The following is a 56,227-nucleotide window of genomic DNA, read 5'->3' as shown; positions in this document are numbered from 1 at the left end:
GGTGAGCACAAGGTACCGCGCCTGGTCCGCGCTGGAGAACACTGGGCCCTGGGCGTGAGCCAGGTCGAAGAAGGAATTCCCTCACCAGGTGAGCCACCCCGGGGACATACCATCGCGGCCGCACCCAGGTTCTGACCTTCAAGAGCAGCCTGTGAAGGACGCCCAGCGACGCAGGAAACCCAGCGACGTACCCCCAGCTGACGATGCCCAGGTACCCGCCTTGAAGTTAAGAGCTCACCCAGTAAAAACTCCCGGGCCCAAGGGAGACGAAAGCGCCGGCAGACGGCCTGCTTGGTGGTACGTCCCCGGACGGCAGCCTCTGGACTGCCGGGATCCTGGCTAGGAAAACCACGGATGCGCTGAAGAACCTATCCTGCAGTTCTGCCTTGGTCAGGGCGTGCAGGATAGGTTCCGGAAAATCTAGCTGAAGCGGATATTGAACCGTTGGGAAACATCCAGCAGATCTGGATCATCTGCAGGTATTTCCAGGCCCTCGCCCGCGAAAACCAGGTCGTTGTCCAGCCCGTCATCGGTGCGTCGCATCCAAAACGCCCAGCAAGTGCCAATGCCGTGTCGGGAAGTGAAGCGGATCCCGTCAGCGAAGCCGCCGTCAGCGAGCCGCAGGTTGCGCAATCTCGTGGAAATCAAGGTGGTCAGTTTGCGATCTGCTCCGAGCAGGTGGGATAGGTCCACGGCTTTCACACCGCAGGTTTTGGCGATTTCGGGGCCAAAGTTCCGATCGATATAGGCCAGCGAATGCGCTGTGCCCAGGTCGAACCAGACAAGGCCTTCCTTGCTGGCCAGTTCGTAGATCCGTCGTCCTTCACGCCAGTTTTTGGGAAACGTTCCAGGTCCTTCGTGCCCGAGCTCTCGCTGTTCCTCGAGATAGAGAGTGTGGGCCTCCTCCCAGGTGATGCCGAACTGCCCAGCCATGAAGTCGATGGCCGTGCGAGCTCCCCTGTCTATTCGGTACCCGTAGAGGCATTCGGTAAATGCGCCGAGGCGCGTGGACGCTGCGTACAACGTCCGCCCAGTGGTGTCATACCTGTTCCACACTCCGACGTCATCGGGGAAGAAGTAGCCCCGTTGCGGGGGATTAAGCGCACCGTAGCTTTCAGCTGCGATGCGAAAGCCAGCCAGTGGTGCTCGCACGATGCTTGGCTGGCCGTCCGCTTCTTCCAATGCGCTGCTCATTATCCGTTGTAACCTCCTGAGGACATGGCTTCGGCTGCGTCGATCACAGCCTTGAACCGATCTTGGTGAATGGCTTCGACGGGTGAAATTTCGTCGAGCCAGGGGTTGGCACCAAGGAACCACTGGCGAGCTACCTGTTCTCCGTCAACGTCGGAGACCATCATCCACGCACGGTGGGCCAGCAGAATGCGAGCCTGGGACGCATCCGAAGGGATCGTTCCATTCTCCTTTTGCCAGCGGTAGCTTGCCTTGGGGTCCTTGGCGCCCGCTAACGCGGAAACCATTGCAGCCCCGAGGGACGCATTCAGCCTCCGCACGATCTCACGGAAGTCCATGCGGGACGTTTCCGCATGAACCGTCCCTATAGTCGGTGTGATTCCCATCTGTAGATCCTTTTCCTTGCACCTCTGTGCTTCTGAACATAGGCCTCTTGCCTTTTTCACCGGCATCTCTCCGGCAACACAACCTTACCACTGATTTACCACCAAAATAAGTGCTGTTATCACACTTTCAAGCTCCTGCCCTGCAACATGATGGCGGGAAACTGGTGCTCGCTCCGTAGCCGCCCCTGGGGACGAACTCGCTCCGGCGAGCGCTGAGGCACAAGGAGCAATGGCTGCAGCAGCGGGACGTACCGCCCTCGGTCCGGGTCCCAGGCTGGAGACGCCTTCCGTGAAGATGAACGCCCAAGGAGGAGTGAAATGACGCCCGGGCGCAGAGGGGCTTGGAGTGGTCGTCGAGGGTTCTGCTGTTGAAAGAGGGCCAAGGACGTACCGCCAGGGGGACCTCACTGATGAGAGGCGCTGGCCGGCCCTCGCTGCCAGAAGGCCGTGTGGCAGTATGTCCCCCACCAGGGTCTTCAAGCTGCGGGTCAGAGCATCATGATGGCCATGCGTAAGGCGGCGTCGCCTGTCTGGGGTACCAGGAGACGGGGACCTAGTGAAGTACCCGGTACACCAGGTGTACTTCGCTTGCGAACGCTGAAGTTTCCGCCCGTTCCAGCTCGATATGTTGCCCTAAACCTTCAAACAGGGAAATGCCGTTGCCAAGCAATACTGGGGCGATATCAAGATGCAGCTCGTCGACCAGTCCCAAAGCTAGACACTGCCGCGATATCTTCCCGCCCAGCAAACTGACAAAGCCGTCTTGTGCATCCCGTTTGGCGGATTCCACGGCCCCAGCAATGTCATCGACCACGAAGGTATAGGTGATGCCGTCTCGTTCCACCGGCTCAGCGGCTGCATGGGTCATCAGATACACCGGAACCTGAAGCATCCCTCCATAAGGGATTTCACCGTCCTGGATCGTCTGCGTTTGATTTGCTCCGCCGACAATAGCTCCGATCTTCCCCATGACCGAGGCAACGACCTCATCATCTTCCGGCGCGGAGGGATGGCCAAACATCCAATCCACTCCGCCATCAGCATCGGCGAGGAATCCATCGAGAGTGATGGTGGCATGGACAATCACGGTGGCCATAACTTCGTTCTCTTTCACCAAGGGGTAAGGCGGACAGCAAAGCACAGTCAAAAGCCAGCGATCCGGACTGCCTTGTTCTCTGCCACCCTAAAACACCCGTCGGCGCACTGGATAGCCTCTCTTTGAACCGAAGTAGCCTGATGCGCCCGGAAGGCGCCGCCACTTGAACTCGGAGTGCAAACGAGTCGGTGCGAGAGGACGGCGAGCGCCGGCTGGGAAGAGCGGGACGTACCGTCGAGTGCCGCAAGCGATCGATGGACGAAGAAGGGCGCCGACTCATCCTCGCTCTGCCAGGCGGCCGCATGATGGTATGTCCCCCACGATGCCTGGCCGCACCGGCTAAGGTACTTTACGCCTAAACAGGATTCTTATCCTGGGGTGCAGTGCTTGCGAATGAGTGCAGCTAAGCGGCGCTTGTCGACTGTGTTGGGAATAGGGAATGGCACGCGTTTCTTAGTGAGAGACTGCGTAAGGGGCTGCAGTATCTGCACTGTATCTTTACGGAAACCAATAACGTTCAGCTCGTTCAGACGCCACGGGGTTTTTGGGTGAGCTTCACGAATCTCAAGTAACGTCTGAAGGTCTGCGAGATCATTTTCTGCGCTTCGCTCATTCCAAGCGAACGCTTTAAGGACCAATGCCTCTTCAAGATTTGGGACCTTAGTCCTATAGGTCAGGATTTCACCATTGCCCAAGTACGTTTCAACATCAATGATGAGCGGTGCGTAGAGGAAAATATAGTTCAGCTCGGTCAGAGTATCAATCTGCCCCACGCCAGGGACGTTGATAGGTCGAATTCCTGGAGTGCTGCCGGTACGGGAAGCTAGCCCGGGTATTTCATGAAGGCGACAGTCATTAACTGACTCAAAAGAAGAAAAGGTGACCTGAACTGGGAAAATAGTGGTGTCTAATCATCATCCACCCCGTTCAAAGGATCACCTTTTCTGTGAACCATTCTACCCACGTTTTCCCTGCCCTACCGACCCAACCCACCGGCCAAGCCCTCGTCTCCCATGCTGGGTTGTCGGTACTCACCAACTTTCTGAACGCCCTGGACTTCCGCCAGCTTTGCGAGGACCGGTTCAGCCAGTTCGTGCCAGCCACCGCGATCCACAGTCCAGGCAAGATCCTTGGCGCGCTGGCCTTGTCCCTGGCCGCTGGCGGGCAGCAAGCCACCGATATTGACCAGCTACGCGCCGCACCAGAGCTCTTCGGACTCGTGGCGTCTGATGCGACGGTCAGCAGATTCATGCGACGGTTCAAGGAACAGCCCGAAGCTTTCGCCCATGGCTTCGCCACCATGACCCGCAGCCTGTGACCCAAAGTTTGGGCGGCAGCCGGACCACGGAACCCCGCCCAGTTGGCTACGCCAGCGAACCCGCTGGTCATCGACATCGACGCCTCCCTGGTGCACGTGCACTCCGACAAAGAGAACAGTGCCGGAACATATAAAGGCGGGTACGGTTTTTCACCGATGATCGCCATGGCTGACTACGGCAAAGCCCACGGCACCGGCGAAGTCCTCGCGGTGCAGTTGCGCCCGGGCAATCGGGGAGCGAACTCCGCCGCCTCGCATATCGAGGTGCTCAACCAAGCATTGGCCCAACTACCTGATGATTTCTACGACGAGCACGGAAACCTGTATGGAGAGAAGATCCTGGTCCGCACCGATAGCGCCGGATCTTCACGTGAGTTCTTGCATCACCTGGATTCGCTGGGGGTCCAATTCTCCACCTCGTACTCGCTGCCGGTGCTCAAAGAGCGGTTCATCCGGTGGATCGATGAGAAGAAGTACTGGGAACCAGCGCTGACCGCTGACGGTGACCAGCGTGATGATGCGCGGGTGATCGACGCGTCCAAGGTGATCGAATTGAAGGACTACCTGCGGGCTGAACCGTTGCATCCCGGAGCGAAAGCGACCTTGTTCGATACCGACGGGAACAGGGTGACTGCGTTCTTGACCAATAGTCCGCGGTGCAACGTGGCGTTCCTCGATGCCCGGCACCGGGCCCGTGGCCGGTGCGAGAACAGGATCAAAACGCTGAAGAGCGCGGGGTTGGGCAAGTTGCCGTATTGGTCTTTTACCGCGAACCAGGCGTGGGCGGACTTGGCGATGTTCGCACTGAATCTGGTGTCGTGGCTGCAGCTGGCGGTGTTGCCTAGTGGCCATGAGGCTTCGGTCTGGGATTTGAAGCGGTGGCGGTACCGGCTGTTTTCGATGGCTGGGAAAGTCGTCTCTGGCGGCCGGCAACGCCGGCTTCTGATCCCTGAGAAGGCGCCTGAAGCGCAGCTGTTATGCCAGCTGCAAGAAGGCATCGGTACGTTGTTCCAGCGATGGCGCCACGGTGAGCTCACGGCCTGAACTGGTGGTTGATCTGTTGCTTCTGAAATTATGAAAGGACTCCGTTTGGTCCGGGTGCGTGGAGCCCGGCACCCAGCGCCGGTGCGTCAAGGCGCTATTTGGTATGGGCAGAGTCAGGAACGGCCGCCGAGAACCCCTTGGTATCGGATTTTGGCGGCCGTCAGATGACTGATGGAAAATCTGGGCTAGTCTGATTTCAAAAACGTCGATTTTGACCGGGCAATCAAGAACGAAACCGATGTAGCCGATGCTCACGCCAGGTCAAAAGACCGATGAACACATCTAACTCCCTGAGTGATGTTCGGTGTGGCGTGTTTCCTTCCGGCCGTGAACCGCCAGGATTCCACACTCAGCCCCTGTTGAAGATGCACTCGGACATGGTCCTTAGATCGATGTGTAAGCCGGCCTCGAACGGAACAACATCTGCTTCATCTCTGGATTTCTGCTGAAGATGGCACGTAAATTTGCCAGCGTGTCCAATGCCATAGTTCTGTCGCCACCCAGTCATGGCCCCGTGACGGGAGTGACCAGCGCGTTCAAGACCAGAAACCAAAGCCCTCCGAATTCAGTGAAGACGAGGGGCCCGTCTTGGAAGGATTTCCCGCCGTTTTCAGGATAAAAAACAAAAGTGAATGCATTTCTCAGAAATGAAACGCCCCGCCGACAAAGGCAGGGCATTTCGCATCAGCGCTCAACTCGACGAGGTCATCAGACCATCGCCATGGCATCAATAACCAGAACCATGAACACCGACACAGAGCAGATTCGCTTTCTGGTGCATCTGTGCGAGATCAATACAGGGGACGGTCTCCGTGCCATTGATAGCGGCGCTGCTTGCCACTTGCCACTTGCCACTTGCCACTTGCCACTGTGAATAGAACCAGAATACGGAAACGCTAACCCCTTAAAAGGGCCGGCTGCTCGGAATTCCGATAATCCCCATTGCTTTTTATGGACCTTGCAACAAGGTGATGACGACGTTCATGATCTGCAGCGACAGCACACCGAACGCGATTGAGATCACCGCCCACAAATACGCCCGCTTCGCCAGTGCGATACCGCTGCCGATGAGGCCGAACAGGATCGGAAGGAAGAACATCCAGAGCGGCTTCGCTTCACCGGAATTCGTCCAGTCGACGAGCGCCAGCATTGAAAGGAGCACGAGCGCTATGCTGATCCAAGTACCTGCAGGGCACTGACGTCGCTTGCTTACTGCCTCGGTCATTGGTGAACCACTTTCTAATCGTCAATTGAGGTCTACTTGAAAGGATTGCAGAACGAATAGGTGAAGTACACGCTGACTGCGCTGGCCATGGCACGTTCCTTGCCGCCCATCTTGTATGCGTTCCTCTTGATGCCTGAGACCAAATTGCGGTCGCACGAGCACGCGAAGTATCCGCGGGAGCCGTAACAACGGTCGTGCGTGCGGCAGAGCGAGTCGAGAGTATCCACCGCGCGTCCGCCGCCGTGGCCAGGGCCGCACCAATTGCCCCAGAGGGGCATGCCGTAGGTCGTCACGCCTCCGGCCGGGGCCGATTGTGCCGCGCTGTATTCGTTTAGCAGCTGCCCGACCTCCAGCGTCTCGGCGTCAGCGCCGGCTGCCTTGGCCTTCGCAATGTCGAAGTAGACCTGGCCGCTGCGCGTGGTCGTGAACTCCATGGTGGAGTCAACGTTTTCGGTGATTTGGCGCTCAGCGGCCTTCTTTTCCGAATTTGACGGTGCCGCGTACGACGGAGCCGCGAACACGCCCAAACTGGAAACCACCAGCGCGAGTGACGTCAGGAGCGTGATTCCTGATTTATAGATTTTTACTTTCATGATGAGATATTCATCATTTCTCGAGGTGAAAGTCAAACTTCAAGTTAGAGGTGACAAGGGAAAAATTCTTTTGCCTGCCATCCATGCGCTGTATTCTTGCAACAATTCGAGGTTTCCCTTCTGTTTTCAACTATGTTGGATAAATTGCATTGGCTGAGAATATTAACTCGGCTTGTCACAATCTGAATTGTGAATCCAGCGATTGAACTACTTCTTGATAGCCGTGCCAGCTCATGTTCGCAGGTCAAGGAAGGGGTTTCACCAGTGCGGGTCGGTGGCCCACTGGCTGCGCTCGTCCAGATGATGCCGTTTCACCGCAGGAAGTCTTGGGTCGGCTTTAAGCTTGATCTCCATCTTAGCCATTAGGTCATCAGCGATCTCCCATGTTTCCAAGGTCGATGGAGGGTTCACGCCCGCCTCTCTGGCGATGACCCGTCGGTATTTATCGGTGAAGCCGAGAACCGTTGCTCCATCGATATCCCGATCCCACAGCCAGCGTGCCAGAAGCTTGGCCTTCGCTCTGCGATTCGAGGTCGCGACCGTCCCCTGGCGGAAAGGGTCAGCAGGGCTGCTGTCAGGCTGGGCTCCGCTGGATGATGGACGGCCATCATGCGCGATTTGCTCTGGGGACGGCTCTTCGCTGCGAGCAGTCAGCCACCTGTCACGGTCGCCCATTTTCCGCCGTTCGAACTTTGGATCATCGGGGTTGGCGAGGGGGCACGTGCCGTCTGTTTTTCCAGGAGCTCGGCGGCCAGAGGCAGGATGGATGCGGAGTCGTCGTGACTCAGCCCCAGCTCCTGGAGCGCATCCTTGACCTTGCCTTCAACCTGCTCCGGGGTCAGGTCGCGGTCCCACAACCAGCGTGCCACGACTTTCGTCTCGGTCCGGTGCCGTCCAGACGGACTGGCTGGTGGTGAAGCAGCTTGAGCCGATTCGACATGCTCGACCTGCGGCCTGCTTGCTGTGTCCATGATGCCCAGCAGCTCCTGGTTGACTTCGCTGGGTTCCCATACATGGTCGTGTATGAGCGTGCGAATGTCAGCCACCATGTTTTCATAGGCAGCAATGCGGTTGCTTTCCCATCCCAGCATTTATTCCTGCTCCGAACGTCGATGATTAGTGAATTCAGTATCCATCTTGCCCATGTGTGCGGAGCGCGGCGAGAACCTCGACTTCAGTCCCGGTAGGTTTTTCCTTCCCGGTAATTCGGTTCCGGCGCGATGCCCTGGGCGAGCAGCCGCTTCTCGATTCGGCGAACCTGGCGGTGCGGCAATGGATCGGACCCGAACATGAACCAGTCCTTCACCGGCCTCCCGTTGAACGTCCGCCTGGTGATGCCTGATGGAGGCATCTGCCGGTGGCGCAGCTTGGCTTTCCCTGATTTTGCCTGCATGGGCCTCATGTGTGCGGAACCCCGTTATCTTGTTGACAGCCCTAAAAGAGGATCATAGGGACTGTCGGCCGACCAATCCCGGCATGGTGTCTTGCCCCTGCTTATCCAATAGTCCGGGGTGTTGCCACGGGGATTGGATGGCAGCAAGGTGATTGCTGATTAGAGGCACGGCGCCAAAAACGGACGCCAGTCGTAACGTGAATGTAAGACTTTGCTACCGACGGTTGGCCGACCTTGAACAATTAATCGGTCCAAAGGAGCACCGGTCATGAAAACCGAAGACATCCAGATCTTCCTCGGCCTCGACGTCGGCAAAACCGACCACTGGGCCTGCGCCGTCATCCAAGACGGCACCAGAATCTGGAACAAAACCCTGCCCAACGACGAAGCCAAACTCACCGCCGCGTATCAAAAGCTTCTAGCTCAAGGACAGGTTCTGGTAGTCGTGGACCAACCCGCCACCATCGGCGCGCTGGCCGTTGTTGTCGCTCAGAACCTCGATATTCCGGTGGCCTATCTGCCCGGGCTCTCGATGCGCCGTATCGCAGACATGTATCCTGGCTCGGCGAAAACCGACGAAAAAGACGCCTTCATCATCGCCGACGCGGCACGCACCATGCCACACACCTTGCGCAGCATCCGAGTCTCCGACGAGGACGAAGCAACCCTGGGCATGCTCACCGGATTCGACCTGGACCTGGCACGGCAGATCACCCAGACCAGCAACCGGATCCGCGGGCTATTCACCCAAATCCACCCGCCACTCGAACGTATCCTCGGCCCGTGGCTGGAACACGACGCCGTCCTTGAAATCCTCGCTATCTGGCCCACTCCAGCACAACTGAAGCATGCCGGCAAAGCGCGGATCGACGCGAAGCTGAAGAAATACGGTGCCCGCCGGCACACTGCCTGGGCCGTAGCCATCATGGACGCGCTCGATGAGCAAACAGTGGTCGTGGTCGGCACCGATGCTGCTGGACTGGTGATCCCTCACCTGGCCCGGCAACTAATCTCGTTGCACGCCCCGCGGGTAGATGTAGCCACGCACTTGGAAACCCTGGTGGAGGCTCACCCTCTTTACTCGGTCCTGACATCCATGCCAGGGGTCGCCGTCAGGACCCCAGCGATCATCATCGCCGAGACCTCCGGCAAGACCTTCACCAGCGCCGCAGCGTTGTCCTCCTACGCCGGTCTGGCACCAACCACGCGTCAATCAGGGACATCGATCAAGTCCGAACGCGTAAGTCATTCAGGCAACAAACGCTTGAAACGAGCCCTCTTCCTCTCAGCGTTTGCGTCCATCCGTTTTGATCCGACCAGTCGGGACTACTATGACCGGAAACGGGCTCAGGGGAAGCGGCATATATGACCGGAAACGGGCTCAGGGGAAGCGGCATAACCAAGCACTCATCGCGTTAGCCCACCGACGACTCACAGTACTATTTGCCATGATCCGAGACGGCTCACTTTATGACATGCCAGAGCTGAAAATAGCTTCACTTTTTACACAGGGGCACCCCCTTTTTTCAACCACGGTCGATTCCGGCGCATAACCAACTAGTATCAGTGGCTCTCCCAGGATCCGCTCCAAGATCAGTTTCCTGAGACCTGGGACCTGGGACGATCGGGTCATCCGTAGAAACATCCCAGGAGGTCACGCCATTCCAGGTGGCGATGGAGCCATTCACGTGCAGGCGCATGCCGGGGTAGTCGGCGCCATAGCGGATCTCATCCAACGTGAGGGTGCCGAGATTTGACACCAAGTAGCTGGAACAAAAGTACCATTTTGAATCGTCCCGGGTTTTATGCCGCTTTCTATTGAGAGAATGGAAAGCATGCCCAAGCAGTACACCCCCCGAAGTCAAAGCCCGCGCAGTGGACTACATCATGGAACGACTTGACCGCTATAAGTCGGTCTACGCAGCCTGCAATGACATGGCTCCAAAGCTGAACGTCGGTAAAGAAACCCTGCGCCGCTGGGTGCTCCAAGCCCAGGTTGATTCCGGTGAACGAACCGGACCGACCAGCGAAGAACTCGCCGAGATCAAAGCGTTGAAAGCCAAGGTCCGGGACCTTGAAGAAGCCAACGACATCTTGAAGGCATCAGCGATTTTCTTCGCGAGGGAGCTGGACCCTCGCCGGCACTAATCACCGAGTTCATCGACCAGCAACGCGAACACGGCTACGCAGTCCAGCAGATCTGTGATGCCCTGAATACTCAGGGCCTGAAGGTTTCTGCCCGCACGTATCGCAGTTGGAAAGCAGCTGAACCAGCACCACGGGTCGTCACGGACGCACTCATTTTGAACGTTCTTCATGACCTGCAGAAACCTGATGAAAAGACGGGGAGACCGAAGCCCGAGGTTCTTTATGGGCGGAGGAAAATGCTGGTCTGGTTGCAGCGCAACGGCTTCCCTGACATCTCAAAACACACCGTGGATCGGCTGATGCGTGTGGCTGGGATGAATGGGCTGGTGCGGGGTCGGAGAACGACTACAACGATCCGCGCTAAAGATAAAATCCGGGCGAAAGATCTATTGAATCGGAACTTCTATACTGATGCACCTAACAAGGTGTGGGTCACTGATTTCACTTATGTTCCGATTCGTGGCGGGTTCGCCTATGTGTCCTTCGTGATCGATTTGTTCTCACGCCGGATCTTGTCCTGGGCTTCGTCGACCTCGCATGACACCGAGTTTGTGGAGGAAGCTCTCCAACTGGCCCTATGGCAACGCCGGATTGAGCAAAAAGCGCATGTGAGATCGGCCTTTGGCACCATCCACCATTCAGATGCGGATAGTGAATATACCTCTCAGAGGTACACGCAGACGCTGGCGATGGAGGGGCTGGTGCCGTCGATCGGAACGATTGGGGACGCATTCGACAACGCGGCCGCCGAAACGGTGATGGGGTTGTTCAAGAACGAGGCGGTTGCTAAGGATTCACCGTTCCGCACTGGAGTCTTGGCTACCAAGGCGGACGTGGATGACGTGGTCGTGGAATGGGTGCACTGGTACAACAACGACCGGTTGCACTCGACCCTCGGATATCGGGCTCCGGTTGAATTTGAAGAACTCTATTATGATGAAATGAGCGGCTCGTTACCCGATGAAGCCGCCAGTAAACTGGCGGCGTAATTTCCGGGACGGTTCACCAGCGGGAAGCCATCACGCGGGGGCGCAATGTAGATCACCGCCAGCTGATATGAGCGCCCCTCATGAGTAATGGTGTGAGCCTGCGAACGGATATCGATATGTCCATCCACGTAACCTGCGACAGCATCTTTCAGGGTTGCTGAATCGAGGCTCTGACCACAGAAATCCGTCCCTTCAGCAGGGCGACCATTATCCTCAGCTCCTATCACGAGGTAACCGCCCTCTGGCTGGTTTCCCATCGCCGCGCAGTCCTTGATGAACTCCAACTTCTTGATCTTGTCGTTCAAATCGATGGTGCGTTTGAAATCAAGCGAAGAAAACTCTGCCTGGGCCCCCAGTAACTCCAGAAGTTTCTCCCGGTCGACCCGCCCATCACAAACAAACGGCTGCGGCGGAACTCCAAGTGGCGACTGCTCCATCTACGAGTCCTTTCAAAAACTGCACCAGTGCTTCGGCGATCTACCGATATATCAATCATGAACCATCACCCCGCCAGTTCAGCCTCACCCAAGATCCGTTCGCTACCAAGCGAGATAGCACGGCGAGCGCAGATGAGACGGGGCAGGTGGGGGACGTACCGCCCACAGGACGGGTTCCAGGAGGAAGAGGCCTTCCGCGACCGTCAGGGTTCTACAGCCGAAGGAAACCAAAGAACGCACCGCCGGGGGCTAGGATCTCACTCATGAGATGCGCCGGCCGGCCCTCGCTGCCGGCAGCCCGCCGAGGGTATGTCCCCAGCCTGCAGCGGGTTAGCTTGCTGAATTCTGGGGTGGATGCCTGAGATCAACGTCTGGGGGCAGCGCCTGGAAAGAGACCTAACATCGACAAGTAGCCGGACCTGGTCGAACGAGGACCTGATTCGTTGATAGCGCCCGAAGCGTAGATCCACTCCCGCAGCGCTACATGACGGTATGTCCCCACCGGTCTGCAGCGCATCAAGGCCTCCGGTACTTCAAGACCGCGGTTGCCCCATCGTCCAGTCCATGGTGAAGCCACCACGGCCTCACTGCGTTAGATCCTGGTAGCGGGTACACGGCGAGCGCAAGGCATGAAGCCAGCGTCCAAGGAGCATGCTCAGAGCTCCGGACCGAGTCCTTGGTCGAGGAAGGCGCCGGCTGGTCCTCGCTGCAGGCGGCTGCGTGATGGTATGTCCCCCAGCGCCGGCTTCGCCTCCCCCAACTGGACGCTGGGCTGAACGGACGGTGATCTTGCTTGGAGCGGTAGACCTCGATCCTTGTTCTTATATTGAGGTTGATGCCACCGAAAGTTCCTGTTGCAGCTGCCAGACCTGGCATCTGCAGAAAGACTCCGATCGGATCTGCCACAGCGCTCGGGCAAGGCGGCATGCACTCGCCAAACGCACCAGGCACAGAAGCTCACTTCGAAGCATCTCTAGGACAAAATGTCAGGGCGCTTCAGTACGATGACCCCAAGGTGCGAAACTCCTGCCAGGTGGTGAATGTCCTGAGGACGAGCCGGCGGGATCTTTCATTAACAAGAAAGGCAAGACCATGGCTCGAAGTGACTCACTCCGTTCGGAGATCGCTCGTTTACAAACGCGTAAAAGTACCTTGTCCTCCGATATTGCGAAGGCTGAAAAAGACGCGGCTACAGCGCGTGAAGCTTCCCGAAGAAAGCGTGACCAGGCAGCACGGTCCAAGAGTCCCTCTACTGCCCGCAGTGCATCGTCCGCAGCGGAACGAGAGGACAAGAAAGTGGCGGCCGCAGAAGCCAAGATTGCGAAAGCTCGAAAAGATGCAGCTGCTGTGGAGAAAACCATAGCAACTAAAAAAGCCTCGCTGCGCTCCGCTGAAACCAGTGAAACCCGCAGTGCCGCTTCCAAGCAAAAGCAGGCCGACGCTCAGCGACGGCGCGAAGAACTGGCGCACGCCCGGGAAGTATCCCGGCTCTCCACTCCGCGTTCGGAAATTCGTTTTGTCCAGGTGCGTCCGCCAGAGCCAGAAAAGCTGCGGGTCCTCTATCTCACCGCGAATCCCGAAGCCACCGAAGAAACTCTTGTTCTGCCGGACGGCACTGAACAACGGTATGGGACATGGCTACGCGTGGATAGAGAAGTTCGCGAAGTTCGCAAAGCTCTGCGTGGCACGAAATACCGCGACCTCGTGGAAGTTGAACACCTACCCGCTGCCACCGCTGGCGACCTGATTGACGGACTCAATGACCACCGGCCACACATCGTCCATTTCTCCGGCCATGCCAACTTTGAAGGCCTCCTCCTAGAGAATGAAACTGGCAGCAATGAGGGCAAAGGAATCACCTTCGAGCTCTTCGCGCAGGTCCTCGGCGACACTGACGATCCGCCGCGGCTCCTTGTCCTCAACGCCTGCGAAAGCCTTGCAGGCGCCGATGAGATCCTCTATACGGTGCCAGCAGTGATCGGGATGTCTGAAAGCATCAACGACAGTTCAGCGATTATTTTCGCTTCAGCGTTCTACTCTGCGATTGCGTCTGCTCAATCGCTGGAAACTTCACTGAACCAGGCGAAAACCCGTATGAAGTTGGCATCGTTGGAAGGCTCCGAGCTTCCAGAGCTCCGCGTCCGTGACGATGTTGTCCCCCGCGATCTGGTACTCGTCACTCCACCTGCAACATAGCACCACGCAAACTTGTCCGAGTGGCACCTGCCACTGAGTGGCTTACCCATACTCAGCAATCTCATTGGCCCGCGCCTTACCGTCTTGCCAGACGTTTGAGCATGATTCGCGGTCTTTGAATCCTCAGCACAGTAACCCGCGTTTTAGAGCGACTGGGAGCTACAGCAAGATGCCACGGCCAGGCAGGTCCCATGATGGCCTCATTCCTGGCCTGGGTCCAAGAAGACCGGGATCACGTTGCTCTAAGCGGATGCAGATTCGGCGGCGATGGCGATCGCAGCCAGGTCTTGCCGCATCGCCCGTTTCGTGACTGCCCTGCCAAGAGGCGCCATAATGGCACCGATCAGGCGCTGTGCGAAGTTTGCCCTCTGTTGCTCTCCACAAAAGCGCATGGTCAGCGAGCATCCCGTTGCCGTCGGCGTGATCTCGAACCCTGTTGTGTAGCGCATCCCGTGCGATTCAGCGGTGAGTTCGGTCGAGCGTTCCGGGTCAACGGCAACCACCTCCATCACTTCGCTCGCTTCGGTGCCGAACATCTTGCGAGTTTCCCGCCAGCGGGTTCCGACACCATAGGCGGGTCCAGCAAGATGCTCGATCCCGGTCACGCCCGGCAGCAAGGCCTTTGCCTCTTCGAGGTTGGTCAGAACGTTCCAGACTGCCGATGGCGTGGCCTTGATCTGCTGCTCGACCACGATCTTATTGGCGCTCATGCCGGCGGCCAGACGCCGATGATGATCGCCATGACAATGATTGTGATCGCCTCGTTGAGCACGGTGAAACCAGTCGCCGCGAACTTGCGCGGATCGAATGCGTCATGCACGACGATGCGGGTAGCCGTGAATCCTACGAACAGTATGATCGAGCCGATCAGGGCGTTGGCGAAGAACGATCTGCCGTAGAACGAGAACGACAGCCATGCCGCGCCAGCGAGCACCCAGGCGGTCAGGAAGCTGCCGATGGCGGGGACCGCATAGAGCAGCGGCGATCCGCCGTTGAGAGAGGATTCATCGTGTCCGACTGCGCGCATCCATGCAGTGCCCAGCACCTTCGGATGATAGAAGACGAAGCCTACGAGCATGCTCGAAACCGTCGCTGCGATAACAGCGAGATAGTTGATGTCAGGTAGCTGCATAACGAGAGTATATATCCCTGCCCTCACCGTGCATCGGAGCGGAGAACTGGTCAGTGTGTTCGTCCGGACCGGACACCGCCCGGTGTCGCGGCGGGCACTCAAATACCGCATAGGCGGCCTGCCTGATGACGCAATTCCCCGTTGCTCACCGCCTCCCTCATCATGCGCAAGAAACTTGAGCCCACGGCGAGCGCACGAGGCAGCAGTGGCGGTTACAGTGGCGGGACGTACCGCCGGGGGCTAGGGCCTCACTCATGAGATGCGCCGGCCGAATCTGCCGCCGCCCGCCTGATGGTATGTCCTCCAGCTTGCAGCGGGTTAGCCTGCTGAGTTCTGGCGTGGATGCCTGAGACCTGTGCCCGGGGGCAGCGTCTGGAAAGGGACCTACCGTCCACGAGTAGCCGGACCTGGTCGAGCGAAGATCTGGTTCGTTGATGACGCCAGATGAGTGGATCCACTCTTCGGGCGCCGCATGGCGGTATGTCCCCACCAGCCGGCAGCACAGCAAGGCCGCCTGCCCGCCAGAACCCGCGCCTGCCCATCGGCCGATCCATGGTGAAGACACCACGGCCTCACTGTGCCTGTTCCTGGTAGCGGGTACACGGCGAGCGCTGTCGGTGGGCCGAGCAGTGGTGACGCTCATCGATGTGGTTTCTTCTACCTCGCGAGGGGCTGAGTGGGTGTGTCCTGCGATTCCGGGCTGCTGCGCCCTGGTCTCTGCCAGTCTGGTAGCGCGCAGTTACGGCATGCCTTCGCTTATGGGCCCGCAAGGCGTTTTCGGGGCGGGCGAAAAGTGTGGGGTGCTAGGAGACGTACCACCTGCCGGCAAGACGGGGCCTGGTTACGATGGGCGCCGGCTCATCCTCACTGCCAGGCGGCCGAGTGATGGTACGTCCCCCACACGGCGCCAGACAGGGTCCGGCTGCGGGCCCCTGCCTGGTTCGGAACCTTCTTCTACTCTGGGGTGCAATGCTTGCTTATGAGCGCAGCGCAGCGACGCTTGTCCACGGTATCCGGGACCGGGAAAGGGGTGAGCTTCTTGGAGAGTTCCTTCACCAGCGGTTGCAGTACGCGCACCGTGTCCTTGCGGAAACCAATGAGGTGCGGTTCGTTCAAGCGCCACGGCGCCTCTGGATGGGCTTCACGGATTTCCAGCAGCGTGTGAAGATCCGCGAGGTCCTTGCCCATGACCCGCTCTTTCCATGCGAATGCTTTGAGCACGAGTGTTTCTTCGAGGTTGGGGATGCGCGTCTGATAGGACAGCTTTTCACCGTTATAGAGATCCACTTCGACATCCACGATGAGCGGATCGTAATGGAAAATGTAGTCCAGCTCTGGGAGGGTATCGATTTGGCCCACACCGGGAACCGTTTGAGGTCGAATGCCTGGGGCGGGTCCGGTGCGTGGGGCGAGCAAGTTGATTTCCACTCGTTGTTCAGGGGCGATGTCCTGATAGAACAGGTTCCCGCCTTTCTTGGTGAAGTTCTGTGCGAGGAAGTTTTGTGCCATGGGAGCGGCGATTTCCAGGCTGCCGATGGCGGTGTCGGCATCTACCGTGGACCTGGCAATAGCATTGGTCGTGGGGTAGACATGCAAAAGCAGGCGGACCATGTGCCCACCGACGATGCGGTAGTCGTTGCCTTCGGCTGCCTCCGCGACCGCTTTTTGTCCTCGATATCCCAGGTCGTCAGCATTGCTCGTGGACAGGGTATAGATTTTGTGCGGATCGGTCATAGCGAAAGAGTTGTGGTGATCAGAGCGGCAAGGTGTTCTGCTGCTTCGTGGCTGTCGATATCGTTGCTGTTCAAAACGTCCCAGTAGACCAAGACAGCATCAGCAAGATCCATGTCCTCATGAATGGCGAAGGCGCCGATCCAGGTCAACCGCCACACAGTGGGGTCCTCGGGGATGCAAGTAATCAGCGTGGCTTCCTCCAACGGGGCAGGGACAAAGCCGCAGCCGGCCAAGTCGACAGGACTGTCGACGTAGATCCGGCCTCGGGTCGGCAGTTTCCACGGCATCAGCCGGTCCGCCGCCACATCCCCGCTCACGAGAGGGTTCGCATCAAGCAGTCGAGCCTCTTCTACAGCGTTCAGGGTTTGCTCAACGATAGGGTCGAGGCTGTACCAGCCGAATTGCTGCCCACCAGCCCCGGGGTAATGCGCCCTCCAGCGCTCCAGCAGCTTGACCGGCTCCAGGGTTTCCACCCCATCAACAGTGTGGGTGGCCAAGGAGCCGAGGTCTTTGCAGACACGAGAGACCATCTGCTGGCTCACTCCCGCATACTCGGCGATCTCCGACTGGTGCAGGGGTGTATCAGCCAGCAGGAGGCACCGCTCAATGGCCCAACGCCCCCACGCTTTTCTGCCGGAAGCTGCTTGACGCTGAATGGGAGTCGATTGTTCGACTTCGGGAGTGAAAACTGTCCCTTTGAGAATCAATTGCAGCGGCTGCTGCGTGAGCACATCCACCTGACCTTCTCGTGCTTGCTCAATCACGCTATCGGTAGCCGTGCAGCCGATAAACAAGGGACGTACCGGAGAGCCGCGATGAGCAATAAAGTTCCGCAATGTATGAGCGGTAACCCGCTGCACCGAAGGGACCATCGACATCAAGAAGATGGCGTTATCCGGCGAGCGCAGCACCCTAGAGCGGGCGCTCGTGCCTTCTTCGATGCTGAAATCCAGTTCCCTAAGAAGAGAAACGACATCAATATCCATGCTCACCACCTGTTACAACTTTCATCCCATACTACGGGTTGAAAGTTGTTAGACAAACACAACACCAAGAGGTATAAGCCTCACAGGCGTTGTGAGTGGTAGCCGGCATTGGGTTTGTGAACTTGTCTCGCGGTGTGTAGATCTTTGTGTTGAGGATGGATACCGGCGCTTCGGTTTCGTCCTTCCTTGTGCCATTGGACCTGAGCTAAGCCTGCGTTGATGAGTTTTCTGCCTCGCTGGAAAGGGTTGCCCTAGAATCCCTACCGGTTTCTTGGGTTATAGGAACAGCGGACCCACCATCAGGTGACCTGCTGCGGGAGGCATGCAGGCCATTCAAAAACCTGCACGGAAAATAATAATGCCCCCTCACGCGCTTGAGGAAAATCCCAAGTCTCTACAGTTCGTTGAGCGGACGTAAGCCCGGATGAGTGAAATGCTCAGGCTTTTGCATGGGCTCCCCCGCGGCATCAAAGAACACCCGGTAATACACCGTGGTCAACCGCTGGTCAACGCCGCTCAACGTCCCGGCCCGGTAGGCTTCAGAGGCCCACTGCGGGTAAATCGCCCACAGCCACGCATCACATTCCCCAGAGGGCAACGGCACTCTGGAGCCGGTGACGCGGTGATGGCCCGCAATCGACAAGGTCAGGCAAGTCCCCTCAGCCACTTTGCCTTCGGTCAGCCACGACAAATCAGAGATGTCTGATCCCAAGGTCAAATCGACCAGGGGATCCCATAATGACTTCACTGGTCCCAGACCGGGAATTCGGCGCGAAGGGGCATCAACTGTTGCTGGTCCGGTATGCCCCTGGGGTCCAGTGACCTTCCGGAACAACGCCTCGATCTTCTCCCCGTGCTTCTTGGCGATCCGTTCGGTCAGCTCTGGGACATCCATGCTCAAGTTCATGAGGACGACTATAGCCACCACAACCGACAACCACAGTGGCGAAGCAACGAAAACGGCGAAAAGCACTGGAAACACCAGCTATGACGAGTGCACCACAACAGCGGACTCACCACCCCTCGACACGGTGAGCGCCCAAGGAACAAGGTGCAGTGGATGTCATGGCGGGACGTGCCGCCTGCGGGACGAAGCCCAGGCAGGTGATGGCTTGCGTGGTCTTCTCTTGCTGCGGCTGAAGGAAGCCGAGGACGTACCGCTTGTCTCCCCGGGGGCAAGGGCTCCATTCAAGAAAGGCGCCGACAGCCCTACTGCAGATCACTTGCCGGACAGTACGTCCCCCAGCTGGCTGGCAGCGGGTTAGCTTGCTGAGCTCTGGGGTAGGTGCCTGAGATCGCCCTCCGGGGGTCAGCATCTGGAAAAGGGCCGACCATCGACGAGTCGCCGGACATGGTCGAGCGAAGACCTGATTCGTTGATGGTGCCCGAAGCACGGATCCACTCTTCGGGCGCCGCTGTGGAGGTATGTCCCCCGCCGTGCCTGGCAGCGCATCAAGGCCGCTGGTTGCATAGCAAGTTATCTACCAAGAGGATGACGGCGGTTTTATTTGGCTCTGAATAAAGCCAGCGCCAAACGCCTGGTCGCTACTGGGCCAATACCCGCCGTAATTGAAAGACTGCTTTCGGGCCAAATCATAGACCTCGCTGATGACCCCCGCGATTTGTTCATCTGAGTTATCCCCGAAAATCTGGGTTCGGAAAGTGTCGTCCTCCCCGTCGAGCTTTTCGAGAATCGGCTGGATACGATCCTGCCGGTAGGCAGCGCAGCTCGGATAAAATTCATAGTGGCCATTCCCAGGGTTCTCATTAAGAGCTATGCAGCACCAGAGGAAATCGAACTGCAACAGCGAGTCAAGTAATGCATCAGGGATCGATACGAGTTGATCTTCTACCGATGCTTCCTTAGGCATGTAGTCCGGGCTCAACTGGGGTGTGTTTACAAGGATCTGCCGAGCAGCAGAGATCATCCCAACACCAGCCTTGTCGTTGTCAAAGAGGTTGGCACGGGATGCTTCGGTGAGCCCGTGGCGGATCCATGATTTATACCCATACGGGGACGTACCGATGGGGTGCAGCACTATTGAGCGCAGAACTTCATAGTGTTCGGTTCTCAGCGCCAAAGATCCAACGACCATGACTCTGGAGATGATTTCCAGACCATAGCGTATAGCGCTGTATTTGAGGATCGTCGCGTTCTCGTAATTGCGTTGATAGGCCTTGTAAAGCGCATCGGTCACTTTGATCAGGGTGTCAGTGTCATCAAAAACGCAGGCTTCGCAGGCAAGAGCAGTGAGTTTATCGAGAATCTCAACCCGGCGGTCATCGTCTTCGATGGCTTGTTCGTAAGCCGAGGTTCCAGTGAGAATCACGCGTTTAAGCATGGACGACTGATTAATTTCGAGGACTTTTCGTACTGACGCGGTGAAAGTCGGTAGGTCCATGTCAAGGTCAGGCGCTACCGGATGTGCAGGACCTGTAGCACCCATTTGCGCCACGACCCGGTGGATCAGTTCATCGACATCCGCGCGGGCTGCTGAGCGCACCTGTTGCTGCAGCTTATGCAGAATCTGCTCCCATGTCTTATGGGAGGCAAGGACGTTCTGCGAACCCTCCCGGGTATAGACCGCGCCTTGCTGGAAGATCGGCTTTCCATTAGGCACTGCTCCTAGCTTTTTAGTCACCAAAGGAAAGCCATCGCGCGGGGGCGCAATGTATATGACCGCCAACTGATATGACCGTCCCTCATGAGTGATGGTGTGAATCTGCGAGCGGACGTCGATATGACCATCCACGTAACCTTCGACTACTTGTTTAAGGGCTGCTGAATCGAGGTTCTGACCACTGAAGTCAGTCCCCTCAACAGGGCGGCCGTTATCTTCAGCTCCTATCACGAGGTAACCGCCCTCTGGCTGGTTTCCCATGGCCGCGCAGTCCTTGATGAACTCCAGCTTCTTGCTCTTGTCGTTCAAGTCGATGCTGCGCTTGAAATCAAGCGAAGAAAACTCTGCCTGGGCCCCCAGTAACTCCACGAGTTTCTCCCGGTCGACCCGCCCATCGCAAACAAACGGCTGCGGCGGAACTCCTAGTTGAGGCTGCTCCATCTACGGTTCCTTTCAAAAACTTCACAAGTGCTTCGGCGATCTATCGATATCCCAATCATGAACCATCACCCCGCCAGTTCAGCCTTACCCAAGATCCGTTCGCTACCAGGCGAGATAGGACGGCGAGCGCAGATGAGACGGGGCAGGTGGGGGACGTACCGCACTCGGGGCGGGTCCCAGGATGAAGAGATCTTCCGTGGTCGTCGGGGTTCTGTTGCTGAAGGAAACCAAAGAACATAGCTGCAGGCCAAGGGCAGTGCCTGATCGATACCAGTTCCTCGGGGTGCTAACCCACTGTTGCCCACGGCCCTTGGCGTGTATGCCTGAGATCAATGTCTGGGGCAGCGCCTGGAAAGGGACGTACTATCACTTCTAGCCGCCGGGCCCGGCCGAACGAGTAACTGATTCGTTGATGGCGCCCGAAGAGTGGATCCACTCCCACAGCGCCGCATGACGGTATGTCCCCACCGGCCTGCAGCGCATCATGCCGCCTATGCTTCAAGACCGTGGGCCCCATCGTCCAGTCCGTGGTGAAGCCACCACGGCCTCACTGTGTTAGTTCCTGGTAACGGTTACACGGCGGCGCAAGGCATGAAGCCAGCGTCCAAGGAGCATGCTCAGAGCTCCGGGGGCGAGTCCCTGGTCCAGGAAGGCGCCGGCTGGTCCTCGCTGGGTATGCCCCCCAACCTTTGCGGGTTAGCTCGCTGAGATCTGGGGTGGGAGAAAAGCGATCTTCTGGGCATTGTCGAGCGACATGTAGGGTGCGCCTTGAACGTTTTCCTGGAAGTGGCCTTCGACAATGAAGTACCACCCGCTGAAGTCGCTGATACTTTCCAGGTTCTTGGCTTGCAGCAGCTCGGCGAGCACCTCTTTGTGGAGTCTGACGGCAGGCTTTTTCTCATTCACGTAACCGGTATCCAGGAAATATCCTCGTGCGTGGTGGACCTGTCCCCAGAGGATCATTGTGGTGCTTCTAAGGGTGAATTCATCGACGTGAACGCAACCATCGGCGATCGTCGTGCGGGTTCGATCGCTCAGCGTTAAAGCCCTTCTGCTGTGGCGGAAATCTGGGTCATCGATCAGCATGCCCAGCAAAGGCCCGTAGCCTACCGACCCTGCACGCCGCTGTCTGTCAGCGCCTTGATGCCGGTGGGTCCGCCCCGGTGATCCAGTGGCCCCGGGGGTGTTGTCGGTGACCGGCCGGTTCTGGGGCAGAGGATCAAGACGGATGACCAGCTCGTCCGCGGTGTTGGCGATAGCGTTGAATTCTTCGACAGCTCGTTGCAGTTCAATCTGCTCATCGCTCTTCAATCTAAACCGGCAATGGTCTGAGTGGCGCCCCCAAAAGTAGGCAGAACCACCGCTCTTGGAGCGTATGTGCCATCTCATTGGCGCTCCGCAATCCTGGTCGAGACAGCTCCAGCGCCCTCTATAGGGCTCGCGGTCTTGTTCTCGCAAGTCCGAGGCGTAGATCTGCTGTACACCATCAAGCCATGCCCAACGCATCGCCATTCCCCTTTCAAGTTCCTTTATTCAGATGCTTGAGATGAAACCTACCAGCCATCACCCACAGGAACGTTGATCCATCCAGCACCCCTGCCCAAACCATGAGACCAGGCGCAGCGCGGAATCGCTCTCCGACCCCGCCCGGTCCAGAATGCCGACTGCAGAACCGACGAGCCACTAGCTGAATCCCAGCAAATGCTGAGACAAGCGTTGAACAGCGAGCGCCACAGCGAGAAGGAAGGTTCTCTGGCCGAGAGGCAAGCAACCCCAGCAAGCGCCCCAACCCTCTGCACAAGTAACGCGGTGGGTACAAAGTGCCGCACATGATCCGCAGTGGAAGCCCCGCATTGGAGAACTCTGGGCCCCTGGGCATGTACCAGAACAGGGAAGGCCTATCCTCACCAGGTGAGCAGCCCCCGGGACATACCACCGCGGCCGCGCCCAGGACGACCTGCCCCCCATCGCCACCAGATCCCGGTAGCAGCCAGATTCTGGCCTTCGAGAGCAGCCATTGAAGGAAACCCGGGGACGTACCACCAGCCGACCGTCCCCGCGACCTGCCCCAAAGAAGGCCCCTGTCCCCGCGGAAGGCGCCGGCAGCCGCGTTGCCGGCAGCCCGCCCGATTTGCCGGCAGCCCGCCCGATGATACGTCCCCCATCCACCAGGCACCAAGTGCCAGGTACCAGGCAGGCGACTGGCAACACAAAAACCACGCGATGCCATAGGATAGAATTCCGGTTCGTCTTGCGTATCCGCTGGCTCATCGAAGATGCTGGGCTTCCACGTAACGGCGATGGACGTGGCTTTCTCGGCAGCCCTCTTCACAAGTTCCCTCACCTTTGAGGCGGATTCCCTCGCCCGAGCCCACCGCAGGTCCTCTGCGAAACTTTTCTCCCGCTGAGGCATCTCATCATGTCTCAGCGAAGCACTGGTTCACTACTATCCAAAACATGCAGCTCGGCTCGTGAAGGTAGTCCTTCCCAATCGCCTGGTGATAGACAAGCGAAAGCACCAACTCGCACGGCAGTAGCTAATGCCTGTTGCACCGTACCTCCAGCGCAGCGCTCGGTCAGATATCCGGAGACAAAAGCATCGCCTGCACCAACAGTGTCAATGACTTGGATCTGGATGGCGGAAACTTCACTTACAACTCCGTTATCCAGCGCCAAAGCACCTTCAGACCCTCGTTTGATGACTACTTCCGCCGGACCCAGCAAGCTCATGCGTTCTGCAAGCGTCACGGGATCACCTTCCCCAACGATCATCTGTGCTTCATCCTCGCCGGCGAAAACAATGTCTACAAGAGCCAAGATTTCGGTAATGACCCTAGTCGCGTCGCTCTGACTCCACAATTGAGCCCGATAGTTAACATCGAAGGACACTTTTAACCCGCGAGCTTTTGCCCTGCGTGCCATGCTGAAACACGTTGCACGAGCCGAATCCGAGAGCGCCAAAGTAATTCCCGTAAGGTGAACCGTCCCGGCTCGTTCGAGTATCGGATCCGGGATATCGCTGGGCTCCAGCTTCGAACCTGCGCTGCCGGCGCGATAATACATAACACGCTGATGCTGGTTGGTACGCTGCTCTTTGACCATCAGACCGGTCGGGGCCGTCGTGTCTATTACAGCATGAGCAAGGACAGCTTCGCCACGGATTTCCCGCAGGACTCTGTAACCAATGGGATCTTCTCCCACACGACCACACCAAATGGCTTGACCGCCGAGACGCTGAATTCCTATGGCCACGTTGGATTCTGAACCGCCAACCCCGACTGAGGCGGCGTTTGCATTAGCGAGCGGTCCGGCAGGCGAGGTTCGAAACAACCCCATGGTTTCTCCAAAGGTCAACACTGCTTCGGGCTGTCCCGCTTTTTCCCAATGCGTTTCGCTCATGATGCGCTGAATTCCTTAACCTGTTCGACAACGCGAACCGAACGCTCGCTCAGCGATTTGAGGTCTCCGCCCTTAAATGCGTCGAGCAATAACGGGCCACCGAGGCTGACAGCTAATGCACCAGCTCGCATCCACTGAACAGCACTTTCCAATGAGACGCCGCCGGAAGGGACCACCTGGATCTCGGGGAACGGTCCGCGCAAATGAGAAATATAGCTAGGTCCGAATACGCAAGCTGGGAAGACCTTCACCGCGCTCGCGCCGAGTGTCCACCCGTCATGCAATTCACTGGGCGTCAGTCCTCCTGGAAATATCGGTACCCCACGGGATACCGCGCGATCTATGATTCCTGGCCGTGTGGTTGGCGTGACGAGATAGTCGGCACCCGCATCGATCAGTGGGTCAACCTCCGACAGCGCGGTCACCGTTCCCACCCCGAGGTCGATTGAGTTCCCAAATTGCCGCCGCAGAACTGGCAGTTCCTCAATAACTCCAGGGGTGCTGAGCGTTAATTCCACGCTCACGATACCCCCTGCTATTAAGGCCTCGATCACTGGGGCATAGTCACGTGCGTGTTCCGCACGTAGCACAGCAATCACCGGAGCAGATTGCAAACGGGGAGATACCGGTCTCGCGAATTTAGTGTTCTGGCTCATGCCCTTTTCCATTCCGTTGTATTCATTGCCTCGGACAAAGCTTCACGTGGCCCTGAACTGTGCAGAAGATCCACATAACGCCCCACGCGAGCGATAAATTCTTGGTCCTCGGCGACATCATCACCGAGGAACCGAAGCTCGGCCAATGCGATATGCGCTAATTCTGTTCCGTTCGAGGCTGCTGCGGTGCGCTCGCGCAAGACCTCTCGTAACGGATCTTGCATGGCCCGCGCATGTTCGCCCGGATCAAAACCGGGTAGCGGACTGACACAGCTGAGATAGCCGGACACCGTCAGGGCCAATAGTTCACGACTCTGCCCATTTTCACGCAATTGCTGGCTAGGGAAAGGCACGCGTTCGCGCAGCTTCACAGAGCCATCCGATCCTACTTGGCTCGTGCGGTGTCCCAAGGCCACGTTGCGCCAACGTCCGAAGAGCTCTGCCTCATAGGCGCGGACATCCACTCCCTGAGGGACTTGGACGCTTGGAAGGTATTCTTCTCTCAACACCTTTCGAGCTGCATCTGCGATCCACGGGTCGGAGACAGACTCGGGAATAGTTGCTGCCCCGGAGAGCGCGCCCAGATATGCCAAGAGCGAGTGTGTTCCGTTGAGCAATCGCACCTTGAGCTGTTCGAACTTGTCGACTTCGTCGCTGAAGATGGCCCCGCCGGCTTCCCACTGCGGACGTCCTGCAGCAAAGTTGTCTTCAATAATCCACATGCTGAAAGGTTCAGCCGGGACTGGAACTGCATCAGTGTATCCCGTTGCCGACGTCACCTGATCAATAAGTTCCTGCGTCGTCGAAGGCACAATGCGATCGACCATCGTGGAAGGGAAGGTGACATTGCGTTGAATCCATAATGCCAAGGAAACTCCCCTTCCCTGCGGTAGCTCGGCGATGAAATCTGCTACAAGAGTCTTAGTCAGTGCCCCATTATGGGATAGGTTGTCACAACTCAAGATTGTCACCGGTCCGTTGCCAGCCAGCATGCGGCGTTCGAGCCCAAGGGCGATCTGCCCAATGGGAGTCACCGGAAGTTCATGGCCGTCCAGATCCTGCTGGACCCGGGCATCAGCCAAATTTAAACGACGGGTTACCGGATCGAAGGTATAGCCGTTCTCGGTTACCGTCAGCGAAACGATCTTAATACGCGGGTCTGCTATCAGTTCTAGAAGTCGCTCTCCTTCATTGGCCGCAACCAGCGCATCAGTATGAACGTTGGGCACCGAGTAGGAATAATCATCTGGTGAAATTTGAGCGACCGTATAACAGAAGTCCTGCTTTTTCATAGCATCAACTACTGCGGCCGTACGACTGGCAACCCCGATGATTCCCCAGTCACCACCATGGGCATCAATCGCGGCTCGGGTATAGGTCGCCATATGCGCCCGATGAAAATTGCCCAGTCCTAGATGGATAATCCCGGGCCCGAAATTTCGAGGCCTGCGCTCTACGTGATCCGTCATGGCCTACCAGTCCTTGACAGAACCGTCGAGATTACGGGCAACGGGCAAATATGCCTGCCTGTATTCGAACTTACGGGCTGCTTTCTCATCGAACTCAACACCCAGGCCCGGCTTATCGGATGGATGCAGGTAGCCGTCGTTGAAGGTGTAATGGGAGGTGAAGACCTCGGATACCAGGGGGTCGTAGCCCATATGTTCCTGGATAGCGAAGTTGCTGGTGGCCAAGCCCAGATGCAAGGAGGCTGCCATGTTGATAGGCGAAACATCGGATGGGCCATGAGGCGCGCCCTGAACGTTAAATACCTCGGCAAGAGCCAAGATCTTACGCATGTGGGAAATTCCGCCAGCGTGTACGACCGCACAGCGGATGTAATCGACAAGCCGTTCGGTAAGAATCTGCTGGCAATCCCAAATCGTATTAAAAACCTCGCCGATGGCCAGAGGAATCGTGGACTGGTTCCTGACCTGTCGAAGTAGCTGCGGGTTTTCGGCAGGCATGACATCTTCAAGCCAGAACAAACGGACAACCTCGAGGTCTTGGGCCAATCGCGCGGCTTCGGAGGGTGTCAGCCGGTGGTGCACATCATGAAGCAGATGCAATTCGTCGCCTACCGCATCGCGTACCCGGGCCAACATCTGCGGTGCGGTACGAAGATAAGCAGCGCTATCCCAGTCTTCTGTTACGGGTCCAATGCCACGTCCAGCTGGTTCGTAGGTAGCCGCTTCACGGGTCACCCCGTAAACTTTCTCCAGCCCTGGCACACCAAACTGAACCCGAACTGCCCGGAAACCTTCGGTCTGGCGCTGGGCTACCGAGTCCATGAGCTCTTCGAATCCCCAACCCGTCGCATGGGTGTAAGTCAGGATCTTGTCCCGTGCCGCACCGCCTAGCAACTGGTAAACCGGCATGTCGGCAGCCTTGCCCTTGATATCCCACAGCGCCATGTCGATGGCGCCGATGGCGGCCATGGTGATCGGGCCGCGGCGCCAATAGGCGCCTTTGTAGAAGAACTGCCAGGTATCTTCAATACGTTCGGCATCGCGTCCGATCAGCGCAGGGCACAAATGATCCTTGAGGTAGCTGGCGACGGATAGCTCACGGCCGTTGACGGTGGCGTCGCCATAGCCGACGAGCCCGTCACTTGTTGTAATTTTGAGGGTGACGTAGTTTCGGCTTGGACTACTGACAAAAACCTCAGCAGCAGTAATTGTTCTGTTGGCAGGCATGCTATTTCCTTCGTGGCATGTGGGGTGCTGGAAGCACTTCAGTTCAAGCTGTACAAGGTGAAAATCAGAGAACCTTGCTCAGGAAATCTTGAGCACGGGCTGTCTTGGGTGAGGAGAAGAACTCGGCCGGGGTGTTTTCCTCGACGATTTCGCCATCAGCCATGAAGATGATTCGGTCTGCAGCAGTCTGGGCAAAGCCCATTTCATGAGTCACCACAACCATGGTCATGCCTTCGCCCGTGAGCTCTACGATCACGTCCAGTACTTCCTTGATCATCTCCGGGTCCAGGGCCGAGGTCGGCTCGTCGAAAAGCATGACCTTCGGTTTCATTGCCAGAGCTCGGGCGATTGCCACACGCTGTTGCTGCCCTCCAGATAGCGCGCTGGGTCGCTTGTTGGCCTGATGGCCAACTCCAACACGTTCAAGCAACTGGAGTGCCCGTTCCTTGACCTCAGCCGGTTTCTGCCCAAGTACCTGGACCGGCGCCAACATGACGTTTTCCAACACGGTCATGTGAGAGAAGAGGTTGAACTGCTGGAAAACCATCCCGACTTCAGCTCGCAGTTGAGCCAATGGTTTACTCTCCGAGGGCAGCTCTTTGCCATCGATGATGATGCGCCCTTCGGACGTTGGCTCCAGACGGTTGATGGTGCGGCATAAGGTTGACTTCCCCGATCCGGACGGGCCGAGAATGACTACGACTTCACCGGGACTGACATCGAGATTGACATTCTTGAGTGCATGAAATTGTCCAAACCATTTTTCGACCCCTTGGATGGAAATCATCGGTTCATTTGCAGGCATGGCTGAATAACCTTTACTAGAAGTGAGTGACAAGGAACGATTGCCGCTTCTTGAGAATTTGAGCGCGGTCTAGGAAACTCGCTGACTGAGAAGTGAGGAGATTATTCCCAACAGAAGGCAGATAGCCACGTAGATCAGGGCAATCGCTGCGAAAATCGGCACAGCGTACTCTCCGCCGAGGAATTCGATTGCGTGCTCACCAGTGAGCAATAGGTCGGTGTATCCGATGACGAAGCCCAATGACGAAGCCTTGGTAACTCGGACCATCTCACTGACTAAGCTTGGGAGAACGAGCTTGACCACCTGGGGTAGCTGGATGAAGCGCAACGTTTTCACCGTGCGTAGCCCCAAAGCATGTGCTGCTTCGGTTTGGCCACGAGGAAGTGCCATGAATCCCGAACGGAACACTTCTGACATCGCAGTGCTCTCGTATAAAACCAGACCTACGACCAGGGCCCAAAAAGTGTTAATGGACCAGCCGGTAACTGCCGGGATGCCGAGGTAGATAAAGAACACTAAAAGTAGTTCAGGCAACCCGCGCAATGCTTCGATCCAGATCCGGCAAAGCGTGTTCAACCATTTCCGATGGGACAAACGCCCCAATGCCAACAGGAGTCCTACGACAAGCGAAAGCAGGACACAGACGATGGCTACTTTGGTGGTAGCCCATAATCCTTTACCTAGTGCTTCGAGCAGATCCGGGGTCGTGAGAACTTCCCAGCGCTCCGCGTCAAATAATCCCTGCTCGTGGAGGGTGAAGGAGGCAAGCACCAAAAGCAGCGCAATGGGAATGGAACCTCCCATGATTCCAAGGCGAATTCGCCGTCGTTCAATTGGCCCAGGAGTTTCGAAGAAAGATGCTGTAGTTGCCATTACGTCGTGAACACCACCTTACGTTCCACGATTCCTGCAATATATCCGGCAGGAATGGTGAGTAATGAGTAGAGAAGAGCTGTAAACACCATGAGTGCTATTACGGCTGAATCATTTGTATTAATGAGCTGGAGCATTCCGCCAAACAGCTCGGTGACGCCAAACACGCCAGCAATTGCAGTCACCTTGATGAGCGCAATCATGGTGTTGATCAAAGGGGGTACGGAGTTTCGGATCCCTTGCGGAAAGACAATTTGGCGAAGAATCTTGCTCTTCTTAAGTCCCAGCGCTTGGGCTGCTTCCAGCTGGCCACGTCCGATAGCGTTGATTCCTGACCGAAACGCATCGGAGAAATACGCCGAAAAGTATACGGTGATTCCGATGCAAGCCAGTGCGAAAAAAGAAAGTTTCACGCCGAGCAAAGGCAGCACGAAAATCGTGAAGAAAAGGTGCGCCGCAGCGGGGATATTGCGCATCAGGCCTACGTATACCGCGTTGACCACGCGGAGGAACTTAGACGGAGAGATCGAGAATGAGGCAAGTATCAAGCCGAAGACGATCGATATCATCCCGGAGATCATGGCCAGCAATATAGTCTTGCCGAATGCTGCAATGAATACATCAAAGTTTTCTATGACTGCGTTCATGGGCTTATTCCTTAGTTGAGGGATGGCTTAGCAGCCAGTCATTTCCTCAGGCTTGGCCGGAGCTTCAAGACCTGACTTGCCCATATGCTCATCCCACATTTTCACGATACTTCCGTCGTCGAAGGCCTCATTGAGTTTTTCATTGAGGTATTCACACAGATCGCTGCGGTCCTTTGACATGCCGATGCCCCAACGTTCTTCTTCGCCGTACTTGATTGGGGTGAACTCGAAAACATCTGGCTTTTCTTCAACGAATCCTGCCAATAGCGGGGCAGTTGAGTCCACGGCATCCGCGGTTCCTTGTTCAAGTGCACGGATGCAATTGGTCAACACGTTGAATTCGACAATCTCGGCCTGCGGGATTTCTTCGGCTACACGTGGCTGTCCTTGGCTTCCTTGAAGTACGCAGACTTTGGTGCCCTTGGGGATTTCTTCGAGTGTCTGCATTTTCTCGGCGTCACCCTTGCGGACAATCAGCTGCGGGCTGGTCTTTAGATACGGACCGGAGATGTTGACCGTCTCTTCACGCTCTGGAGTCATCGCCAATGCGGTGACGAACATGTCGATCTTTCCCTGCTCAATGAACGGGATTCGGTTAGCCGCAGTTGTTTGCACCCATTCGATGTTGTCGGCTTCGATTCCCAAGGTACCCGCTAGGTATTCGGCCAAGTCCATATTGAACCCTTCCCATTCCTGCTGGAGGTTCAGTTCCGCAAGGCCGGGTTGGTTGGGCGAAGCTCCCAGTTTGATTTTCCCCGCTTGCGCGATCTTGGCCATGGTCGACCCTTCTGGAAAATCAACATTCTTGACAGGCGCACCTGAATCTCCTGCACAAGACGAAGTGAGTAATGCCAGGACTGCCAATGACGAGAGAGCAGCTGCCTTAAACGTTTTCTTCATGATGAATACACCACTTTCATTTTGGGCACACCAAGTAAACCCAAGTGTTGAGATGGGATTTTCTAGGGAATCCTAGAATTCTTTGCTAACGAGCCAGAACCTTACTGATGAATCTTTCGAGCAGTCGAGCCTCGGACAATGAGCTGGGATTCGAGTTTTGTGGTTTGTTGTGTCACTTCGTGTTGTTCCACCAGCTTGATGAGCTGATCGACACTAGCAGTTCCACAATCGTTGATTCCGAGTCTGACGGTGGTCATTCCTGGGTCGGCGATTGCGGCAACGTCAAGATCATCGATGCCAACAATGCTGATGTCTTCCGGACAGTGCATTCCCAAGGTCCGCAAGCCGGCTTCCAGGCCTAGCGCGACAAGATCGTTGTAAGCAATGACGGCAGTTGCTCCACAGGCCGCTACCGAGGCCGCAGCCGCGAGACCCCCATGAGTGGAAGCTGCCTGGTTGCGCATGACCGTCAACTGCATGGAATACGACTCAGAGATTGCGGCTATCTGCCTATGCCTTTGGGTATTCGCCCACGACATTTTGGGTCCAGCCACATATGCAATATGCCGATGCCCCAGTGAATGCAAATGCTCGACGGCTTGGTGCAACCCGTTCTCAGTTTCCATCAGAATTTGAGGAAGCGGGTCAACCTCTCCATTGATAACGACAGTTGGAGTCGCCCCGACAGCTCCTTTGATCGCGCTAGATCCAGCTCGCGGCGAACATAATACGATCCCGTCGACTGCTCTCCCCATGGTGGAGAGAATCTCGATTTCGCGTAGTGGATCTTCGCCTGTGTCCGCACTGTAGATCAGGTGACGCCCAGACCATGCACGTTCTTGGATCGACTTCATCATCGTTGCGTAAACGGCATTAGACGAATCCGGAACCACCACAGCAAATGTGTGTTGCGCTTTTCGCTGTACGGGAATGTCATATCCAAGCTTCAGTGCGGCGGAAACTACTTTTCGTTGCGTATCTGCCGAAAGCAAGTTCGAATCCTTGAACGCGCGAGATGCAGTCGCTAGCGACACTCCGGCTTCAGCAGCAACCGACTTAAGCGTGACCATATGCACCTCGTGAACTCGCAAACTCTTCCTTGAACATGACTAGCATCACATAGTTTTCACTAGAATGCAATGTTTTCATGAGTTTTCATAAATGCTGTTCGCTAAGATATTTCCAACCGGGAGTTGAACCGTAAGGGTAGAACTGAAAATTCGTTGCTCTCGCGAGCTCTATCCTCCGAATGGCTCCAGACCACAGTGTTTGTAGAACATGAATCATACGAATGCTGCCCTTGCGGTCGTGCCAAACAGGCGTTCAATGTCCGAAGACAGAAGCCGTGCGTTGAAGACCTATTAACGTTGCGAAGCTCGAGCTGGTGCAACTGTTTTGGAGCGCGTATCAGCAGATGGCTGATGCCTACTGGTAGAAGAACCGGAGATGGGGACGTAGAACATTGAGCAATTGGTCGCCGAGATCGGTACCAAAGCATCGAAGGATTTATCAGCTTCGAAGAAGCTCAGTATCGCGTGGGGTTCCAAAGATTATGCGCACAGTGCACTACATCGCACGGTCATTGTTGAAAATCCGTGGTTTTAGATACCGCTTACACTCTGACCTCGCGCGGTGTCCCCTGCCCGAGAGGGGACCAGCTCGTCCGATACCGATGATTCCAAACTCATATAGCAATGATAGGGAAAATTCTGCCCAATTTGATTGCTTATATTTGCAGTATCATGTGCTCATGAGCAATGAAATGAAGCTTGACTCGATAGATCAGGAAATTATATTTCAACTTTAGCAAGATGGCCGCCTGACGAATCTTGAACTGTCCAAACGGGTGGGGCTGACTCCTGCCCCTTGTTTGCGTCGAGTGCAGCGGCTTGAAGAGAGCGGAGTGATTTCCGGGTATTACGCGGCGATTGATCCTGTTGCGTCGGGGCGCGGGTTTTGCGTGGTGATGTCCATTGAGATCACGATGACTGACCGAGATACTGTCGAGAATTTCGAGTCGTCAGTAGCTGCGCTTGAAGAAGTTCCGGAGGTTCGCCGGGTGTACGGGTTCCTGATTATATCGTTACTGTTCACGTTCCAGACGGCAACGCCTACGAACGTTTTCAGACTGAAAAGATGACGAAGCTTCCAGGGGTTCGTCATATCACGTCGCATTTGACGATGAAGCTGGTGAAGGGCCGAGAATAGTTTGACGCGAAGTAGTTGGCACCCGCAGCATCGTCAGGCATGCGGCCTTTCAAATGGCTATGCATCCGTAGCCCCCTCATCCTGCTGTACCGTTCTGGCTTTCACTAATCGGCTGGTGCCCGGCGCGCAGATAATACTCAGAGCTCTTCGAGATGTTCGAATGAATTTCAACATCCTTCGTGAGAAGCAACCCGATTAGATGAGCTAAGCGGGGAGACGGAGAGCAGCAGGCGTACACGCCGTATGCGAATTATTCTGAAGCTCTCGCTGCAGGCGCGGCACCGATCAGCCGTGTCGATCCCTGCTATAAATCGCATCTTGATCGCGATGGGGGACGGATCGGTTACGACTCCTAGCTCCCCAAACTCGCTGGTACGATAGCCATTGTTGTGGTCATTGGTCAGAATCACGGATCTTGCAGATCTCACTTCTCGACATGCCTGTGGATATTGCCAACTCCGATATCCCTGCCCCACCCTGCAAAGCGTCGCGGATCGCCCAGTGAAGTTCCTTCCTGAGTGCCACTATTTCTGCCAGTTTTGCATTCACTTGCACTTCCAAATAGCGTATGTGCTCCCTTTCACCCATGCTGACCTCCGTTTTCTTTTCTCACGCGATGTTTCAGGAAAATTCAATCAATCAATTGCTCTCATGGTTGACGTGCTTCGTTTTTGCATCATCACGATTCGGAAAGCCACTCCACACATCGCCACAAACACCGACCCCAACAGGACCGGAAAAATAAGGTAGTCCCATCCCTCATACGCAAGCAAAATTGCTATGGGATTACCTCCAGCTGGCGGATGTGTGACACGCAACAACGCCATCGCCGCTATCGATACACCGACAGAAAGTGCGAGGCTCCACCACACGATCGGAAAAATGTTCGGGCTAGCAGCCCGCAGCATGCTGATACGACATGGCCGCCAACCACGTTGATCGGTTGAGCCATGGGGGACTCGGGCAAAAGAAAAACCAAGACGCACGAAGAGCCGAATGCAGCTATAAGGACAGGCGTGCCAGTGAGGCAACCCAAAATCGTGAGGCTTGCAATGACAGCAAAACTTCCCACCGAAGCAGTCACGATACGCCCCCAACTCATTGGGTGTTGTGTACGTTTCAAATAGGCAAGAAATGCCGGTTGTAGTGACATGGGACCTTTCAAAAGATGGCTCCCGCAACGGCGAATAGTCAGTCAGAGGTGAGGACGGAGCGAACTGCGTCATCGATCGCTTCCGATAGAGATTCTGCCGAACGACTGGCAAGGCGGACGATAGCCACGGGCATCGTGACATGTGGATCTGTTAGCGAAAACACACGGATATTGGGGTTCAGCGGATACTCGGTAATTGCCGATTCTGGGAGCACTGCGGCCCATGGGCCGCAAGCCACCAGGCTCAGAAGTGATTCCAGGGAATCGACTTCGAGTCGAGGTTCAAGATGGATTCCATGTTCCAGCATCCGTTTATCGAGCTGTTGCCGCGCACGCATATCGGGTGCTAGCAGGGCGAGCTGAACTTCGTTGAGCATGCGTCCTCGAATGATTTTAGTATCCGAGGAAAAAATCCCAGTCGATGCAATTACCACGTTGGATAATTCGCCAAAGGCCACTTCGTGCAAATCCGGTCCATCTGCTGCTGATGGCAGAATCACCCCCGCTTCCAGTTCGAAGCTCCGGAGTTTGGATACGATTTCTTCGCTGCTGAGCCCTGTATTCAAGGACGCAGTCACTGACGGGTGGGTCTTTCCCAGTTCCGAAATAACAGTTGCCCCGATTGAGCTTCCAGCGGGAATCGCACCTATGCGGATGTGGGCATTCAAATTGCCTTTTGCTGCCGATAGATCCGTGAGCAGGGAATCCTGATCGGATAATATCCGTCGCGCCCAAAGCAACGCGAGCTCCCCTTCACCGGTAAGCCCCTGGAAATTTCTGCCTCGGTTGACCAGCTGCGCCCCAAGTTCTGCTTCCAGTTTCTGGATCGACTCGGACAAGGCCGACGGTGAAACAAAACAGGCGGCCGCGGCTCGCCCGAAATGCCGCTCGCGAGCCAATGCCACAAAGTATTCCAGTTGACTAAGAAGCAAAACAGTCCTGCTTTCGTTTTCCCATGGCTCATAGGGGCATGGGCATGGGCTCACTGCGATGGCAATTGATATGACCCATGCCCAATTCTCCTACAGAAAACTACTTCTTTTCAGCGTACGAGTGAGCTCCGGTTCCAGCGTAGTTACCACCCTGAACGATCAGGTATTCAGGGCGGATCTCGCGTCCCTCAAAGAAGCACTCCAGGATTTCCCGAGTGCCTGCCGCATACTTCGCCTGGGCAGAGAGCGAAGTCCCGGAAGTATGGGTCGTCATCGCATTGTGCGGCATGGTGCGCCATGGGTGGTCTACTGGTGCGGGCTGGGGTGCCCATACGTCTCCGGCGTAGCCGGCCAGTTGGCCCGATTCCAGCGCACGAACGATGGCGTCACGGTCTGCGATTGCGCCGCGGGCGGGGTTGACGATATACGAGCCGCGGCGCATGGTGCTCAGCAGCTGCTCATCAAGCAGTCCACTGGTCTCGTCGGTCAGAGGTGCATGGACCGTGAGCACGTCGATGTTCTTCACCAGGTCCTCGATGTTCTCGTGGAAAACCAGGTTGTACTTCTCTTCGTACTCGGCCGGGAGGCGGAAGCGATCCGTGTAGTGAAGGTGCACACCGAATGGTGCAAGGCGTTCCATGACAGCACGACCGATACGTCCCGCTGCGAACACACCCACATCCATGCCTTCGAGATCATAAGAACGCTCGACTGCATCGGCGATGTTCCAGCCGCCGTCAACAGCAATCTGGTGCTGGGGAACGAAATCACGAACCAGCACTAGTACCTGCATCACAGTGTGCTCAGCAACGGAGAGGGAGTTGCTGTAAGTTACTTCGGCAACCGTGATTCCAAGCTCGTTGGCCGTGTCCAGGTCAACATGGTCGCTGCCGATGCCAGCGGTCACAGCAATTTTCAGGTTCTTCGACTTAGCAAGGCGTTCAGGGGTGAGATAGGCCGGCCAGAATGGCTGGGAAATGATGACGTCAGCATCTACCAGTTCACGCTCAAAGACGGAATTTTCGCCATCTTTATCGCTTGTGACGACTAATTCGTGCCCGTTGTCCTCAAGGTACTTGCGCAGTCCCAGCTCTCCGGTTACCGACCCGAGAAGAGCACCAGGGGTGAAGTCGATTCCTTTGGGGTTCGGAAGCGTCTGACCGTTAGGGTAGTCAGGCAATTCAGGCAGGGAATCGCGGGCGTAGTCCTTCGGGAATTCTGGGAATCCATTCACTGGATCCGGATACAGGACGAGTACTACCTTAGCCATGATTTTCCTTCTGTATTTCGCGTTGAAGCACGAAATGCGCTTCTATTTCATGCTATTCCTGGCCTCGCTGGAGGTAAATCACGTACTCCCGGACGTGCATTCGGCGACACCGAATAACAATTCGGAGGACATCTCGCAGGACTTTTAGTTACTCAACCTTCAAGCCAATCGGGCGTGATGGCGACTTACGGTGAGGACGATTGCGACTGTTCGCGACGAACGCGAACTTCCCATCCCGGACATGCTTCGGGCAGCGCTGATGCCATTGCCAAATGAGTGGTCGGCAACCAGTCGCCTGACCGCGTTCGGGCATTTTCGTTTGGCTGAGCGCTGTCAAGCCGTCCAGCATCAGGCGTTTCTTGTGATGCCGGGGCTCTCCGGGAAGTCGTCTGCAAAAGCTGATCTCGATCCTTAGACGCTGCCGATCAGGCAAGAACCGATATTTATGGCCCGTCACCTCGTGAAAACTCGGGTGGCAAGAGGATGCAACAGAGCAAAAGCACGAATAAAAATACCTCTCTCATGGCTTCCCAACTGGCCAGATCCAAAAGAGACCATTTGGACTCGTTTCGAGGTCAGAGCAACGATTGGAGGAATTCCTCGTCGTCGACGACTGGTGAACCTTCCGGTTCGACCCGGCATGGGCTAACTCCGTAACTTTGCAGCAATAACTGCAGTTGAATTCTTCGTCGAGGAATAATAGGCATAGTATTGGGCTGGATTTATTCGGGTCAACCGAGTGAGTTCTGCAGCGAACGCAGACCCCAAATTTCTGTATTGGCTGCTTGCCTGGTGTCGTCCCCAAGATGCCAGGCGTCACATTTGGGTTCCCCCAGTCCCCAAATGTGCAAGGAAGCTCCCGGCCTGCAGGGCCGGGAGCCTTTTCTACGTTCCTGCCACCATGAAACCTGGCACTGCATTAGATCATCCGAAGCTCCGGTATCCCGTTCACCGGGTAACGATCTATGCATCCGGCTTCGACGAACAACTCCTAGTCGGTCTGCCGGCTATCGGCCAGCATGCCCCCCGGATTCGTACGAAGGCGAAATTGCTGGTTCTTCGCCTAGGCTCGAAAGCAGGCTCAAGGCCGGGGCGAAAAAAGCTACACCGGTTCGAGGTGTCGAGAAATCCAATAGACGATCATGCAGGCCCGGCGGGTCCCCAATGAACATGCGCTCCAGCATCCGCTCAATAACCCACAAATGCCGCGTATACCCGATGAAGTAGGTGCCGAATTCGCCGCTACCCGGGCTTCCGAAAGGCATGTTGTCGCGCAGAATGTCATGCTCACCTGTCGCGTCTTCGATCGTGGCCAGGGTTTTGTGCGCTTTCTGTCCGGCCGCGGCATCCTCTAATTCAACCCCGTCAGCCTTCGTGCGCCCGATGATCGCTTCCTGCTGTTCAGTCGTGAGGTTTTGCCACTCATCTAGCGGATGCAAGTACTTTTGGACGACAACATAGCTGCCGCCTGCGAACTCAGCATCTTCTTCACCCACGAGGGTGGCCGCCGGAAGATCCAGCCCAGTCGGGTTCGCCGTCCCATCGACGAAACCAAGAAGATCGCGGGAATCGAAGTAGCGGAAACCTGCAACCTCATCGACCACGTTCACGCTGTCGCCCAGCGCCTTCAATATGAGCCTCTCCAGCTCGAAGCATAGATCCTGGCGTTCGGATTGAATGTGGAAGAGCAAGTCCCCAGGTGTTGCCACAGCGGTATGCGTGGCCCCTGCAACCTCTCGGAAAGGATGCAACTCGGCTGGATGCGCACGCCTGGTCACTTCATGCCACACTCGGCTACCGATGCCAACCGTGCAAGAGAGCCTGGCTTTCAGATCCCGAAACCCAACTGTCTTGACCAGCCCCTGGATATCGCTGAGGGTTTCACGGACCATGTCGATGGCCGCGGCTTCATCGCGGATTGTGCATACAAGGAAGACCGCTGATCTGGTGAGCGGAGCATCCACGCTTTGCGGCTCGATAGGTACTCGATTCATAGTGCCTGATCCGTCCGTACCATGGGAGTTTGCAGTCATCGGGCTCCTTCAGTCGATGTGGCCGTCTTTCAGCAGAAGCTGGATATTGCTAAATCTACACTCTGGTCACAGGACTACTGACCAGGGGCAGCCTTGCGAAATCCTGAAACTCCGTACAGGACTCCCATATTGTTGGCCATTATTGAACATGCCTGAGACGATCATGGCCAAGAGAAGAAATCCCCTGAGAAATTCGACAGGCAAGTTCACTTCTGTCACTCCGAGCCGCGCCCCTGCAGCGTGCTCGCGCAGTCTGCACCCACTTGCCGTGTTTTAGACTGGTCACCAGAACTCCAACTTTGAAAGATTGCACGCGGAAATGCCCGACCAAGACTCGTAGCTACCCGTCTTGGACCCGCCGCGCTTCAACCAACAACCCGGCTGGATCCACACTTGATGCTAATCGTCAGACGCGTCCACAGCGCTCTTCTAGCACTATCCCCCACCCGTAATGATCACTCGGTGGCTTGGCGGCTCACCGCCAGCGTAGGCATCCCGTCACTATTGCTCCTTGCCGCAGGGCATCCCCACTTGATCATCTACGCAGTGTTCGGGGCCTTTCTCGGGATGTACGGCAGAGATGATCCGCCTCAGCTGCGCATCGTCCACCAAGCCCAAGCCGCTGGTTTGCTCCTTGGTGGCGCAATCCTGGGCATCAGCCTGGCCTACCTCGATACAGGACTCTGGGAACTTGTAGGCATTGAAGCGCTTTTCGCCGCCGCAGCCTCCGTCTACGCCGATAAATACGGTCTCAAACCCACCGGACCATTCTTCGCTATCTTTGCTCTCGGCGCCTGCGCCTCGGTTACGCCGACCGTGCCATGGTGGTGCGCTGTAGCTATTTGCCTGGCGACCGCCGTGTTCTCAGCATGCATCGGCTTTGCAGGCTGGGTGACCGACCGGACCTGGTCCGCTGAAGCGACCCGAGATGTCGCTTCCCTGCAAATCTCAGCGACCCTGGTCCACGCATTTCGCTATTTCCTGGCCCTAGCTGTCGCGGGTGTAGCGGGCCTCCTGCTGGGCATCGGCCATCCATACTGGGCTATGGCAGCTGCTGCCGTTCCACTTGCTGCAGAAACTCTCAACCAGCGCATTAGAAGAGGCCTGCACCGAATCATCGGCACCTTGTTGGGGGTCGGGGTTACCGCACTAATACTGTGGCACCAACCGCCGGTTGCGATGCTGGTCATCATTGTAATTATCCTGCAGTTCCCCAGCGAGCTCCTAATGACACGGAACTACGCCCTCGCGCTGACATTTTTCACCCCCATGATCCTGCTCATGACACTCTTGGCCAGTCCTGTAACTACTGAGACTCTAATCGTAGACCGCATAGTGGAAACGCTGCTGGGGTCCGTCACTGGAATCTTGGTCGCGCTGTGCATCAAAGAACCCCGCCAACGCCTCGCTCGGTAGTCCGCATCACGCTGTTCTTCCCTGAAGCGACGAGGCATCCTGTGCACACAGAGTGAACGCCGCGAAGCACAGGTTCCATGCAAGAATCCGTCACACCGTGCAAGGCCCCGAGGGGTAGTGCACGCTTTTCGGCGGTCTGCCGATACATACGAATGGGTTGCACCAGAGTGGACGGGACTCCTGTCCCGTCCACCCAACTGGTACTTCTTTGGTTCAGGCCATTCCAGCCGTTATTTTCGGCTCAGTTCAATCGTCACTTTCAGATGCTTCATGATTGGCTGATCACTCTGCGTGCTGTAGTCGCCGATCGCGCACAGCACGTTCATCTCAGGCATGTAGCCAGCAGCGCAACTGACCGGGATATCGTACGGAATCGCCAAATACCCGGCTAAAGAACGGGTGGAACCATCCTTGGCAGTGCTCACGATATCCACGGCATCGAATTCCGAGATGCCGCGATCCGCCATATCCTGCGGATTCATGAAGACCAGCGTGCGGAGGTTCTTGATCCCGCGGTACCTGTCATTGTCCGAATAGATGGTTGTATTCCACTGGTCGTGCGATCGCATAGTTCCCAGGGCCAGCGTCCCGGCGGCCGGAACCACATCGGGAAGCGCCGCGGCAGAGAACTCTGCGCTGCCCGAGTCGGTGCGGAACACCAGTTCCCTTGCGGGCTGCTTGAGGCGGAAGCCCAAAGGCAAGCGCACCCTGCGATTGAAATCCTCGAATCCTTCCAACGCGCGCGACATGGTGTCACGGATGCGGTCGTAGTCTTCCACGTACCACTGCCACGGCGTCTTGCTCTCCGGCAGCGCGGCGTTGGCGATGCCGGAAATAATGGCGGGTTCGGAGAGAAGATGTTCGGAAGCCGGACGTTTCATGCCCACAGATAGATGGACCATGCTCATCGAATCCTCCACCGAAGTGCTTTGGATCCCGGCAGCTTGGTGGTCTTTTTCGGTACGCCCCAGGCAGGGAAGAATCAGTGCCGCCCGGCCATGGACCAGGTGGCTGCGGTTGAGCTTGGTACTCACATGCACCGTGAGGTCGCAATTGCGCAGAGCAGCAAAGGTATAGGGAGTATCCGGAGCCGCGAGGGCAAAGTTTCCTCCCATTCCAATGAATACCTTCACCTCGCCGCGATGCATAGCCTCAATGGTTTGGACGGTGTCCATCCCGTGCTTGCGGGGTGATTCAATGCCGCAGACCTCATCTAGACGAGACAGGAATTGTTCGTTGGGGTGGTGGTCGATACCGCAGGTTCGGTTGCCCTGGACGTTGCTGTGGCCGCGTACCGGCGATGGGCCGGCACCTTCCCGCCCGAGATTGCCCCGCAGCAGCAGCAGGTTGGTAATCTCCCTGACGGTGTCTACGCCGTGTTCATGCTGGGTGACTCCTAGACACCAGCTGATGATGCTGCGGTCAGCGTCCCTGTAGACCTGCGCCGCTTTGAGGATCTCCTCATGGGCCAGCCCGGATTGGAGTTCGATCTCTTCCCAGCTGGTTGCCTCGCAGATGGCCCGGTATTCCTCGAAACCGGCGGTGTGCCGGGCAATGAATTCACGGTCCAAGGCCTTGTCGTCGGTCAGCGACATTTCCAGAATTGCCTTGGCCATCCCGCGCAGCAGGGCCATATCCCCGCCGATGCGTGGTTGCAAGTTCAGCGTGCTTGTTTTCGTTGACCGGAAAGTTGCCATGTCCAACATATCGTGCGGGACGATGGTGCGGGTGGCGGCGGCCTCGACGAGCGGATTGATGTGCACCACTTGGGCGCCTCTCTTATATGCCTCGGCAAGGGCCGTGAGCATTCGCGGAGCGTTGGAGGCTGCATTCACGCCCATAATGAACAGGGCATCGGTGATTTCCCAGTCGTCCAGGTCTACCGTACCCTTGCCGGTGCCCAATGCATCTTGAAGTGCGCGGCCACTGGCTTCGTGGCACATGTTCGAGCAGTCCGGCAGATTGTTGGTACCAAGTTCGCGGGCCATGAGCTGATAGAGGAATGTGGCTTCGTTGCCTAGGCGTCCAGAGGTGTAGAAAGCCGCTTGGTCAGGATCGTCCATTTCCCTGAGATCTGTTCCGATCAGTTCGAACGCGTCTGCCCAGCTAATGGGAACATAGTGGTCCGTTGCAGGGTCATAGACCATGGGCTCGGTGAGGCGGCCTTGGTGTTCCAGATCGTACTCGCTCCATTTTGACAGTTCTTCTACTGAATGGGTGGCGAAGAAGTCTGGCCCAACTCTCCTGTGGGTCATTTCCCAGGTGACGTGTTTAATGCCGTTCTCGCAGATGTCCAGATGCAGGCCTTTGTTGTCGTCCGGCCATGCGCATCCGGGGCAGTCGAAGCCCTTGCCCTCGTGGTTCATTCTGAAGATCGCCTTGGGGCCGTCCACAAGGGCGCCTTCTTTGACGAGGATCTGCCCGACGCTCTTTGCAGCACCCCACCCAGCCGCGGGATGGTGGTAAGGACGGAATTCCGGGGTCGCGTCGGAGCTAGGTTTCCCGTTTGGCTCTGGCTTGCCCTGGTTGTTCTTTTTCTCGAAGGAGTTCACAGCATTCCAACTTCCGAGTCAAGGGTCAGCGTTACTCGCTGGTTACTTTGAACCTTATCGCTGTGAGCCGACTATTGAAACGGAAAAGGTGCTTCTCGGTTTCTCAAACTGTTTTCGACGATTCATCCGCGTGCTCCAAGCACGGTTCATAAGAACCTCTTCTGCGGCACAACCTTGCTATATTCTGCACACCCTGTTCCCCAGCCCACGCACATTAGCCGCTTATCGGTCCTACCCAATGAGGCTGATCACCAAATTGATGGTGGTGGCCAGGAGCCCTGTGCCAAAGACGAAGGCAAGCAGACTATGATTCAGCACCACTGATCTCATGGAGCCTGAAGTGATGTTGGTGTCTGCTACTTGGTACGTCATGCCTACGCTGAAGGCCATATATGCGATATCCGTGTACTGGGGCGGTTCCGTTTGGTTGAAATCGATGCCACCTGGCTCGCCACTAAAATAGACCTTGGCGTAGCGCAAGGTAAACAATGTATGGATCATGAGCCAAGACATGGCCGTGCAACTCATTGCAAGCAGAGCCAGCGCGAACCGTCCGGCTCCTTCAACATCGCTGCTACCCATAATGACGAGCGCAACTGCTGCCAGGGAAGAGACTGCGGCCATCAGGATCAACAGTTCCGAGGTGCGCTGTCCAGGGTCTTCCTCCGCAGCATGGAATGCCGTGCGTTCTGCATCCATAGGAGCAACCGTGAGCCAGACCGAGGAAGTGTAAATGAACGCCGCGACAGTCCACCCCACCGCCGGGGCGTAGATCCACTGGCCCAATAGCCCCGTTAATATCATGGCAAGCGTGCCGAAGACGAGCATGCACAGGGAACGAATCTGGCGATGTTTTCTGCGTGTGCTGCCCGGGAAACTCATGCTGAAAGTATGCCACGACTACCGCCCCGCCCTCCGCAGAGGGCACCCGTATAGGCGCAGCGCTACAAGGATGCAATACAGGGCCTGATCTACGCTGTTAGAGCGACAAGGCGCTCCGATTCTAGACTGGGTGGAGAATCTTTGATCGAGAAGAACACCAGCACGGTTATAACTCCGGTCGGCATCGGTCAATTTCACGAAGAAAGTACCGAGTTCCAGGCAAACGATCGATGGCTCATCAAACCGACCAACGATTCACCTCTGAACCGCCGGATTCAAGACCTGACATCAGTTACATCAGGGTCGTGGAGTCATAATCATTCACCATTTACTTGCAAGTGAGGCAAGTCACATAGGGTTCTTGAAAACTTACTAATCCCCTATCGTCCCCGTCCCGAAATTAGGATCAATTCATGAATGGCACGCTCAACAACGTTACTTCCGCCGATAAAATTCGAATTCACTTGGTCGACGAAGATGGGTATTCCCGCTCGGCAATCACAGCCCAACTAGGTGAAGCAAGCGACCTGGCATTAGAGGCCTGCTTCAATACGGTCGAACAGTCCTTAACCCAAAAATCCTTTAGCGCCCCTGACATCTTGCTCATTAACATTCTTCATCCGGACCTATTATCCGATCATGCTCTCAGCGAGGCCGTCTCCACACTGCCAGAGACCAAAGTCGTACTACTGACCATGAATCCCAGCATGGACGTCCTCGACGATGCCTACGACTCGGGAATCGCCGGAGTAATCTCCAAAAGAATGGTCAGTGCCGGGCTGCCGAACTATATTCGGGCCATCGCCGAAGGTTACTGGCTTTTCATCCGACCGGAAACCGGCGGCCCCTGCGCTGCAGAACCGTTGCGCGAAGGTCTCTACAAACACTATCTAAGAAACTTGGAGACAGCCGATCAGGAAATAGTGCGATACGTGGCCTTGGGACTAACGAATGCCCAGATCGCAAAAGAAGTGCACCAGAGCGAAGGAACCGTCAAGAAGCGCCTCTTCGATATTCTCGCTGAACTTGGGTTGTCTAAACGAGTCCATCTGGCTCTTGTCGCCTGCGATGCCGGTATCGTCCGAACCAAAGACCTCCTAGCCACACTGGCCGAAGATCTTCGCTTAGGGGCTTAGCGCCACCACCTTGGGCATCATAATCCATAATTGAGCACGGCTGCTACTCGCATATTCGGCGAGACCGCAGTTCTCGAAACCACAGCGCTCTAGTTCCGTGTGCACGGCTTGTGCGAGACCTCCACCCGTTATGCTGTGGACATCACCTAAAAGAGGATCATGCGACTGTCGGCCAACCAGTCCCGGCACGGTTTTTTACCCCTGCCTTCAACGATCCGGTGGCGCCCCTGTGGGTAGAAGTTGCCCATGAGGGTGCGAGTTCTGTCCGCATTCAGAAACTACATCAGAACCATCGAAGACAAGCAGTACGCAAGCAGCTGTCACAAGATAGTCGCACTCAAAAAGCGCGGACATCTGCTTACACTTCAAGGACATGCCGCCACGCAAGGACTGCGTTCCGCACAGATCCTGGCGAAGCCCGGTATCCCGAAACGCTGGCCCAGAAAGGGGATTTACTTGGTGGGTGAGCGCATCCCACTGGAGCCTGGATGGCGACCAGCGGACTCCGGCGGCCGGCAACCCCACAAGGGACATGCCACCACTCAAACTAGGGCGCCAGGTCTCGAACTGGCTCCAGCTGAGCATCGATCCCAAACCTGCTCTCCTGTCTCTGGGAACGCGATTCAGAGAATCCGAACTGGGAACATCAATCAGCCCGGACCATCAGCTAACAGGACGCAAGCAGCCAACCGTGCAGAAGACCTCCTGCAGTGCCACCCAGGAAGATGGGCTGCCAGCAGCAGCTGGGCCGCCGCCGGCCCACTTGCACGGACGAAATGTCCCCGTCAGACACCAAGCAGAGAAACACCAGAGCACGTGAACGGCGAGCGCAACCACCCGAGGGAGAACTGAGGAGGAACGTCAGGAGCTGTGGTCAGGGGCGCAGCAATCAGGCGCAGGTCCGGGGGCGCGCCTGTCATATTTGGTGGCGAAATGCACCCTTTTCATTGACAGTATGCACCCCAGCCTGGATGCTTACCAATGAGAGCAGGCCGCCTTGCTAGGCGCGAGTCCTGTCCGTGTTTAGCAACACCAACAGATCCAAAGTGGACGCACGGTGCTTCAGCTGCCGCATGTGGCACCGAACCTCTCACCGCCTGTGCTAATAGCCAGAGCAAACGCCGTCGATGAACCAATACGACGAACAACCATGCCTGGCAAGGTCTGCTCAGCAGACCCAACAGCAACTGGAATCCGGCCCCGGCTAAATAGCGATGCGCTACCGGTTCCTCCCGTTTACTTGTTGCGCAAGCCAGCAAACTCCGGCGGCTGGCAGTTCCACAGGGATATACGGGCAGCTGCCAAGCACAACGGATCCCAGGCAACCCACTGCCAGGCCCCAGGGCAAGACGCAGAACGGGACGACGCGAGAAGGAAGCGGAGGGCGCCGCGGTGGAATAAGAGTGAAAGAGTCAAGACATATGGACGCGGGATACAAAGCCATACAGGGTTCCGAGTCATCGAAGACTCGATGTAGGGGGATAACTTTCGAAACTCGTTGCGCGGTTGTCAAACCCTTTGTACGAACCGATCTGTTTTCACTAAAAGAACGGCGGCGTTGCAGATGACAATTGAACATAAGAGGGTGACCACCTCTAAGTCAGGTTGTCACTTTCGGCATGTGGTGTCTACTCGAAGTGGAAACCGAATAGCCCACCATCTTCGAAGGCATCGGTGAGATGTGGTTCGATTACGGCATTCGATAAAGAATCGTTGTATCGCTCAGCCTTGGCCAGATCGTCACTGTTCATCGTCACGATGTACTGCAGTCCTTCCTCTGCACATACTTTCGACGCTAAGTTGAGCGCTTCGGCGACTTGACGTTCGTCGACGCCGTCGAAGAGGTGGCTGTCGTGTACAAGGAAATCTGGCCCGTGTCCGTTGCGGTGAGCGAGCACAGCGCACGTAAGGTCGAAGCAGAAGATGACCATCTTTCCAATACCCTGGCTGTTTTCACCGCCGATATGCGGCGAGATCCGCAGACTGGTTGAGAGCGCTTCGATATCAACATAGGCCTCCCTTCCTGGCCCGTAAAGGGCTGTTGCGAACCGCTGGAAGAGGATATTAATCTCGGCGATGTGTTGCTCTCGCTCATTCAGGTCACGGTTAATCTCCTGCTGGAGGCGACTCCTCTCGAACTTGATCTCAGCTTGGGTAGCCTCAAGTTGTCTTGCAGTCTCGAAACGACTTGAGATCGTCTGTAGTTCTGAACGCGCAAGAGAAAGTTGCTCTTGCAAGGCGGTAAAAGCGTCGAGCGCGCCACCTTCATGCAATGCTCTTAGCAGACGCGCCTGTTCTTCACCGAGCCGTCCTCGCTCGTCCTGGCGACCATCAAGACGGGTTCTGGTTGCCGCAATTTCTTCCTCTAAGTAAGCCCTTCGATTAGTTAAGACGGAATGATGGAATGACTGGACATCGTCATAGCGGCGCAATACAGCGTCAGGCAATATGATGCCGAGCTCTTGATAGGCTCGCTGAAGATACTCTGCATCTGGCTCATGCTCATCGTGTAGCGCGTCGTTTAGATCTTGCAGATTACGACGATCAGCGGCATCTTCTGTCCGAGCTCGACGAATCCGAGCATCGACTTCGTCTGCTCGCTCCTGTAACAGTTCATACTCTGGGACAACCCGGAACGCAGAGACTTGTTCTTCGAGTTCACGCACTCGAACGATGGCTGCTGCAACTTGCCCCCGAAGTTCCGAAACCGAACCGACAATCAGACCAAAGGCCGGGTCTTTAATCGCCTGCTTTAACTTACGACGGAGTGATTCCCGTCCCGCAAATTCTTGGTAGCTAGCTGCGAGATTCCAGTCCAGCCCGAGTAAGTAGGCAACATTTGTCGTTGCCTCAGTCATCGCCTGCGCCGGAAAAGTTTTAACCGGTTCGTCCATCCCGTGCTGGCTTACCCTGCGGATATACAAGGACATGAGTGCCCTAGCACTGATTCCGGTATGTTCCTCCGGAAATCCAAATAGTCCTCGGCCAATGGCTTCTACCCATTCTGGAACAGCAAGGTAGCCAGAAGCGTGTGCGGGTACCGATTCCAAAGTGACGTTCGGGGTGAGCTCAATACGGCTCTTCTTAATTAATGAACGGGTAACGGTCACCCCATTGTCGGCATTCGGCCAATCGAGCTTTAGCGAAAAAGCGTCGTTGCTCAGTGCTGCATTAGCCATAACTGAATTCGTTAGTGTGCGCATACCGAAGATAAAGTGCAGAATCTCGATAATTGAAGACTTCCCTGCACCGTTACGACTGTCGACGTCTCTCGAATGGGCCGTTTTATCCGCAATTAGGATGTTAAGACCTGAGCTGAACGAAATAGATTTGAAACGATCGTCGCTTGATCGCAGTTGCCGAAGCATTAGCTGGTTCCTTTTCGATAGAGCAATCCGTCTTCATAATGCACGGTACCCAGGCTATATAGCAGGTCAAGGGCGAGCACGAACCAAGAGAATGGGATAAGCGCATCGTTCGCGTGTCGGATTCGCCATGCTTTGAAAGCAACCCATACTTGGCTGACAGTCATTGGTTCGGTGAGGACAATTGAAATCTGGGCTCCGACGGTTAGAAGTGCCCGCTGGGGAGCGATACCTTTGGTCGGAGCTATCAATTCTGCACATCCATATTCGCTGGTACCCAGCCGGATGGGACGTTCTCAAATATGTCGCAGCTCTCGAAAAAATAAGCAAGGACCGCAGTTTGGGCACGGTAAGCCGGCGCTGTCGGCATACGATTACCAGCAAGAAATTCTCGGATCCTCAGAAGGACGTCTTCTGGGTCCAGCCCGCTGTTCACAGCAGCACGGTACTCGGAATGGAAACGGCCAGCCACTTCATCACGTTCAGTAATATCGATACGCTGTTGATAATAGTCAGAGATAGTTGACGAATAACGCATCCCCTCACGCAACTCGGCTTGGCTCTCCTCGCTGAGATCGCTGTACCGCAGCTTATACGCAGATACTGTTTCAATTGAGCCTAAGGGCGCGTTGATCAAGCGCTTCTCAGACAAAGCTGCGAGTAGCTCTTCCATCTCCTGCAGTCCGAGCGCAATAGCATGTTGCATCGGCAAGGGGCTTTTGAGTAAAGCTTCGACATCCTGACTATCCTTTTTGCCGAGAAGGTCGCGGAAATGGCGCATACCCATAGTCTCGAATGAGATTCCAGGATGAGCGCTTCGTGCTCTGGCCAGAGCTGCAGAGATCTCTGGGTGTATGCCTCGCACATCGTTGTGGACGAATACAAAAGTCGTGAACTGTCCAGACCGTTTCTTAATTGCACCGGCTAAATCGGAGTTGAACTTCTGGATCGTGGCTGCAGCGTCAACCGTTTCTGGTGCGTAACAAGCATAGAGTTTGTCTCCGTAGAGATCGAGCCCGTCACTTGCGAGGTCACCAATGTTGCCATGCGTACGTACATCAACGAACCCCGGGAAGCATAGCGACATCAAGTCATGGAAAAAGGATTCGAACGCGTTGCCGTGGAGCTCGTGAAGATGAGTCCAAAGCAATCCTCGCATCGAAAGACGCTCGTAGAAGTCCATGCATCCCTCTCGGTGTCGAATCCACGATGATCTCGTAGGAGCTAGTTCCAGTTATTTTCTGGAAGTCTCCATTGTTTATCCATTAAGGATAAATTTACTGTGAACCGTTCCGAAAATCATGGCTGTAAATGACTAACGGCATCATCGAATAACGAGCCGTTGAATTCATCATAATGGAGTTCTTCGAGCTCTACCTGACACCGGTAGCTCAAAGTCAAATACGATCGGGAGGCGTTATACCAATGCCCCCTCGCTGCAGAATAAGAGCCCCCGAACCCCGCAAGCCCAGGGCAGGGGCCGAGGGCACGACGCAGAACAAGCCAACGCAGAGCGGCACGGATGGGCACGGAGCACCCCTGGGGGCAAGACGCAGAACGAGACCACGAGAAAAGGACCAGACGAACACCAGCACGGAACGCAGCGGAACAGGGGGGGTGAAGAAGGCGAGACCTCCCCGGACCGCAACCCCTTCCACCGTCTCAGCACCTGGCGAGCGGTTCAGCAACCCTGAACATGCGCCCACCCAAAGGCGACGCACACGGCAACTTCAACGCGCCAGGTTACATAGCCCACCAGGAACTCAAACAGCAGCATGCAGCTCTTCAGGATGGCGCCAAGCGGCTACGCACGGTATGTCCCCACCAGCCGGCACACAACCAACACCAGACGGCAGGGAAGACCGGCAAACGCAACCAGCAGGCAGAGCGCAGAGGAAGAAACCGTGTGTCCGCGCACGAGGCTCAGCGGGTGTGTACTTTACTCGAAAAAGCAGGCCTGCATAAACTTCGGAAACAGGGCGAAAAGGCTCGTCACAACGCGAATCTGGGATACAACGACCGCGAGTCGCGCCAGACCACATACCGCTTTTCCACCCATCCACGCTGGAACGAGAGGGTTGAGATTCGGCTTCATAAGCTTCCGCTCTTGGCGCGTAAATGCCGCACCTGTGTGCCTTTCAGTTACTGGGCGGAGTCTTTCAATCAAATCGCAGGCAGCTACAAGGGCGAAAAGTATGCCTTGCTCAGCTGAAGTCAATTTCCCGGAAATGACCTTCGATTCACCATCATCTTCGGCGTCCATCATGGTCAAAAGTCCGCTAATCCATGTCCGCCCGTGAGTTGCAGCAAGGTGATTGCGCTTCCGCGCTATAGCTTGTGTTTCTGTACCTTAGCGCGCGCCCGCGCCCATTTCTGGTCCTGTTGATTCGCCCAGTTTTTGTTCTGTCGTTTCCGTTTATCCTTCCGGGTCTCTCGACACACGTACTTCCGAGCATGGGTGACCTCTGAGGACTTCATGACCACGGGGATCTTCACGAGCTGTTTATAGAACTCGCGTTCGTTGTCTCTTTGATCAATCACAACAAAGCCAAACCCAGCAAGAGCACCGTAGAACAGTGAGAAAAGTGCAGCGCCTGCTAGTCCGAGTGCACCATAGGTCTTGTCAATGGGCCATATGAATTCCAGAATAATGACCCCAAGTACCAGGAACATGACAAAAATGAGAGCAGCGACAAGCATAAACGGAGTGATCTTCTCCAGCATGCTTTTCCTCTGTAGCGAAAACGTGGTCAACCGCAAGCTTTCAGTCATGATTGCCTGCTCAGCAGCTTTATATGCATGCGATGAAGGATCTAGTGTATTTTGGTTCGCTTTCAACGCATCCAAACGAGCGATCACCTGAGAGCTACGGGCCTTGTTTTTGAAGACAACGAGGAATGATGAAACTCCCGCAGTTCCCAGAAGTGCACTGATTATTTCAGGGCTAATATTCATTCAACGGAACATAGCAAACACGGTGTCCACTAAGACAAAATATGACATGATCTCAATAAATCCCCACACGTGAAGTACCGAAGTGGTAATTGCTAAACCAGTCCCACAGGGGACGTATGCCCTCCATTGCAGGTCTTTCCACAGCATAATTTGTATCGATAAGCTCAACTGAGGCTCAAAAATCTGCTCAAAGTGTCCGTATGAGTCGACACGAGATCTGGCACGGCATCGGCGAGCGCAAAGATTGAATGCACCGGGACGTACCACCGGTGGCTAGGACCTCACTCATGGGATACGACGGCCGGATATGCTGACAGGTGGCCGCGTGATGGCATGTCTCCCACAGCGCCTGGTTCTTCAGGCTGCGGTCCAAATCCCATTGGTCATGTGTGGGGCGCTGCGGCCCGCCTGGGATGCGCGGCGGAGGTGCTCAGTGAAGCACCCGGTACGCCAGGTGCACTTCACTTGCGAACGCTGAAGTTTCCACCCGTTCCAGCTCGATATGTTGCCCTAAACCTTCAAACAGGGAAATGCCGCTGCCAAGCAGTACTGGGGCGATATCAAGATGCAGCTCGTCGACCAGTCCCAGAGCTAGGCACTGCCGCGCTATTTTCCCGCCCAGCAAACTGACAAAGCTATCTTGTGCATCCCGTTTGGCGGATTCCACGGCCCCAGCAATATCATCGACCACGAAGGTATAGGTGATGCCGTCTCGTTCCACTGGCTCCGTGGCTGTATGGGTCATCAGATACACCGGAACCTGAAGCATCCCTCCATAAGGGATTTCACCGTCCTCAATCGTCTGCGTTTGATTTGCTCCGCCGACAATAGCTCCGATCTTCCCCATGACCGAGGCAACGACCTCATCATCCTCCGGTGCGGAGGGACGGCCAAACATCCAATCCACACCGCCATCAGCATCGGCAAGGAACCCATCGAGGGTGATAGTGGCATGGACAATCACGGTGGCCATAACTTCGCTCTCTTTCACCAAGGGGTGGGCGGTCAGCAACGCACGGTCAAAAGCCAGCGAGCCGGGCTGCCTTGTTCACTGCCACCCTAAAACACCCTTCGGCGTACTGGATAGCCTCTCTTTGAACCAAGGGTTACTGCGGTGGCGATGTACTCCAGCGTGGTGGTGTGAGCTGACGGCGAGCGCCGGCTGGGAGGAGCCGGACACACCACTAGCGTCAACGCTGGATCATTGCTCATCCTTATGTGCCGGACCCGGATCTGGAAGGCAGGACGTACCGTCGGGTGCCGCAAGCGATCCCTGGACGAAGAAAGACGCCGGCTCATTCTCGCTGCCAGGCGGCCACGTGGTGGTATGTCCCCCACGGGGCCTGGCTGCGCCGGATTCTTGGGGTACAGGAACAGCGGGCCACCATCAGGTGACGCGCTGTAGGAGGCGTGCAGGCCACTCGAAACCTGCAAGGAAAAGAATAGCGTTCGCTCATACGACATGGGAAAAGTGCACAGTGAGCCATCAGTCAACGCACCAGCTGAAAAGCCCCAGGAATCCTGAGTGAGTCTAGAGCTCCGGGCAGGGGTGTGTTTAGACTGTGAGCGTGTGGTTTGACCGAACCCCACCCTACCCAGGCAAAGGGGGAAGGGGTGGCGTTCCTCTTTTAAGTTCCACTTGCGTCCGCCGAGATGAAAACCAGGCCCATGGCATCATGACAGCGTCGCAATGCTTTCCCTGCACTAGTCGGGCACCAGATGAGGCCGAGGGCTAAACGATCAACGACTAGCCGCGGCACCCGCGTACCTAGAGCGCGAACAGGCTCCCTGTTGAGTGCCGAGGCAGGCGGATGGTTCGGCAGTCACCGCTATTTGAACGCTGAGTGCAAATAAGATGCCGCGGTACACGGTGAGCACCCAGGGAACAAAGTGCAGTGGTTGTCATGGCGGGACGTCCCTCCAGTGGGACAGAGTCCAGGCAGGTGATGGGTTGCATGGTCTTCTCTTGCCTCGGCCGAAGGAACCCAAGGGTCGTACCGCTTACCGCCCCCCGGGCTGGGCCCTTGTGAAAGGTGCCGGCGGCCGCGCTGCGGCAGCCCGCCCCGGTGGTTTGTCCCCGGGCGGGCTGCCGCACTGCTCAAGACGAAACCAGGTGGTCCCGTTCTAGGTCCGTCGGGCTTCAATGAGATGTCGTGACGAGTGCGCAATCAACGGCTGGCCACCACGCATCAAAGCATCCAGCTGTCACTGAAGCCGGTCCTAAGCCGCGAGGTAAACAAAGGTCAGGTTCCAGCCCGCTCACATTCAATATGCTCGATCTGAAGTTCCGCCCATCTCTTTTCGACTTCAGATTTTCGATAAATGTAATTAGCCACGGCAGCCCGAGGGTTCCAGTCGCGTGTCCACGAAGTTTCTTTCTTTCTGGAAAGGAAAATAGCGAATGTAGGCAGCAAACCCGTGAGACTGCAAGTGATTCCCACTAAGGGAGCAGAAACATACGCCAGCCCTACACCAATCGCGGCAAGCGCGGCTAGGTAAAACAATAGGAGAACTAAGGCCAGCAACTTATCCCAGACGGAAGTTTTCATCATCCAGGATATAACGGTGTGAAAATTGGTCACAGCACAGAATCCACCGATTACTGCGTAAAATGCGTAAATTCCTAGGGCCGCAGAAAAGGACACTGGGTGATAAAATACCATGGTTAATGAGGCTAAGACAAAGCTCAATGCTAGAGGAGGTAGTAAAAATACCTTCCACGCAGCAAACCGTGATCTACTACGAAAAATTTCAAGGTTCACTTGTGCTTTACTTAGCTTCGTTCGCGCTAGCTTCAATTGTACTCTTGGATCGTTAACTGCATAGTTACCTAGCGTTATCGACAATAAGATCAGAGCAGTATAAGCAGGTATAACGACTAGCATTTTAGCCGCCTTATCCGCTTCTCCGACTGAGGCGACTGAGGAAAGTACAATTGCAGGGAACGTACACGCGATAATTAAAGTAGAAAATACGCCTAAGGTCCTACTTGTTTGCCATGCTCTATCGCCAGTCCCTCTAATTTGTCCAGTGACACTCACTACAAAGAAACCCAACAGGATCGTTAGGTAGAATCCGCAAACCCATCCAATCTCTTCTAGTATCGAATCCCCGAGGGCACGTACAACTCGATGAAATTCATCCAACCCACTACCCACGGGAAGCGTACATTGGATCGCCGCAAAAGAGAGCACTAATATTACGATCGAAACTGTCATTATTTCACTGAGAGTCTCGCTTAGAGGTCGTGTCGGCCATTGGCCGTAATGAGTTACCCTTGCTTTTCTCACAAACTTGTTCACCTAACTTATTTTCAATTCATTTAAATAATGGCAGACAGAGCACACTTATCGATATATAAGCCGGGTGCCTCACCTTAAATTTTCAGATAGAAAATCTTGATTATTTATCGTTCCTTTCGAGGTAGCGCTGATTTCATAGTGCTCACCAGAGCCGGAGTGTCTGCCGCTGATCCCTCACTTTGTTGCCATCGGCCTACGAGAAACTGACGAATCAAGCGTTTCACGGCGGCCGAATGCTTCAACAAGAGGCCGTTCAATCAAGAAATACAAAATCCATGCAACAGCTACAGCGATCACGAATGCGGTCAGCGCTAGGGTAATGATTTCGGAAATGCCCTTCAGACCGTCAGATGACTTCGACCATTTGGCGACCAATTCAAGTACTGGGTAATGCACCAGATAGAACCCGAAGGACAGCTCCCCTAAAAGCATCAGCCAGCGAGGCGCATCAGTTCCACGCGCATAGGTGCGGCTTAGTGAAGCGGAAAGTATCAGCCACGCGCTCGGGATCACCAATATGGCCCGATGTGACCACAACGTCGGTGCATACAAGCAAAGAATGTATGCACAGATCAGACAAACGAGTGCTGGAAGAATTGGAGCTCTTTTGATCCACCCTGATCTGACGGCTATTGCAAGGCAGCCTCCGAGCACAAACTCTGGAAGTCGAAATAGCGGAGATACATAGGCAATCCAGTAACCGAAGCTCTTGACGTTCGGATCTAATGGCATCGCTACTCCAGTATTGAAATAGGTTGCAAGCAGCACGATGCCAGCGATCGCAATCAGTGCTCCAACGGCCAACACAGTTGCCCTCATCCGAGTTCTACATTTATGCATCAAAGGTGCGATGAAAAGCGGGAAAAGAGCATAGAAGAAGGCCTCGACGCATAGTGACCATCCAGGTGCGTTGAGCCCAAGCGCGGTTGCTGGGTGTGTGAACCACGCTTCACTCATGACCAGATATCCGGGAAGCAGATGTAACCGATCTGGGTTAATCATGACGGCCAGGATCCCGGAGAGCCAGTACAACGGCAGGATTTTGACGAAACGGCGCCGCCAAAAACTACGAACTCTATCACCGGGTTTATGGGACCAACTGATCACAAAACCACTGAGGATAAAGAAGAAAGTCACTCCCAAGCCGCCAGCTGGGTCTGCTAGCCAGCGTAAGGTCGAATGGGATTCGACCTCAGATGAGAGCAAACCGATCTGAGGGAGAGTCACGTGGAAGATGAAGACCACAAGGGCCGCGGGGAACCTGAGAACAGTCAGCATCTGCAGACGTGGTGCGTCCACTGGGCTAGGGGGTTGCATGAGATTTCGTTGCTCTATTCATTTGTGAAGGTGCGATGCTGGAGAATGGCCAGCTTGATGAGACATGCCATATTGAAAGGCCAGTGCAGACACTGGCCTTTCAATATGTTTTGAGTTGCAAGATTGTCGATGGCGCTCACGCCGTGGTTTGAGCTATTCCGCCATAACGGCTTCGACCAGCTCTTGTTTCTTGGTTCGAGTCTGCGCAGCCAACACCAGTGCAGCAAGGACGACGAGCACGGCCCCTGTCCACATTGCGATGGCCGGGTCATCGCCAAACATTCCAATGGTCACAGCGCTGACCGCTGAGCCCAGCGTGACACCTGCCGAAATTACGGCAGTGTGGATAGTGCTGACCATCGTGCCTGCACCACCAACTTCTGCCACACGAGTTACCAGAGCCGGGTTCATCGTGACTCCGACGAAGCCAACGACGATCACCATAATCAGAACGACCGGCTGGACGTATCCGAATGCGGCAAGCGCGGCGAGCGCGATGAATAGCAGGGCGTGGCCGATCCGGAGAACTGCGATGGCGTGCTTGTCTGCGAATTTCCCGACGATCATGTTGCCGATGTATGAGCACACACCGTAGGCAAGAAGGATGATGGTGGTGGCGTTTGTGCTGAATCCTGCGCTGGTCTCTAGCAATGGCGTGAAGTATGAGAAGGAAGCGTAGGCAGCACCAACGGTAAGCAGGCTGACCAGGTATCGTGCCCAGAGTCGTGGCATTCGCAGGTTTCGTAGATCTTGTGCAGCTGCTTCCTGTGCTGGGGCTTCGCGTTTAGGTAGGACGGCGA

47 protein-coding genes and 4 pseudogenes (1 of these 51 running past the window's edge) are annotated in these 56,227 nt (G+C 55.9%); 10 read left to right on the top strand and 41 right to left on the bottom strand.

Annotated elements, in window-relative coordinates:
• Window positions 1–420 precede the first annotated feature (420 nt).
• From EDF61_RS15240 to EDF61_RS15225, 4 genes are all read right to left on the bottom strand, one after another.
• Window positions 421–1,194, bottom strand: a complete 774-nt coding sequence (locus EDF61_RS15240) for a hypothetical protein (protein WP_133834652.1) — start codon at window positions 1,192–1,194, stop codon at window positions 421–423.
• A complete protein-coding gene (locus EDF61_RS15235) occupies window positions 1,194–1,577 on the bottom strand; it encodes a hypothetical protein (RefSeq protein WP_133834651.1) in 384 nt (127 codons plus the stop codon). Before EDF61_RS15235 ends, EDF61_RS15240 begins: the two co-directional genes overlap by 1 nt.
• Window positions 1,578–2,130: 553 nt before the next feature.
• Window positions 2,131–2,673 (bottom strand): dihydrofolate reductase family protein, encoded by a 543-nt coding sequence (locus EDF61_RS15230; RefSeq protein WP_133834650.1) that lies wholly within the window; start codon window positions 2,671–2,673, stop codon window positions 2,131–2,133.
• 368 nt (window positions 2,674–3,041) lie between these two features.
• Window positions 3,042–3,446, bottom strand: a complete 405-nt coding sequence (locus EDF61_RS15225) for a hypothetical protein (RefSeq protein ID WP_133834649.1) — start codon at window positions 3,444–3,446, stop codon at window positions 3,042–3,044.
• A 173-nt stretch (window positions 3,447–3,619) separates the two neighbouring features.
• On the opposite strand from EDF61_RS15225, the pseudogene EDF61_RS15220 reads away from it, so the two are divergent.
• A pseudogene (locus EDF61_RS15220) lies at window positions 3,620–5,035 on the top strand (IS1380 family transposase).
• Window positions 5,036–5,984: 949 nt separating this feature from the next.
• On the opposite strand, the gene EDF61_RS15215 reads toward EDF61_RS15220, so the two are convergent.
• The 5 genes from EDF61_RS15215 to EDF61_RS15195 form a co-directional block, all read right to left on the bottom strand.
• Window positions 5,985–6,260 carry a hypothetical protein gene (locus tag EDF61_RS15215; RefSeq protein ID WP_133834648.1) on the bottom strand — a complete coding sequence of 92 codons (276 nt, stop codon included), beginning with the start codon at window positions 6,258–6,260 and terminating at the stop codon, window positions 5,985–5,987.
• A gap of 32 nt (window positions 6,261–6,292) precedes the next feature.
• Window positions 6,293–6,853 (bottom strand): phospholipase A2 family protein, encoded by a 561-nt coding sequence (locus EDF61_RS15210; RefSeq protein ID WP_133834647.1) that lies wholly within the window; start codon window positions 6,851–6,853, stop codon window positions 6,293–6,295.
• Window positions 6,854–7,111: 258 nt separating this feature from the next.
• Entirely contained in the window at window positions 7,112–7,528 is a 417-nt protein-coding gene (locus EDF61_RS15205) for a hypothetical protein (RefSeq protein WP_133834646.1), read from the bottom strand.
• Window positions 7,504–7,944 carry a hypothetical protein gene (locus EDF61_RS15200; RefSeq protein ID WP_133834645.1) on the bottom strand — a complete coding sequence of 147 codons (441 nt, stop codon included), beginning with the start codon at window positions 7,942–7,944 and terminating at the stop codon, window positions 7,504–7,506. Before EDF61_RS15200 ends, EDF61_RS15205 begins: the two co-directional genes overlap by 25 nt.
• 83 nt (window positions 7,945–8,027) lie before the next feature.
• Window positions 8,028–8,246, bottom strand: coding sequence for a hypothetical protein (locus tag EDF61_RS15195; protein ID WP_133834644.1), 219 nt, complete (start codon window positions 8,244–8,246; stop codon window positions 8,028–8,030).
• A 268-nt stretch (window positions 8,247–8,514) separates the two neighbouring features.
• On the opposite strand from EDF61_RS15195, the pseudogene EDF61_RS15190 reads away from it, so the two are divergent.
• From EDF61_RS15190 to EDF61_RS15180, 3 genes and pseudogenes are all read left to right on the top strand, one after another.
• Window positions 8,515–9,799 (top strand): annotated as a pseudogene (locus EDF61_RS15190) (IS110 family RNA-guided transposase).
• A gap of 334 nt (window positions 9,800–10,133) precedes the next feature.
• Window positions 10,134–10,394, top strand: coding sequence for a hypothetical protein (locus EDF61_RS15185; RefSeq protein WP_133834643.1), 261 nt, complete (start codon window positions 10,134–10,136; stop codon window positions 10,392–10,394).
• Complete coding sequence (locus tag EDF61_RS15180; RefSeq protein WP_133834642.1) at window positions 10,349–11,383, top strand: IS3 family transposase; 1,035 nt, start codon at window positions 10,349–10,351, stop codon at window positions 11,381–11,383. Before EDF61_RS15185 ends, EDF61_RS15180 begins: the two co-directional genes overlap by 46 nt.
• Here the strand turns inward: EDF61_RS15180 and EDF61_RS15175 are convergent.
• The gene (locus tag EDF61_RS15175; RefSeq protein ID WP_133834641.1) at window positions 11,326–11,820 is read right to left on the bottom strand and encodes an AlbA family DNA-binding domain-containing protein; all 495 of its coding nucleotides are present in this window, start codon (window positions 11,818–11,820) and stop codon (window positions 11,326–11,328) included. The two genes, EDF61_RS15180 and EDF61_RS15175, sit on opposite strands and share 58 nt — an antisense overlap.
• A gap of 1,296 nt (window positions 11,821–13,116) precedes the next feature.
• On the opposite strand from EDF61_RS15175, the gene EDF61_RS15170 reads away from it, so the two are divergent.
• Window positions 13,117–14,016, top strand: coding sequence for a CHAT domain-containing protein (locus EDF61_RS15170; protein ID WP_208294282.1), 900 nt, complete (start codon window positions 13,117–13,119; stop codon window positions 14,014–14,016).
• A gap of 242 nt (window positions 14,017–14,258) precedes the next feature.
• On the opposite strand, the gene EDF61_RS15165 is transcribed toward EDF61_RS15170, so the two are convergent.
• From EDF61_RS15165 to EDF61_RS15090, 16 genes are all read right to left on the bottom strand, one after another.
• Window positions 14,259–14,726, bottom strand: a complete 468-nt coding sequence (locus tag EDF61_RS15165) for an SRPBCC family protein (protein WP_133834639.1) — start codon at window positions 14,724–14,726, stop codon at window positions 14,259–14,261.
• Window positions 14,723–15,148 carry a DUF1761 domain-containing protein gene (locus EDF61_RS15160; RefSeq protein ID WP_133834638.1) on the bottom strand — a complete coding sequence of 142 codons (426 nt, stop codon included), beginning with the start codon at window positions 15,146–15,148 and terminating at the stop codon, window positions 14,723–14,725. The genes EDF61_RS15165 and EDF61_RS15160 overlap by 4 nt, the downstream gene beginning before the upstream one ends.
• Before the next feature lie 954 nt (window positions 15,149–16,102).
• Window positions 16,103–16,882, bottom strand: coding sequence for a nucleotidyl transferase AbiEii/AbiGii toxin family protein (locus EDF61_RS15155; protein ID WP_133834637.1), 780 nt, complete (start codon window positions 16,880–16,882; stop codon window positions 16,103–16,105).
• Window positions 16,879–17,868 (bottom strand): hypothetical protein, encoded by a 990-nt coding sequence (locus EDF61_RS15150; protein ID WP_133834636.1) that lies wholly within the window; start codon window positions 17,866–17,868, stop codon window positions 16,879–16,881. Before EDF61_RS15150 ends, EDF61_RS15155 begins: the two co-directional genes overlap by 4 nt.
• Window positions 17,869–18,262: 394 nt before the next feature.
• Window positions 18,263–18,775, bottom strand: coding sequence for a hypothetical protein (locus tag EDF61_RS15145; protein WP_133834635.1), 513 nt, complete (start codon window positions 18,773–18,775; stop codon window positions 18,263–18,265).
• A gap of 574 nt (window positions 18,776–19,349) precedes the next feature.
• Window positions 19,350–20,930 carry an AlbA family DNA-binding domain-containing protein gene (locus tag EDF61_RS15140; protein ID WP_133834634.1) on the bottom strand — a complete coding sequence of 527 codons (1,581 nt, stop codon included), beginning with the start codon at window positions 20,928–20,930 and terminating at the stop codon, window positions 19,350–19,352.
• A gap of 696 nt (window positions 20,931–21,626) precedes the next feature.
• Window positions 21,627–22,442: a hypothetical protein gene (locus EDF61_RS15135; RefSeq protein ID WP_166650839.1), complete on the bottom strand. Its 816-nt coding sequence runs from the start codon at window positions 22,440–22,442 to the stop codon at window positions 21,627–21,629.
• Window positions 22,443–23,354: 912 nt separating this feature from the next.
• A complete protein-coding gene (locus EDF61_RS15130) occupies window positions 23,355–24,329 on the bottom strand; it encodes a sugar kinase (protein ID WP_133834632.1) in 975 nt (324 codons plus the stop codon).
• Entirely contained in the window at window positions 24,326–24,985 is a 660-nt protein-coding gene (locus EDF61_RS15125; protein WP_133834631.1) for a bifunctional 4-hydroxy-2-oxoglutarate aldolase/2-dehydro-3-deoxy-phosphogluconate aldolase, read from the bottom strand. Before EDF61_RS15125 ends, EDF61_RS15130 begins: the two co-directional genes overlap by 4 nt.
• Entirely contained in the window at window positions 24,982–26,454 is a 1,473-nt protein-coding gene (locus EDF61_RS15120) for a mannitol dehydrogenase family protein (RefSeq protein WP_133834630.1), read from the bottom strand. Before EDF61_RS15120 ends, EDF61_RS15125 begins: the two co-directional genes overlap by 4 nt.
• Before the next feature lie 3 nt (window positions 26,455–26,457).
• Window positions 26,458–27,681 (bottom strand): D-mannonate dehydratase ManD, encoded by a 1,224-nt coding sequence (manD, locus tag EDF61_RS15115; protein WP_133834629.1) that lies wholly within the window; start codon window positions 27,679–27,681, stop codon window positions 26,458–26,460.
• A gap of 64 nt (window positions 27,682–27,745) precedes the next feature.
• Window positions 27,746–28,486, bottom strand: coding sequence for an amino acid ABC transporter ATP-binding protein (locus EDF61_RS15110; RefSeq protein ID WP_133834628.1), 741 nt, complete (start codon window positions 28,484–28,486; stop codon window positions 27,746–27,748).
• Between the two features lie 69 nt (window positions 28,487–28,555).
• Window positions 28,556–29,359, bottom strand: a complete 804-nt coding sequence (locus tag EDF61_RS15105; protein WP_133834627.1) for an amino acid ABC transporter permease — start codon at window positions 29,357–29,359, stop codon at window positions 28,556–28,558.
• A complete protein-coding gene (locus tag EDF61_RS15100) occupies window positions 29,359–30,006 on the bottom strand; it encodes an amino acid ABC transporter permease (RefSeq protein WP_133834626.1) in 648 nt (215 codons plus the stop codon). Before EDF61_RS15100 ends, EDF61_RS15105 begins: the two co-directional genes overlap by 1 nt.
• 27 nt (window positions 30,007–30,033) lie before the next feature.
• A complete protein-coding gene (locus EDF61_RS15095; RefSeq protein WP_166650838.1) occupies window positions 30,034–30,783 on the bottom strand; it encodes a transporter substrate-binding domain-containing protein in 750 nt (249 codons plus the stop codon).
• Between the two features lie 224 nt (window positions 30,784–31,007).
• The gene (locus tag EDF61_RS15090; protein ID WP_133834624.1) at window positions 31,008–31,976 is read right to left on the bottom strand and encodes a LacI family DNA-binding transcriptional regulator; all 969 of its coding nucleotides are present in this window, start codon (window positions 31,974–31,976) and stop codon (window positions 31,008–31,010) included.
• Window positions 31,977–32,752: 776 nt separating this feature from the next.
• On the opposite strand from EDF61_RS15090, the gene EDF61_RS15085 reads away from it, so the two are divergent.
• The 3 genes and pseudogenes from EDF61_RS15085 to EDF61_RS15080 all read left to right on the top strand — a co-directional run.
• Entirely contained in the window at window positions 32,753–33,046 is a 294-nt protein-coding gene (locus tag EDF61_RS15085; protein WP_286172281.1) for a winged helix-turn-helix transcriptional regulator, read from the top strand.
• Complete coding sequence (locus EDF61_RS19125; protein WP_286172283.1) at window positions 32,986–33,114, top strand: Lrp/AsnC ligand binding domain-containing protein; 129 nt, start codon at window positions 32,986–32,988, stop codon at window positions 33,112–33,114. The genes EDF61_RS15085 and EDF61_RS19125 overlap by 61 nt, the downstream gene beginning before the upstream one ends.
• Before the next feature lie 254 nt (window positions 33,115–33,368).
• A pseudogene (locus tag EDF61_RS15080) lies at window positions 33,369–33,470 on the top strand (excalibur calcium-binding domain-containing protein); the annotation flags it as partial.
• 279 nt (window positions 33,471–33,749) lie between these two features.
• Here the strand turns inward: EDF61_RS15080 and EDF61_RS19225 are convergent.
• The 4 genes and pseudogenes from EDF61_RS19225 to EDF61_RS15060 form a co-directional block, all read right to left on the bottom strand.
• Window positions 33,750–34,216, bottom strand: a pseudogene (locus EDF61_RS19225) (HPP family protein).
• Between the two features lie 89 nt (window positions 34,217–34,305).
• Complete coding sequence (locus EDF61_RS15070) at window positions 34,306–35,199, bottom strand: LysR family transcriptional regulator (protein WP_133834623.1); 894 nt, start codon at window positions 35,197–35,199, stop codon at window positions 34,306–34,308.
• A 100-nt stretch (window positions 35,200–35,299) separates the two neighbouring features.
• Complete coding sequence (locus EDF61_RS15065; RefSeq protein WP_133834622.1) at window positions 35,300–36,469, bottom strand: NAD-dependent formate dehydrogenase; 1,170 nt, start codon at window positions 36,467–36,469, stop codon at window positions 35,300–35,302.
• Between the two features lie 1,007 nt (window positions 36,470–37,476).
• Window positions 37,477–38,463: a Dyp-type peroxidase gene (locus EDF61_RS15060; protein ID WP_133834621.1), complete on the bottom strand. Its 987-nt coding sequence runs from the start codon at window positions 38,461–38,463 to the stop codon at window positions 37,477–37,479.
• 570 nt (window positions 38,464–39,033) lie between these two features.
• Here EDF61_RS15060 and EDF61_RS15055 point away from each other — a divergent pair.
• Complete coding sequence (locus EDF61_RS15055) at window positions 39,034–39,918, top strand: FUSC family protein (RefSeq protein ID WP_286172280.1); 885 nt, start codon at window positions 39,034–39,036, stop codon at window positions 39,916–39,918.
• Between the two features lie 230 nt (window positions 39,919–40,148).
• On the opposite strand, the gene EDF61_RS15050 is transcribed toward EDF61_RS15055, so the two are convergent.
• Window positions 40,149–42,470 carry an FdhF/YdeP family oxidoreductase gene (locus EDF61_RS15050; protein ID WP_133834620.1) on the bottom strand — a complete coding sequence of 774 codons (2,322 nt, stop codon included), beginning with the start codon at window positions 42,468–42,470 and terminating at the stop codon, window positions 40,149–40,151.
• Between the two features lie 231 nt (window positions 42,471–42,701).
• On the bottom strand, window positions 42,702–43,352 hold the full coding sequence (locus EDF61_RS15045; RefSeq protein WP_286172279.1) for a DUF1345 domain-containing protein: 651 nt from the start codon (window positions 43,350–43,352) through the stop codon (window positions 42,702–42,704).
• 413 nt (window positions 43,353–43,765) lie between these two features.
• Here EDF61_RS15045 and EDF61_RS15040 point away from each other — a divergent pair, with 413 nt between their 5' ends.
• The gene (locus EDF61_RS15040) at window positions 43,766–44,488 is read left to right on the top strand and encodes a response regulator transcription factor (protein WP_133834619.1); all 723 of its coding nucleotides are present in this window, start codon (window positions 43,766–43,768) and stop codon (window positions 44,486–44,488) included.
• Between the two features lie 1,628 nt (window positions 44,489–46,116).
• Here EDF61_RS15040 and EDF61_RS15035 read toward each other — a convergent pair.
• The 9 genes from EDF61_RS15035 to EDF61_RS14995 form a co-directional block, all read right to left on the bottom strand.
• Entirely contained in the window at window positions 46,117–47,856 is a 1,740-nt protein-coding gene (locus EDF61_RS15035; protein WP_133834618.1) for an ABC-three component system protein, read from the bottom strand.
• Window positions 47,856–48,104: an ABC-three component system middle component 6 gene (locus EDF61_RS19220; RefSeq protein ID WP_133834617.1), complete on the bottom strand. Its 249-nt coding sequence runs from the start codon at window positions 48,102–48,104 to the stop codon at window positions 47,856–47,858. Before EDF61_RS19220 ends, EDF61_RS15035 begins: the two co-directional genes overlap by 1 nt.
• Window positions 48,101–49,036 carry an ABC-three component system protein gene (locus EDF61_RS15025; RefSeq protein WP_133834616.1) on the bottom strand — a complete coding sequence of 312 codons (936 nt, stop codon included), beginning with the start codon at window positions 49,034–49,036 and terminating at the stop codon, window positions 48,101–48,103. Before EDF61_RS15025 ends, EDF61_RS19220 begins: the two co-directional genes overlap by 4 nt.
• Window positions 49,037–49,792: 756 nt before the next feature.
• The gene (locus tag EDF61_RS18840) at window positions 49,793–50,119 is read right to left on the bottom strand and encodes a hypothetical protein (RefSeq protein WP_166650837.1); all 327 of its coding nucleotides are present in this window, start codon (window positions 50,117–50,119) and stop codon (window positions 49,793–49,795) included.
• Between the two features lie 62 nt (window positions 50,120–50,181).
• Complete coding sequence (locus EDF61_RS15015; RefSeq protein ID WP_133834614.1) at window positions 50,182–50,808, bottom strand: hypothetical protein; 627 nt, start codon at window positions 50,806–50,808, stop codon at window positions 50,182–50,184.
• Window positions 50,809–51,238: 430 nt separating this feature from the next.
• The gene (locus EDF61_RS15010) at window positions 51,239–51,781 is read right to left on the bottom strand and encodes a dihydrofolate reductase family protein (protein ID WP_133834613.1); all 543 of its coding nucleotides are present in this window, start codon (window positions 51,779–51,781) and stop codon (window positions 51,239–51,241) included.
• Window positions 51,782–53,051: 1,270 nt separating this feature from the next.
• Window positions 53,052–54,026 (bottom strand): hypothetical protein, encoded by a 975-nt coding sequence (locus EDF61_RS15005; RefSeq protein ID WP_133834612.1) that lies wholly within the window; start codon window positions 54,024–54,026, stop codon window positions 53,052–53,054.
• Window positions 54,027–54,284: 258 nt separating this feature from the next.
• A complete protein-coding gene (locus tag EDF61_RS15000; protein ID WP_166650836.1) occupies window positions 54,285–55,409 on the bottom strand; it encodes an acyltransferase family protein in 1,125 nt (374 codons plus the stop codon).
• A gap of 171 nt (window positions 55,410–55,580) precedes the next feature.
• A protein-coding gene (locus tag EDF61_RS14995) for an MFS transporter (RefSeq protein ID WP_133834610.1) crosses the window boundary here: on the bottom strand, window positions 55,581–56,227 show its 3' portion. Its footprint extends 526 nt past the window's final position; the window shows 647 of its 1,173 coding nt (coding positions 527–1,173); its start codon lies beyond the right edge, outside the window — the gene reads right to left on this strand; the stop codon is at window positions 55,581–55,583.

Source organism: Arthrobacter sp. JUb115 (genome assembly GCF_004365035.1).
Classification (GTDB): domain Bacteria; phylum Actinomycetota; class Actinomycetes; order Actinomycetales; family Micrococcaceae; genus Glutamicibacter.
The sequence above is the reverse complement of the archived record's forward strand: the minus strand, read 5'-3'. Positions and strand labels throughout refer to the sequence as shown.

What these genes read in the sequence shown, in the direction of transcription:
- EDF61_RS15040 (WP_133834619.1), top strand. Translation starts at nt 43,766, where the DNA reads ATGAATGGCACGCTCAACAACGTTACTTCCGCCGATAAAATTCGAATT.
- EDF61_RS15100 (WP_133834626.1), bottom strand. Translation starts at nt 30,006, where the DNA reads ATGAACGCAGTCATAGAAAACTTTGATGTATTCATTGCAGCATTCGGC.
- EDF61_RS15210 (WP_133834647.1), bottom strand. Translation starts at nt 6,853, where the DNA reads ATGAAAGTAAAAATCTATAAATCAGGAATCACGCTCCTGACGTCACTC.
- EDF61_RS15160 (WP_133834638.1), bottom strand. Translation starts at nt 15,148, where the DNA reads ATGCAGCTACCTGACATCAACTATCTCGCTGTTATCGCAGCGACGGTT.
- EDF61_RS15130 (WP_133834632.1), bottom strand. Translation starts at nt 24,329, where the DNA reads ATGAGCGAAACGCATTGGGAAAAAGCGGGACAGCCCGAAGCAGTGTTG.
- EDF61_RS15120 (WP_133834630.1), bottom strand. Translation starts at nt 26,454, where the DNA reads ATGACGGATCACGTAGAGCGCAGGCCTCGAAATTTCGGGCCCGGGATT.
- EDF61_RS15090 (WP_133834624.1), bottom strand. Translation starts at nt 31,976, where the DNA reads ATGGTCACGCTTAAGTCGGTTGCTGCTGAAGCCGGAGTGTCGCTAGCG.
- EDF61_RS15105 (WP_133834627.1), bottom strand. Translation starts at nt 29,359, where the DNA reads ATGGCAACTACAGCATCTTTCTTCGAAACTCCTGGGCCAATTGAACGA.
- EDF61_RS15200 (WP_133834645.1), bottom strand. Translation starts at nt 7,944, where the DNA reads ATGCTGGGATGGGAAAGCAACCGCATTGCTGCCTATGAAAACATGGTG.
- EDF61_RS15110 (WP_133834628.1), bottom strand. Translation starts at nt 28,486, where the DNA reads ATGCCTGCAAATGAACCGATGATTTCCATCCAAGGGGTCGAAAAATGG.
- EDF61_RS15205 (WP_133834646.1), bottom strand. Translation starts at nt 7,528, where the DNA reads ATGGGCGACCGTGACAGGTGGCTGACTGCTCGCAGCGAAGAGCCGTCC.
- EDF61_RS15230 (WP_133834650.1), bottom strand. Translation starts at nt 2,673, where the DNA reads ATGGCCACCGTGATTGTCCATGCCACCATCACTCTCGATGGATTCCTC.
- EDF61_RS15005 (WP_133834612.1), bottom strand. Translation starts at nt 54,026, where the DNA reads ATGACAGTTTCGATCGTAATATTAGTGCTCTCTTTTGCGGCGATCCAA.
- EDF61_RS15195 (WP_133834644.1), bottom strand. Translation starts at nt 8,246, where the DNA reads ATGCAGGCAAAATCAGGGAAAGCCAAGCTGCGCCACCGGCAGATGCCT.
- EDF61_RS18840 (WP_166650837.1), bottom strand. Translation starts at nt 50,119, where the DNA reads ATGATGGACGCCGAAGATGATGGTGAATCGAAGGTCATTTCCGGGAAA.
- manD (WP_133834629.1), bottom strand. Translation starts at nt 27,681, where the DNA reads ATGCCTGCCAACAGAACAATTACTGCTGCTGAGGTTTTTGTCAGTAGT.
- EDF61_RS15240 (WP_133834652.1), bottom strand. Translation starts at nt 1,194, where the DNA reads ATGAGCAGCGCATTGGAAGAAGCGGACGGCCAGCCAAGCATCGTGCGA.
- EDF61_RS15135 (WP_166650839.1), bottom strand. Translation starts at nt 22,442, where the DNA reads ATGGCGATGCGTTGGGCATGGCTTGATGGTGTACAGCAGATCTACGCC.
- EDF61_RS15165 (WP_133834639.1), bottom strand. Translation starts at nt 14,726, where the DNA reads ATGAGCGCCAATAAGATCGTGGTCGAGCAGCAGATCAAGGCCACGCCA.
- EDF61_RS15175 (WP_133834641.1), bottom strand. Translation starts at nt 11,820, where the DNA reads ATGGAGCAGTCGCCACTTGGAGTTCCGCCGCAGCCGTTTGTTTGTGAT.
- EDF61_RS15125 (WP_133834631.1), bottom strand. Translation starts at nt 24,985, where the DNA reads ATGAGCCAGAACACTAAATTCGCGAGACCGGTATCTCCCCGTTTGCAA.
- EDF61_RS15045 (WP_286172279.1), bottom strand. Translation starts at nt 43,352, where the DNA reads ATGAGTTTCCCGGGCAGCACACGCAGAAAACATCGCCAGATTCGTTCC.
- EDF61_RS15185 (WP_133834643.1), top strand. Translation starts at nt 10,134, where the DNA reads ATGGAACGACTTGACCGCTATAAGTCGGTCTACGCAGCCTGCAATGAC.
- EDF61_RS15145 (WP_133834635.1), bottom strand. Translation starts at nt 18,775, where the DNA reads ATGAACTTGAGCATGGATGTCCCAGAGCTGACCGAACGGATCGCCAAG.
- EDF61_RS15065 (WP_133834622.1), bottom strand. Translation starts at nt 36,469, where the DNA reads ATGGCTAAGGTAGTACTCGTCCTGTATCCGGATCCAGTGAATGGATTC.
- EDF61_RS15035 (WP_133834618.1), bottom strand. Translation starts at nt 47,856, where the DNA reads ATGCTTCGGCAACTGCGATCAAGCGACGATCGTTTCAAATCTATTTCG.
- EDF61_RS15025 (WP_133834616.1), bottom strand. Translation starts at nt 49,036, where the DNA reads ATGGACTTCTACGAGCGTCTTTCGATGCGAGGATTGCTTTGGACTCAT.
- EDF61_RS15015 (WP_133834614.1), bottom strand. Translation starts at nt 50,808, where the DNA reads ATGAATATTAGCCCTGAAATAATCAGTGCACTTCTGGGAACTGCGGGA.
- EDF61_RS15095 (WP_166650838.1), bottom strand. Translation starts at nt 30,783, where the DNA reads ATGGCCAAGATCGCGCAAGCGGGGAAAATCAAACTGGGAGCTTCGCCC.
- EDF61_RS15060 (WP_133834621.1), bottom strand. Translation starts at nt 38,463, where the DNA reads ATGAATCGAGTACCTATCGAGCCGCAAAGCGTGGATGCTCCGCTCACC.
- EDF61_RS15150 (WP_133834636.1), bottom strand. Translation starts at nt 17,868, where the DNA reads ATGGATATTGATGTCGTTTCTCTTCTTAGGGAACTGGATTTCAGCATC.
- EDF61_RS15235 (WP_133834651.1), bottom strand. Translation starts at nt 1,577, where the DNA reads ATGGGAATCACACCGACTATAGGGACGGTTCATGCGGAAACGTCCCGC.
- EDF61_RS15010 (WP_133834613.1), bottom strand. Translation starts at nt 51,781, where the DNA reads ATGGCCACCGTGATTGTCCATGCCACTATCACCCTCGATGGGTTCCTT.
- EDF61_RS15140 (WP_133834634.1), bottom strand. Translation starts at nt 20,930, where the DNA reads ATGGAGCAGCCTCAACTAGGAGTTCCGCCGCAGCCGTTTGTTTGCGAT.
- EDF61_RS15215 (WP_133834648.1), bottom strand. Translation starts at nt 6,260, where the DNA reads ATGACCGAGGCAGTAAGCAAGCGACGTCAGTGCCCTGCAGGTACTTGG.
- EDF61_RS15155 (WP_133834637.1), bottom strand. Translation starts at nt 16,882, where the DNA reads ATGACCGATCCGCACAAAATCTATACCCTGTCCACGAGCAATGCTGAC.